Genomic DNA, 57,671 nt, shown 5'->3' with positions numbered 1-57,671 from the left:
CAAAAAATGTAAATAGAATTAATGTCACCTCAGCACAAGAAATGTGGCAAGCCTCTCTTGAAAGTGCGGTGAAAAATCAAATTTTTATTGGTTGTGCGGCCGTTGCTGATTACAGAGTAGCTGAAGTTGCTGACCAAAAAATCAAAAAATCAGGGGATGAAATATCAATCAAGTTAATTAAAAATCCCGATATTATCTCAGATGTAGGACATTTAAAAACACATCGTCCTTTTACTGTTGGATTTGCGGCCGAAACCCAAAATGTTGATGATTATGCAAAAGATAAACTTGAACGCAAAAATCTTGATATGATTTGTGCCAACGATGTATCTGGCGGACAAGTTTTTAACGCTGATGAAAATGCCTTGCAGCTTTTCTGGAAAAATGGTTATAAAAAATTATCGCTAAAATCGAAAGTGGAACTTGCAGCTGATTTAGTTAATGAAATCATAGAACGCTATCAAAAAACCTTATAATTCCAACCGCACTTTTACCTAAAAATGAATTTCAAACGGAGTATGACATGAAAAAAATTGATGTAAAAATTTTAGATTCCCGCATTGGAAATGAATTTCCTATGCCAACTTACGCAACTGAAGGTTCGGCAGGTCTTGATTTACGTGCTTTGATCGATGAAAGCTTTGAAATTCAACCCGGTGAAACCAAATTAATTCCGACGGGCCTTTCAATTTATATTGCAGATCCAAATTTAGCGGCAGTGATTTTGCCTCGCTCTGGTCTTGGTCATAAACACGGCATTGTGCTAGGAAACCTTGTAGGATTAATTGACTCCGATTATCAAGGGCCATTAATGGTATCAATGTGGAACCGTGGAAATGAGCCATTCAAAATTGAAGTCGGTGATCGCATTGCTCAACTTGTTTTCGTGCCAGTAGTACAAGCTGAATTTAATATTGTAGAAGATTTTCAACAAACCGAACGTGGTGAAGGCGGTTTCGGTCATTCAGGTAAACAATAATTTATGGTAGAAGAACAATTATCTTTATCAGGCGTGGAAGAGATTGCGCCTAAAATTGAAACACCAAAAATTGAAAAAAGAACGGTAAAAGAACGTCGTCAACAAGTGCTTACTGTGTTGATACATATGCTTCATTCCGAACGAGGCATGGAGCGTATGACAACGGCTCGTTTAGCAAAAGAAGTTGGGGTATCAGAAGCTGCGTTATATCGTTACTTTCCAAGCAAAACAAAAATGTTTGAAGCCTTAATCGAGCACATCGAAAATACCTTATTAAGCCGTATTACCGCTTCTATGCGTAACGAAACCCAAACAATGAATCGCATTCACGATATTTTACAAACGATCTTAGATTTTGCCCGTAAAAATCCTGGCTTAACTCGAATTCTAACAGGTCATGCATTAATGTTTGAAGATGCGCAATTGCAAGTTCGAGTCGCACAATTTTTTAATCGTCTTGAAATGCAGTTTGTCAATATTTTACAAATGCGAAAATTGCGTGAAGGACGCGGCTTTAATGTGGATGAACGCATAATTGCTTCGCATTTAGTAACACTATGTGAAGGACAATTTATGCGCTATGTTCGTACTAATTTCCGTCTGAATGCAAGCCAGTCTTTCGAACAACAATGGCGTTTTATCGAGCCACTTTTTGCCTAATTGACTTTACCGAGTAAATATATGATTATTCCTTGGCAAGAACTAGAAGCAGAAACATTAGATAATATCGTAGAAAGCGTAATTTTACGCGAAGGAACCGATTACGGTATAGAAGAACTTTCACTCAACCAAAAAAAACAACTTTTACTGACTCAAATTCGCAATGGAATTGCGGTGATTGTATGGTCTGAATTGCATGAATCCATTGACATCAAAAATAAAACGGAATTTTTGAAACAGGAATGTAAGGAGCACGAATGTCAAATGAATTAACCGAAATTGATGAAGTTGTAACCTCCTCTCAAGAAGAAGATACAACTCAACGAGATCCAGTTTTAGATTGGTTTCTTACTCACTGCCATTTACATAAATATCCCGCTAAATCAACTTTAATTCACGCAGGTGAAGATGCAACGACACTTTATTATGTCATTAAAGGCTCTGTAATGGTGTCAGCAAAAGATGACGAAGGTAAAGAGATGATTCTCACTTATTTGGGTGCAGGACAATTCTTTGGTGAGGCTGGATTATTTGATGAGGGTTCAAAAAGATCTGCTTGGGTAAAAACAAAAACAACATGTGAAATTGCTGAGATTTCTTATAAAAAATATCGTCAATTAATTCAAGCAAACCCAGAAATCTTAATGTTTTTAACCGCACAACTGGCTAGACGTTTACAAAATACTTCACGCCAAGTCAGTAATTTAGCATTCTTAGATGTGGCAGGCCGTATTGCTCAAACGCTAATGAACTTAGCTAAACAGCCTGACGCAATGACACATCCTGATGGGATGCAAATCAAAATTACACGTCAAGAAATTGGACAAATGGTCGGTTGTTCACGAGAAACTGTAGGACGTATTATTAAGATGTTAGAGGATCAGAATCTTATTCATGCCCATGGAAAAACCATCGTTGTATATGGCGCAAGATAATTTTTCATCATAAATTATTCAAAAATGAAACCATCCAAAATCAATTTGGATGGTTTTTGTTTAATTAGAAATAATATTCAAAACATTAATTGACAATTAATATAAAGGATTCTATCATTATCCAACTTCTTACAAATATAGTGGGAAGACAGGATTGGTCTCCTGATATAGTGGCTTTAAAGGTTTATAACCTTATTGCATAGTTTTATGCTGCAAAAGCTAGAACACCAAGATGCATTTTCTAATCTATGGTGGGCTGGGTAGAAATCCCGCAGGGATGCGCGCAGTAAGCCACTTGCTGTTAAGACCAATTCTGCTTAGTTCCACCACCCCTCTTTCAAATCCCCAAACTATTTATATTTTTTCAATTATTCTTTTTTCTTTGCAATAGAACTAATACTTCATAATGAGATGTTTGCGGAAACATATCAAAAAGTTGAATTTTCAATGGTTTATAAAAAGTGAGATACTGTAAATCTTTACCCATTGTTACAGAATTACAACTAGAATATAAAATAAAGTCCGATTGCATTTCATTAAGAAATTCACTTAATTCCTTTCCAATTCCACGACGTGGTGGATTTACAATCACAAGATCTGGCTTATTCTCATTCTGATTTTTCATCACACTTGCCGCGTCTAGTGATTGGAAATTTACATGTTCTAAACCCAATATTTTAGCGGAATGGCTCGCAGCAAAAATAGCTGATGAGGAAATTTCAATTCCAGTCAACTCAATACTTTTTTCCCATTTTTCCTGTAAAGCTTTAGCGCAATGTAAGCCAAATCCTCCCACGCCACAAAATAAATCCCAGACTTTATAAATTGATAATTCACTCACCCATTGCTGGGCTGTAACATATAATCCTGCCGCCACTTTAGGGTTAGTTTGAAAGAAACCTTGTGGGCGAATAAAGAGCGGAATACCATTGAAATTCTCAGGCAAAAATTGTTGTTCTGTCAGAAAAATTTCTTGTTCACCTTCTAAAATTGCCGCGTGCTGTGGTTGTAAATTAATGCTAACCACTTCTAAGTACGGTAATTTTTCCAATAATTTGGGTAATTCTCGACGAATTAATGGCAATTTATTTTCTGTGCGCAACACAAAGCGCAACATTAATTTTCCCGTCGCGATACTTTCTGTCAGCAAAATATATTTAAGCTCGCCTTTTTGTTTAGCAATGTTATAAGGTACTAAACCAGCACGGCCAATAAAATCCTTCAAAACTGGAAAAATCAATGAAAAATGAGTTGGATAAAGGGGACAATCACACAAATCAATCGCACTTTGTGGATCATTAGTTTTTTTTAAAATGCCAAGTATCGGGCGTTCAACACTACCACTCACAACCATCTTGGCTTTATTACGAAAGCCTTGTTCATCAGATTGAAAAGGAGCCAACCATTGAGCTCCATCGCAATTAATAGAAATCAGTTGCTGCTTTAAATGATGTTGTTTTTCAGTTAGCTGCTGACTATAAGGTATTTCAAGCCATTGACAAGAACGACATTCATTTTGTTGATAGTATCGACAATCAATCATTTTCTTGCAGCCTGAATATCTAACCAACGGCTTTGAATATCTGCGAGATTTCGGTAATTCAGTTTCCAACGTTGATCTAAAACCAAATCATTCCACTCGATCACTCTACGTTTAAATAAATTTTGTAAACGAGCTTGACGAGCCATAAAGTGCGGTTCATTTTCAGTAAGTTTTAGATTATCTAATACTTGAATGACACTTTCACGTTCATTGCACAGCAATAAAAGATCACAACCTGCATTGAGTGCTTTTTTGCTACGCTCTACAAAATCGCCCATTACACCAGCGCCTTTCATACCGAGATCATCGGAAAAAATTGCACCTTGGAAATTTAGTTGTTTTCGTAAGATTTCTTTTAACCAATATTCTGAACCACTTGCTGGTTGACTATCACATTGTCTATAAATGACATGCGCAGGCATAATGGCATCGAGTTTATTTTGTGAAATCAACTGTTGGAAAGGTTGGAGATCGCAACTAAAAATTTCGTCTTTTGCGCGATCATCATAAGGTGTTTCTAAATGAGAATCGGCTAATACATGGCCATGGCCGGGGAAATGTTTACCTGTAGATGCCATACCTGCTTGATGCATACCATCAATAAAAGCGGCTGCTAAATTTACCGCACTTTTTACATCAGATGAAAAACTGCGATCACCAATCGCTCGACATTCATGCCCCAAATCCAACACCGGCGCAAAACTCAAGTCAATATCCAAGGCAATCATTTCTGCTGCCATTTGCCAACCTGCTTCTTTAGCGAAGTTCACTTGTTCTGTTGTTGACAGTGTTTCTTGAAAAGCCTGCATTGAAGGTAATATTGTGAATCCATCGCGGAAACGTTGAACTCGTCCACCTTCTTGATCCACCGTAATCAATAAAGGCTTTTTCACTCGTTGACGAACAGAACGAATTAATTCTTGAATTTGTTCTCTATCTTCAAAATTTCGAGTAAATAAAATCAATCCCGCAACAAGAGGATGAGAAAGTAACTCAACTTCCTCTTGTTCCAACTCTTTTCCTTTTAAATCAATTAACAACGTGCTCATAAATTATTTTAAATAAAGGCGATAATTTTTACTTTCTACAGTAGGTTTAATTAAATCGATCAATTTCTCTTCTTGTGGTTTTAGCAAAAATTGAGCGGAATAGCTTTCTTGCTGATTTACCCAAGTTTGGGTTACCCCTAAATGATCGTACCAATACAAGTAGTAACTTATATTCAAAAGTTGCTGACTTTTATTTTTTATAAGCGCTGATTTTTGACTCGTTTCAACTTGAATTAAAGGTGAAAGATTAGATGTGATATTCAAAATCGGCTTGGTTGAATAAGTTAAGTTTTCTACTGAACTTGAACAAGCAGCGAGCACAAGGCTCGCCAAAATTAGAAAATATTTTTTCATTATTTCGCTAACATTCTACCTAAAGGTTCACCACCGACTAAATGCATATGTAAATGGAATACTTCTTGTCCACCATGTTTATTACAATTCACAATTAGGCGGTAACCGTCTTCCGCAATGCCTTCTTCTTTAGCGAGTTTCGCCGCTACGCTAAATAATCTACCTAGCGTTAGTTCATCTTGCTCCGTCACATCATTCACTGTTGGAATTACTTTATTTGGAATGATCAAAATATGTGTTTTAGCTTGTGGTGAAATATCACGAAACGCTGTGACTAATTCATCTTGATAGACGATATTTGCAGGAATTTCTTTACGGATGATTTTACTAAAAATTGTTTCTTCTGCCATTGTTTGCTCCCTATAAAAAAGTGCGGTGAATTTACCGCACTTTTTATCAAAATTTATCTGAGATTGCAATTTAATCAATTATTGCTGCGCTTCATCATCTTGATTGATGAAAGCATCATTTACTTCAATTTTAGCTCTCTCACGCAATCCTTGCATTAATTGCGCTTGAACTTCAGCCTGACTTGTACGTAATAATTGAGCACTAAATTGGCTTAATTCTTTATCGTTAAGCACGCCGTCTTCTACTTTATTTAGAGCAATAATAACTACATCGCCTTTCTCATTACGAGCAACTTGGTAAACCACTTTACCTGATTCTGGTTTAGCAATTGAGAATACGCCATTTGTTAAAATTGGATCTTTATTTTCACTTAAAGTAAAAGTTTGCTCACTTGAGAAATTAATTCCATCCACTTTCGATTCAGCATTTTCGCTTAATGCTTTCACCGCTTGTTGTGCTTTTTCATTTAAGACATTTTCAGCCTTCTGGCGTTTTAAGAACATTTCAATATCCTCTTTCGCATCTTCCAATGTTCTCACACCTTCAGGTTTGTGCTCTAACACACGAACTACAATAGCGTGATAATCGCCAACATTCAAAGGCTCTGAATTAGCACCACCATTGGCAATATCAGATTCAAAAACGGCAGAAACTACATTAGGGAAATTTAATTCTGCAGGTACATTTTGACGAGAAAAATAACCGCTCTCTTGAACTTTAACACCTGCGACTTGTGCCGCAGTATTCAAGGATTTGCTATCCTCAAAAGCCTTATCACGCACTTGCTTTTCAATTGCGTAATAACGATTTTCTAACAAGGATTTACGAACTAAATCTGCAACATGTGCTTTCACTTCATCTAAAGTTTGAGCTTTACGCTCTTGCACTAAAACAATATGGTAATTGCCATCCACATTGATTGGTTGGCTATATTGACCTACCTGCAATGCAGCTGCAGCATCTTCAAAAGCTTTTGGTAATTCATTCGCATTTACCCAACCTAAATCACCACCATTCTCACCAGAAACTTTATCTAAAGATTTAGCTTTAGCTACATCAGAGAAATTTGCGCCTTTTTGTAATTCATCATAAGCAGACTTAGCATCTTGCTCATTTGCAAATTGAATATGTGCTAAACGCTGAGTCATAAATTGAGCTTTATTATCTTGATAATATTGCGCAATTTCTACATCTTTAACTTCGATACCTTTTTCGATTTGGCTACCAGAGAGATCAATATATTGAACCTTCACTTGTTCTGGCTGAACAAAAGATTTTTGATTAGCTTCATAATAAGCTTTAATTTCATCATCAGATACTGCTTGCTTTGCCATTTCATCAGCAAGAGGTAATGTTGCTAAACGAGCTGAACGCTTTTGAAAGAAAACTTCTGCGGTATTTTTTGCTTGAGCTGGCACAATAAACTCACTGTTAGCAACACCACTTTGCATTTGTTCAAGGGTTAATGCGCCACGCAAAATAGCCGCATAACCATCTGAACTTAAACGATTTTGTTGTAATACTTGTTGATAAACACCGTTATCAAATTTGCCATTAACTTGAAAATTGGGATCAGTCACAATTGCTCGTTTAATCATTTCATCGCTCACGCCTAATTTTAATTCTTTCGCATATTGACGAAGTAATTCTTGATCAATCATTCGATTGATGGTGCTTTGACGAAGTGCGGTAACAAATTCTGGAGAATCTGACTGAGCCATAAATGCTTCGCCTTCGCGTTGTGCACGAGCCTCAAATTCTTGGTTGTAGCGATTTAAAAAATCTTGTTGCGAAATCACTTCACCATTAACTTTTGCAGCGTAAGTATCATTTGAACTAAAAAGATAGCCAGACATACCGCCGACTAAAAACGATAAAGTAATCAAACCCAAAATAAACTTAGAAACTTTTGAATTTGCTAAGTGATGCATTTTTTCAATTAACATTCAATAACCCTTGTTATAAATATAAAATTTTCCCCGATTATAATCTAAACGTAGAAAATTAGCATCTTAAAAAGTGAAAATACCGTGCTCATAAAGCAAGCTAATGCCAATTCCAATCAGCACTATGCCACCAAAAATCTCCGCTTTTGATCTAAATTTCTGCCCAAGAAAATGACCGCTCTTTACGCCGAATAATGAAACGATAAAAGTAGTCAGTGCAATAATTACCATAGCAGAAAAAATATCGACCGAAAGAAAAGCGAAAGATATGCCAATTGCTAAGGCATCTACACTCGTAGCTAAACCCAAAGTCAATAAACGTTTCAAATTTATAGATGGCTCTACACTTGCTTCGGAATCAGTATTTAATCCCTCACGCACCATATTAATGCCAATTAATGCAAGTAAAACAAAACCAATCCAATGATCCCAATCTTGAATCATTGAACTGAATTGCAAGCCTACAAAAAAACCTATTGCAAGCATGATACCTTGGAAAAATCCAAAACAGAGAGAAATATAAAGAGTGTGTTTCCAACGAAAAGATCTTAATGCAATACCTTTAGGAATGGATACAGCAAAGGAATCCATTGATAAGCCCAGCGCAATAATACAAAGTGTATAAAAGCTCATAATTTAGAAATTATTTTCCAATACAGAAAGAGCTAAAAATATTACCTAGCAAGTCATCTGATGTGAATTCACCTGTAATTTCACTCAAGTGAGCTTGTACTAAGCGTAATTCTTCCGCTAAAAGTTCTCCTGCATGAAATTCTGTAAGTTGAACTAAACCGATTTGTAAATGCTCTGCAGCTTTCTCAAGTGCATCTAAATGACGACGACGAGCTAAAAAGCCGCCTTCCATACCAGTTTGGAACCCCATTGTTTGTTTCAAATGTTCACGTAAAAGTTGTACACCATCATGCGTTTGAGCGGAAAGACTAATCATTTGGTACCCGTCTTCTTGGCTTTCACTTGCTTGTTCGCCATTTAAATCAATTTTATTTCGAACAATAGTGACAGGCAACGTTGTGGGTAATTTTGCTAAAAATTCTGACCGCACTTTACTTAAATCTGCACTTTCAGGATCGCTACTATCTAACATCAAAATAATACGATCGGCTTGTTCAATCTCCGTCCATGCGCGAGAAATGCCAATGCGCTCGACTTCATCAGTTGCATCTCGAAGACCCGCGGTATCAATAATATGCAATGGCATGCCATCAATATGAATATGCTCACGCAATACATCGCGCGTTGTCCCAGCAATATCTGTTACGATCGCCGCTTCGCGACCAGCAAGCGCATTAAGCAAGCTCGATTTGCCTGCATTCGGACGACCGGCAATCACCACTTTCATACCTTCACGTAAAATAGAACCTTGTTTGGCTTCTGAGCGAACATCTTCCAACTGATTAATAATTCCGCGTAAGTTTGCTTCAATTTTTCCATCCGCCAAGAAATCTATTTCTTCATCAGGAAAATCAATGCTCGCTTCCACATAGGTACGTAAGTAAATAACCGATTCAACTAATTCATTTACTTTCTTTGAAAATTCACCTTGCAAAGATTTTAATGCGGAACGTGCTGCCTGTTCTGATGTTGCATCAATTAAATCCGCAATCGCTTCCGCTTGAGCAAGATCCAATTTATCATTCAAAAAAGCTTGTTCAGAAAACTCACCTGGTCTCGCCAAACGGATTCCATCAATTTGCAAAATACGTTTGAGTAATAAATCTAATACAACCTGCCCACCGTGACCTTGCAATTCCAATACATCCTCACCAGTAAATGAATTTGGTGATTTGAAGTAAAGAGCAATCCCTTGATCTAAAACAGTGCCATCAGCATCTTTAAAAGGGAGATAATCAGCCATTCTTGGCTTAGGACATTTCCCCAACACCGCTTGTGCAACTTCTGTTGCTAAAGGCCCAGAGACTCTTAAAATCCCAATACCACCACGACCTGGCGCAGTAGCTTGAGCAACGATTGTTTCTTTCATAAAAAACCTATTATCACGTAGAGTAAGTATACTCTAGACTAATCGTAATATTACCCTATTGAGAAAATGCATATGTTGACCAACAGCGCTATTACTATCATTAACTGTGGACACAGTTACCACGACTGATAAAACAAAGAAAGGCACTTTTGGTGCCTTTCTTTCCATTCATTTAAGATTATTTCTTACGAGAATGTAATCCCTTTTTCTCTAATCCACGATAAATTAATTGCTGTTGTGCAATTGTAATTAAGTTAGAAACTAACCAGTACAATACTAAACCAGCAGGGAACCATAAGAAGAAGAACATAAAGACTAATGGCATAAAGTTCATCACTTTTTGCTGCATTGGATCAGCCACTGGTGTTGGCGACATTTTTTGCAACAAGAACATTGAGATACCCATTAAAATAGGGAAAATATAATAAGGATCTTGTGCTGATAAATCTTGAATCCAACCAAAGAACGGAGCGTGACGTAATTCAACTGCTTCCATAAATGTCCAATATAATGCGATGAAGATTGGCATTTGAAGAAGAATTGGCAAACAACCACCAAGTGGATTTACTTTTTCTTCTTTATAAAGTTTCATCATTTCTTGGCTCATACGTTGGCGATCATCACCAAAACGCTCACGCATTTCTTGCATTTTAGGTTGCAACATACGCATTTTAGCCATTGATGTATATTGTGCTTTCGTAAGTGGATACAAAATTGCTTTAACCACGATTGTTACACAGATAATCGCTAAGCCCCAGTTAGATACAATCCCTTGAATAAAGGTTAATAACCAGAATAACGGTTTAGCAATAAACCAAGCCCAACCGTAATCAACTGTTAAATCTAAATGGTTTGCTACGGTAGCCATTTGATTTTGAAGTTTAGGGCCAGTCCATAATGAACTTGTAATCGTCTCTTGACCACCAGCAGGAATAGTCACAACAGGGCCACGATAACCGATTGAAGCGACATTATTTTTAGTATCTGTAATTGTGTAAAGTTGATTATTTACATCTTGATTAGGGATCCAGGCAGATACGAAATAATGTTGTAATACTGCAACCCAACCAGCTTTAGTATCAATAGAAAGATTATTATCCTTCATATCGCCAAAACTATATTTTTTATAGTTAGTTTCCGAAGAAGAATATGCGCCACCAGTGTAAGTTGGCATTGCTACATTACCAGAGCTTTCAACAATAGAATGTTTTAATTGACCATAAGGCTCTACTTCAATAGCTTGAGCACTTTGGTTATCAATCTTGTAATCTACGCCTAAATCATAGCTACCACGTTTTAATACAAAGATTTTTTGATAAGTCACACCATCTTTTTCAAAAAGAAGAGGTACAGAAAGAGACGCTTGACCATCTGCTAATTTAAAATTATCACCTTCAATTTGATATTGCGCACGACCAGAACGAGTATCGATACCGTTTTTACCAATTAAACCACTTTGTGCAATATACACATGTTCTTTGGTATCTTTTAATAACTCAAACGGTGTTTTTGAATCCAATTCTGCATCATATTTTAATAATTCAGAACTAATTACATCACCGCCTAAAGTATCAACTTTCAAACGAAATACATCGTTTTCAAGGGTAATAATACGGCCATGAGTTTGAGAATCTGCTACGACTTGTGAATTAGAAGAAGGAGAACTTGCCGGAACATCAGAATTGGCAGTCATTGAAGTTGTTTGCTCAGTTGGCACTTGTGGATTTTTATCCAACTGCCATTGCTGATAAACAAGGAAAGAAATAAAAATTAGCGCTAACACTAATAGGCTACGTCTTGAGTCCATTATTTTTTCTCATCGTTATTATTGATTTTAGGTGGAACAGGATCGAATCCACCAGCGTTCAAGGGGTGACATTTTAATACACGTTTTAGAGTAAGCCAACTACCTTTTAACAATCCATGTGTTTTTAACGCTTCAATGCCATAGCAAGAACAAGTAGGCACAAACCGACAACGCGGTCCGATAAGAGGACTAATAACAACTTGATAGAAACGAATAAATCCAATTAAGATTTTTGCACCAAACGAATGTGTCGTTGCCATAATTTTTCTAAGATTTGCACAAAAGAGCTATTATCAAGCTTACCAATACCACCTTTTGCAACAAAAACAAAATCACATGCTGGTAAACGATGTTGCGATAAACGAAAACTTTCTCGCACTAAGCGTTTAATACGATTACGATCATGAGCTCGTTTTAAATGTTTTTTAGCGACTGTCAAACCTAAGCGAGGATGCTCAAGATTATTTTTTCTGGCAAGAATGGTTATTTCTGGAGTGCTAGCTCTGAACGGTTGTTCGAAGACATTTTTGAATTGAACGGGAGTTAACAAACGTAACTCCCTTGAAAAGTTCAGCTTAACCACTAAGAACGGTGATTATGCAGATAAACTTTTACGACCTTTAGCACGACGACGCGCTAAAACTTGACGGCCATTTTTAGTTGCCATACGAGCACGGAAACCGTGAGTACGACTACGTTTTAATACAGAAGGTTGAAATGTACGTTTCATTGTAATCTACCTAAATCCAGATTATGAGTTAATAAAAATAGAGCATAATTTTAATCATAAAATACGCGTTCGTCAAATAAGAAACGGAAATTTTTTAAAAAATATCAAATTAATATTTAAAATATAGTGTATGCACTTTGACAATGTTAGAGATAACTCAACAGTTAGTTTACAACTTTTCAACCTTAAAATGTTTTTCCAACTTCGAGATAAATTCTATTTTTATCATAACGATAAAAAGCATGATTACTGGTGGATTTTTGATAATCCCACGATAATTTGGGTGTTAGCCCCATAAAATGTATATTTCGATGCCATAAAGTAATTGTGGTTGTATATTCGCGATTTTTTTGCTGTATACCAATAAAATCTTTCTCTCTGTACACTCGATTAGCATAACTAAAAGTAAAACGTGATGAAATACCATGAGACCAATCCTGCCCCCAACCAAGTCTCAATGTCTTTTGTTGATAAGCATTATCTAATGCTTGTGTATTTTCTCGATGAAAATCCATGCCAACAAACCAAAATTGGGTGCTTTTAGGTAAATAAAATAATGTTGATGAAACGAAATAATAATTACCATCTAAATGTTTTCGGATTTTATAACGAGATTTTCCATACTCAAGTGCGGTAGAAATTTGCCAAGTTTTACTTAGCCAATCTACCATTTCTAAACGAATACCTAATTTATCCGCATATTGCTTCATTGTATTCGTTCCAGAGCTACCGCCTGCATACCAACGTTTTTCTTTAAAAGGAATCAACGAGACTTCAACTGAGGCAGTTTGATAGCCTAAACCACCACCTATACGCAAAGTAGCCTCATTGTATTTTTTATTATCCCAATAATATTTTCCATTCCCATTAAACATAGTTTTACTAAAAAAATGATGAGCCCATGGCCATTTTTTTTCTACTGATAAAGAATACCCTACCCCCTGCCCACTTTCTTTTTTCCAAGCGGTCCAATTACCAATTTTTGTGCCACTTTTTGGAGCATTATTCAAATTATCGTCATTTAAAAAATTTAATCCTACTTGCCATATCCATTGATTCCGCTGATTTAGTGTTAAAAGATACTGATCAATAACACCTAAAAATTTTTCATCATCTACCTCTGTACGTAATTTTTCAAATTGAATTTTGGCAGATTCATTTTCATAGTTAAAAAATAGGGCTTGAGCTAATTGATAGCGTAAAGGTAGTAAAGATGCGTCTCGAGCGAATAATTCACGATAATAAGCAATAGATTGAGTTAAATCACCTTGTTCACGAGTTTCAATAGCCTTTGCCCAAGTTAGTAAGAAATTATCTTGCTGAGGAAATTGTTTATATAGTGGTAATAACAGTTGAACTGCCTGAGTGTTATTTTGATATAAAGCAAGAATTAACCCACGCAAAACAAGTCTTGGATGGTTCGCTAATTGGCTTTTGGATAGAGAAATAATATGCCTATTTGAAATCTCTTGGGGCATAGAAGAAAAGGATGAAGTTTTTAATTCCGCACTTTGAATCGTATTTGTCAATGTATCATTTTTAGGACGTGCAACTTCTGCCCAAACTACATTCGTTAACGATAAGCCCATTAATGATAGGAAGGAAACCTGTTTTATACAATTTTTCATATTTTATCCATATTCTTAAGAAACTCTGAGTTGACATTATTACAGAAAAGGAACGATAATGCGAATAATTATTATTTGAATACAAGGGTATAATTCTATGAAATCTGTTTCTCTTATCACTGGTGGACTTTCCTTTTTATTAAGTGCCTGTAGCGCAGGGGGAGGTGGTTCTTTTGATGTAGATAACGTCTCTAATACCTCCTCTTCTAAACCGAATTATCAAGACGACACTTCAAATTCAAGAACAAAATCTAATTTAGATCAGTTGTTCATTCCTTCTTTAGGAGGAGGAATGAAGTTAGTTGCGCAAAATATGCATTTTAAAGCAAGCAAAGAACCAAGCTTATTGAATGATTATGTTGTTTTAACAGAGCTTTCCTCAATAGCAAAGGATATTGAAAATAACAATACAAACGGGGATGCCCCAATTGGCTCAATTGAGGAACCTTTGGCAACAAATACAACAGAAAATCATCATGGGCAGCGATATGTATATTCGGGTCTTTATTATATTCCATCGTGGAGTCTAAGAGATTTACCAAATAACAAGTTTTATTCAGGTTACTATGGATATGCGTATTACTTTGGCAATCAAGTTGCCTCTACGTTGCCTGTAAATGGCGTAGCTAAATATAAAGGGACTTGGGATTTTATTACTGCGACTCAAAAAGGCAAGAATTATGAATTGTTAAGAAATTCTGGCGGCGGTCAAGCTTATTCTAGACGTAGTGCAACGACTAGCGATATGGCTTTAGAAGTTGAAAATAATGAGGGGAGAGAAAAAGGGCTTGTGAGTGAATTTAATGCAGATTTTGGGACTAAAAAACTGACAGGTGAACTGTTTTATACCCAAAGCAAAAATAATATTCAAGAATATAAAAAGGAAAAGCTCTATGATATTAATGCCGATATTTATAGTAATAGATTCAGAGGTAAAGTAAATCCAACCCAAAAAGATTCTGAAAAACATCCCTTTACCCGTGAGGGAGTCTTAGAAGGTGGTTTTTATGGGCCTAACGGTGAAGAATTAGGGGGTAAATTCTTAGCTGATGATAAACGAGTTTTTGGGGTATTTAGTGCCAAAGAAACGCCAGAAAACCCAAAATTATCCAAAGAAACCTTAATTGATGGCAAACTAACTACTTTCTCTACTAAAACAACTGATGCCACCAACTTTATCACGAAAGATATACCAAGTTTTGGTGAAGCTGATTACCTTTTAATTGATAATTATCCTATTCCACTTTTACCTGAAAATACAGGTGACTTCGTAACGAGTAAACATCAGGATATTGGAAATAAAAGCTATAAAGTGGAAGCATGTTGTAATAATCTAAACTATGTAAAATTTGGTATGTATTATGAGGATAAACCTACCAAAGATAAGAACAACACAGATCAAACAAAACAATACCACCAATTTTTGTTAGGCCATCGTACTGCCAATGCCGAAATACCTAAACAAGGAAGTGCAAAATATCATGGTAGTTGGTTTGGTTATATTAGTGATGGTACGACATCTTACTCCACCACAGGGGATAAACAACGAGATAAAAGTGGTGTTTCTGATTTTGATGTTAATTTTGACAATAAAACATTAAAAGGTGAGTTAAAACGTGCAGACACGCAAAATACCGTTTTTAACATTGATGCTACCTTTAAAAATAGTGGTAATGCCTTCACTGGTACAGCAACTGCAAAAGATTTAGTAATAGATGGTAAAAACAGTCAAACTCAAAATGCCCCAATTAATATTACAACTGATGTTAATGGTGCATTTTATGGACCTCATGCTTCTGAATTAGGAGGATACTTCACCTATAACGGAAAAAATACTGCAACTACAAATTCTGAAAATTCCTCAATCGCAGCCCCATCATCCAATTCAGAAAATGCAAGAGCGGCAGTTGTCTTTGGTGCTAAACATCAAATCGAAAAAACAAAATAGAGAGGAACTGAAAATGACTAAAAAATCCTATTTTTGCTTAAGCATGCTCTCTTGCATTTTAATTTCACACTATGCAAAAGCAGAAACTAAAAGTACGAAAGACACTGAATTGGAAACTATATCAGTCACTGCAGAAAAAGTAAGAGATCGTAAAGATAATGAAGTAACAGGCCTCGGAAAAATTATCAAAACTAGCGAAAGTATTAGCCGAGAACAAGTATTAAACATTCGAGATCTAACTCGCTATGATCCAGGCATTTCAGTTGTCGAACAAGGCCGCGGTGCAAGCTCTGGGTATTCTATTCGTGGTATGGACAGAAATAGAGTTGCTTTATTAGTAGATGGTTTACCTCAAACGCAATCTTATGTAGTACAGAGCCCTTTAGTTGCTCGTTCAGGATATTCTGGCACTGGTGCAATTAATGAAATTGAATATGAAAATGTAAAAGCTGTCGAAATAAGCAAAGGGGGCAGTTCTTCTGAGTATGGTAATGGAGCACTAGCTGGTTCTGTAACATTTCAAAGCAAATCAGCAGCCGATATCTTAGAAGGAGACAAATCATGGGGAATTCAAACTAAAAATGCTTATTCAAGCAAAAATAAAGGCTTTACCCATTCTTTAGCTGTAGCTGGAAAACAAGGGGGATTTGAAGGGGTCGCTATTTACACTCAACGAAATTCAGTAGAAACACAAATCCATCCAGACGCATTAAAAGGCGTACAAAGTTATGATCGATTAATCGCTAAAACAGATACATCTTCGGGGTACTTTGTGATGGAAAATGAGTGTCCAAATGGTTATAACAATTGCAAAACCTCAGCCAAACCACCTGCGACTTTATCCTCCCAAAGAGAAACTGTAAGTGTTTCAGATTATACGGGGGCTAACCGTATCAAACCTAATCCAATGAAATATGAAAGCCAATCTTGGTTTTTAAGAGGCGGTTATCATTTTTCTGAACAACACTATATCGGTGGTATTTTTGAATTCACACAACAAAAATTTGATACCCGAGATATGACATTTCCAGCTTATTTAAGCCCAACAGAAGGAAGGGATTTAAGCAGTCGTTCTTTTTATCCAATGCAAGATTATGGTGCATATCAACATATTGATGATGGCCGAGGCGTTAAATATGCGAGTGGGCTTTATTTCGATGAACACCATAGAAAACAGCGTGTAGGTATTGAATATATTTACGAAAATAAGAACAAAGCTGGAATCATTGACAAAGCAGTGTTAAGTGCTAATCAACAAAACATCATACTTGACAGTTATATGCAACATACGCATTGCAGTCTTTATCCTAATCCAAGTAAGAATTGCCGCCCAACACTTGATAAACCTTATTCATACTATCATTCTGATAGAAATGTTTATAAAGAAAAACACAACATGTTGCAATTGGATTTAGAGAAAAAAATTCAACAAAATTGGCTTACTCACCAAATTGTCTTCAATCTTGGTTTTGATGACTTTACTTCAACGCTTCAGCACAAAGATTATTTAACTCGACGTGTTATCGCTACGGCAAATAGTATTTCAGAGCAAGCTGGTGAAACAAGAAGAAATGGTTTATCCTCACAACCTTACTTATATCCAAAACCAAATGCATATTTTGCAGGACAAGATTTTTGTGATTATCAAGGTAACTCCTCTAATTACAGAGACTGTAAAGCTCGATTAATTAAAGGGAAAAATTATTATTTTGCAGCACGCAATAATATGGCATTAGGGAAATACGTTGATTTAGGTTTAGGTATTCGGTATGACGTATCTCGTACAAAAGCTAATGAATCAACTATTAGTGTTGGTAAATTTAAAAATTTCTCTTGGAATACTGGTATTGTCATAAAACCAACCGAATGGCTTGATCTTTCTTATCGACTTTCTACTGGATTTAGAAATCCTAGTTTTGCTGAAATGTATGGATGGCGGTATGGTGGCAATAATACCGATGTTTATGTAGGTAAATTTAAGCCTGAAACATCTCGTAACCAAGAGTTTGGTATCGCTCTAAAAGGGGACTTTGGTAATATTGAGATCAGTCATTTTAGTAATGCTTATCGAAATCTTATCGCCTTTGCTGAAGAACTTAATAAAAATGGAGTTGGAAAGGGCAATTATGGATATCATAATGCACAAAATGCCAAATTAGTTGGCATAAATATAACTGCGCAATTAGATTTTAATGGTTTATGGAAACGTATTCCCTACGGTTGGTATGCAACATTTGCTTATAACCGAGTAAAAGTTAAAGATCAAAAAATCAATGCTGGTTTAGCCTCCGTAAGCAGTTATTTATTTGACGCTATTCAACCCAACCGTTATATCTTTGGTTTAGGCTATGATCATCCAAGTAATACTTGGGGAGTAAATGCTATCTTTACCCAATCAAAAGCAAAATCTCAAAGTGAATTGCTAGGACAACGTGCATTGGGTAGCAATTCAAGGGATGTAAAATCAACAAAAAAACTTACTCGGGCATGGCATACCTTAGATGTATCAGGTTATTACATGGTGAATAAAAATATTATGCTTCGATTAGGGATATATAATTTATTCAACTATCGTTATGTCACTTGGGAAGCTGTACGCCAAAGTGCACTAGGAGCGATCAATCAACATCAAAATGTTGGTAACTATACTCGCTACGCAGCACCAGGACGAAACTATACCTTAACATTAGAAATGAAATTCTAAATTAAAGTGCGCCAGATGGACTAGACATGCTATATCTATACCTTACTGGCGCATCTTTTTCTGTTCTATAATCTGGTTAAGTGAAAAACCAAACTTGGATTTTTTTAGAAGATCTTTCCACGCATTTATTGTAAAATCTCTACCAATTTTTACCGCACTTTTCTCTATTACAAAAACAACAAGGATCCTTTTGTGAATCTCTCAAATCTTTGGCAAAGTTGCCTGTTACAACTTCAAGATCAAGTTTCAGCCAGCGATCTTAGCACTTGGCTTCGTCCTTTACAGGCTGATGTGGTAGCGGATAACCACATTGTTTTATATGCTTCTAATATGTTTGTGAAAGGTTGGGTGGAAACTCATTATCTCGCACAAATCCAGCAAATTTGTCAAACACTTGCACAAAATCCTGAACTGCGTATTTCTTTAAAAGAAGGGGTCAAGCCTGCACCCAAAGTAGTGGACAGTGCACCAAGTGGCACGCCTAAAACAGAAAGTGCGGCAGATTTTCAAGCTGAATCTAGTGCTTCAGTAAAATTTGAATCGCATCTAAATACTAAACACTTATTTGATAACTTTGTTGAAGGTAAATCGAACCAACTCGCACGCGCAGTCGGTCAAAAACTTGCTCAAGCGCCAGGCGAACCTTCGGCCAATCCTTTCTTTTTATATGGTGGTACTGGCTTAGGTAAAACCCACTTGTTACACGCGATTGGCAACGGCATTTTAGCCAATAAACCGAATGCGCGTGTGCTTTATATTCACGCAAATAACTTTATGCAACATATGGTAAAAGCAGTGCGTGATAATAAAATGGATCAGTTCAAAAAATTCTATCGTTCTCTCGATGCGCTTTTAGTGGATGATATTCAATTTTTCGCTGAAAAAGAAAAAACTCAAGAAGAATTTTTCCATATATTCAATAACTTATTTGAAACGGGTCGCCAAATCATCTTAACATCAGATCGTTATCCTAAAGAAATTGAAAAAATTGAAGAACGTTTAAAATCACGTTTTGGCTGGGGCTTAACAACAGCCATTGAGCCGCCCGATCTTGAAACGCGTGTAGCGATTTTATTGAAAAAGGCGGAAGAACATAATATGAACTTGCCAGAAGAAGTCGCTTTCTTCATTGCTCAACGCTTGCGTACCAACGTGCGTGAACTCGAAGGGGCGTTAAATCGCGTGAAAGCAATGCAAGACTTCAAAGGCGGTGACATTGATATTGATTTCGTGCGTGACACCTTAAAAGATATTTTGGCTCTTCAAGAACGCTTGGTTACCATTGAAAACATTCAAAAGGTAGTGGCTGAATATTATCGAATTAAGGTTTCAGATTTAAAATCAAAAAGTCGTGCGCGTTCAGTGACTCGTCCTCGCCAAATTGCCATGGCATTAGCAAAAGAATTAACAAACCGCAGTTTGCCTGAAATTGGTCGCGCATTTGACCGTGATCATACGACCGTATTAAACGCTTGCCGCGAAGTACCAAAATTCCGCGAGCAAGACAATAGCATTCAAGAAGATTGGGCGAATTTAATCCGCACTTTGTCCGCATAAAAAGGAGAACGCAATGCAATTTAGTATTTCAAGAGAAAATTTATTAAAACCGTTGCAGCAAGTATGTGGCGTATTGAGTAATCGCCCAAATATTCCAGTATTAAACAACGTTCTGTTGCAAATTGAAGATAATCGATTGACTATCACGGGCACAGATTTGGAAGTCGAATTATCGAGTCAAACTCAGCTTTCATCGTCTTCTGAAAATGGCACTTTTACGATTCCAGCAAAAAAATTCTTAGATATTTGCCGCACTTTATCTGATGATTCAGAAATCACGGTTACTTTTGAAGAAGACCGTGCGTTAGTACAATCTGGGCGTAGCCGTTTTACACTTACAACTCAACCTGCAGAAGAATATCCAAACCTCACGGATTGGCAGTCTGAAGTAGATTTTGAACTACCGCAAAATACCTTGCGCCGTTTAATTGAAGCCACTCAATTTTCCATGGCAAACCAAGATGCCCGCTATTTCTTAAATGGTATGAAGTTTGAAACAGAAGGCAATTTATTGCGTACAGTGGCGACAGATGGCCATAGACTTGCAGTCTGCACCATCTCGCTTGAGCAAGAATTACAAAATCATTCTGTGATTTTACCGCGTAAAGGCGTGTTAGAACTGGTTCGTTTATTAGAAACAAGCGATGAACCTGCACGTTTACAAATCGGTACCAACAATTTACGTATTCATCTAAAAAACATTGTATTTACATCAAAATTAATTGATGGTCGTTTCCCTGACTATCGCCGAGTGCTGCCTCGTAATGCAACGAAAATTGTCGAAGGCAGCTGGGAAATTCTTAAACAAGCCTTTGTTCGCGCATCAATTTTATCGAATGAGCGTGTGCGTAGCGTGCGTTTAAATTTAAGCGAAAACCAACTAAAAATTACCGCCTCCAACACCGAACATGAAGAAGCGGAAGAAATCGTGGATGTCAATTACAATGGCGAAGAATTAGAAGTGGGATTTAATGTCACCTATATTCTTGATGTTTTAAATGCGCTTAAATGCAATCAAGTTCGCATGCGCTTAACTGATGCCTCTTCTAGTTGCTTAATTGAAAACTGCGAAGACAGCAGCAGCGAATATGTAATTATGCCAATGCGTTTATAATATGGCGATTTCGCGCTTACTGGTCGAAAAATTTCGTAACTTAACAGCCGTGGATCTTGATTTTGATCCCGGCTTTAACTTTTTGGTCGGCAACAATGGCAGCGGGAAAACAAGCTTATTAGAAGCCATTTTTTATCTTGGTCACGGACGCTCATTCAAAAGTGCGGTAACAAATCGCATCATTTCTTACGACGAACCTCACTTTACCTTATTTGGACAAATCCAAGAAAGCCAACATCAATGGTCTGTGGGATTACAAAAACTTCGTCAAGGCAACACGTTAGTAAAAATTAACGGAGAAGATGGCAATAAAATTTCCGATCTTGCTCATCTTTTGCCAATGCAATTAATCACCCCAGAAGGCTTAACCTTACTGAATGGGGGGCCAAGTTATCGCCGAGCATTTTTGGATTGGGGACTTTTTCACCATCAAACAAGTTTTTATGCGGCTTGGAGCAACCTTAATCGATTACTCAAACAAAGAAATGCAGCACTTGCACAAAATCAGCCCTACTCCGCTATTAAAGTTTGGGATGTCGAGCTTGCCAAACTCGCTCATCAAGTGAGTCAATGGCGTGCCGAATATGCAGAAGCACTACGCCCTGAAATCGAGCAAACTTGCCAACTTTTTCTCCCTGAATTAGAAATTAATGTCAGCTTTCATCAAGGCTGGGAAAAAAATACGGATTACGCTGAGGTTCTTGAGCAAAATTTTGAACGAGATCGTGTCTTAAATTACACATTTTCTGGACCTCAAAAAGCTGATTTTCGTTTCAAAGCACAGGGATTGCCAGTGGAAGATGTACTTTCTCGCGGACAGCTTAAACTTTTAATGTGTGCATTGAGACTGGCTCAAGGCGAGCATTTAATGAAAGAAAAACAACGCCATTGTATTTTTTTGATCGATGATTTTGCATCAGAATTAGATCAATATAAACGAGCACTGTTGGCAGAACGATTACAACAAAGCGGTTCACAAGTATTTGTTACAGCCATTACTCAAGAACAACTAAAAGAGATGCAAGTCGAAAACAGAAAAACGTTTTCAGTCGATAATGGAATCATTAAAACCTTAGATTAGCTCCCAAAGTGCGGTGAAAAATAATTGAATTTTTAAAAGTTAGACATAATTATCATTAGCCAGTAATTTATTAGTGAATATAATTCACTTTTTGAACAATTTATGGTAGAAAAACGCCCCTAAAATAAAACTGACAAATTAACACCGCAACACATCTTCAAGATTTGAATCACCTCATAGCCGTATATAAAACTGGTCCTATCAAATCTACTTTTTAAAATCAATTTATAAGGACAACCAATATGCTAAATAAAAAATTCAAACTTAACTTTATTGCCCTAACTGTCGCCTATGCGCTAACCCCTTATACAGAAGCCGCATTAGTTAGAGACGATGTGGATTATCAAATATTCCGTGATTTTGCAGAAAACAAAGGAATGTTCTCTGTGGGGGCAACAAATGTGCTGGTAAAGGATAAAAATAATAAAGATTTGGGCACGGCCTTACCTAACGGTATTCCGATGATTGATTTTAGTGTGGTAGATGTAGATAAACGAATTGCCACGTTGGTGAATCCGCAATACGTAGTAGGTGTAAAACACGTTGGTGATAATGTGAGCGAACTTCATTTTGGGAATTTGAATGGGCATAGGGAACGAGGTAATGCTAAGTCACACCGAGATGTATCGTCCGAAGAAAACCGATATTACACCGTTGAAAAAAATAGTTTTCCTTCTGAATTGACGAGAGATCCTATAACTAAAGAAGAACATTCTCAAAAACGCCGTGAAGACTACTATATGCCGCGCCTTGATAAATTTGTGACCGAAGTCGCTCCTATTGAGCCATCAACCGAAAGTAGCAATAAGGGCGAATATAACAACGCCGATAAATATCCTGCTTTTGTAAGACTTGGAAGTGGTAGTCAATTTATTTATAAAAAAGGAAATAATTACAGCTTAATTTTAGATAACCATGAGGTTGGAGGGGATAATCTAAAATTGGTTGGTGACGCCTATACTTATGGTATTGCTGGAACGCCTTATAAAGTGAATCATACAGACGATGGACTCATTGGGTTTGGTGACTCAACCGAAGATCACAACGATCCAAAAGAGATATTATCTCGTAAACCGCTTACTAATTACGCTGTTTTGGGAGATAGCGGCTCACCGTTATTTGTTTATGATAAATCTAAAGAGAAATGGCTTTTCCTTGGTGCTTATGATTTTTGGGGAGGGTATAAGAAAAAATCTTGGCAAGAGTGGAATATTTATAAGCCAGAATTTGCAGAAGAAATTTATAAGAAAAATAATGCGGGTTCATTAACAGGCTCTTCCGAATCCTATAATTGGAAAACTTCAAATGACTCAAGTGTTATTTATAATGATGCTATTTCTTTGAATAAGATAAATAACAAGAATGTTACCTTTAATGGAAATGGAACAATTACTTTAGAGAATAATATCAATCAAGGCGCAGGTGGATTGTTCTTTAAGGGTAATTATACAGTTGAAGGCACTTCCAACGATACTACTTGGCAAGGAGCGGGTGTATCTGTCGAAAAAGGAAATACCGTTGTATGGAAAGTGCATAATCCTCAATATGATCGATTAGCTAAAATTGGTGAAGGTACTTTAGTTGTACAAGGAAAAGGAGAAAACAAAGGGCAACTAAAAGTAGGAGATGGAAAAGTTATCCTAAAACAAGAGGCTGATTCTTCGGGAAAAGTTAAAGCTTTCTCTATGCTTGGAATTGTAAGCGGTCGCCCAACTGTTGTTCTCACAGATGAAAAACAAGTAGATCCTAGCTCTATTTACTTTGGATTTAGAGGGGGACGATTAGATTTAAACGGTAATTCACTTAAATTTGATCACATTAGAAATATTGATGAGGGAGCTAGATTAGTTAATCACAATACCAGTAAATCCTCTAATGTAACTATTACTGGGGATAATTTGATTACTGAACTAGGCAAGATAACTATATATCGCCCACAACCTGAAGAGGTAGAACGACCTTTTCTTAATCGAGCCGCGAAATATGGACAAAACCTTTATTACAGTAATTATTGCTATAAATATTACACATTAAAAAAATCAGGTAGCCTCCGCGCTGAAATGCCTTGCAATGGAAAAGAAAGTAATCAAGATTGGCTATATATGGGTGAAAATGAAACAGATGCCAAAATAAATGTAATGAATCATATCAACAATGAGCGTATGAATGGTTTTAATGGCTACTTTGGTGAAGATGATGGTAAAGGTACAAATGGTGAATTAAATATCACTTTTAGCGGTAAAACCGATCAAAATCGCTTTTTATTGACAGGCGGAACAAACCTTAACGGTGAATTAAAAGTTGAAAAAGGTACATTATTCCTTTCTGGCAGACCTACACCACACGCAAGAGATATTGCTAATATTTCTTCAACGGAAAAAGATCAACACTTTACTGAAAATAATGAAGTGGTGGTAGAAAATGACTGGATTGACCGCACTTTTAAAGCAACCTCAATGAAAGTGAGTGGCAATGCCTCACTTTATTCAGGTCGCAATGTTGAAAGCATTACTTCAAATATCACAGCTTCTGATAATGCAAAAGTGCATATTGGCTATAAAACAGGCGACACAGTTTGTGTGCGTTCAGACTATACGGGCTATGTAACTTGTACTAATAACCAATTATCTGATAAAGCATTAAAGAGTTTTTCACCTACCAATATGCACGGCGATGTAAATTTAACAGGTAATTCTGTGTTTACATTAGGTAAAGCTAATCTATTCGGTACAATTCACAGCACAGAACAAAGTGCGGTGCATTTTGAGTCAAATAGTCAATGGCATTTAACCGGGAATAGCCAAGTTAACCAATTAGTAATGAATGGGGGGGATATTCATCTCAATGCTAATAATGCCCTAGAAACCACAACGGCTTACAACCAATTAACCGTAAATAATCTTTCAGGACAAGGGAGATTTTATTATTTCACCGATTTAAGCCGCCAACAAGGCGATAAAGTCGTGGTAAATCAATCCGCAAGCGGTCAATTTACCCTTCACGTTCGCAATAAAACAGGTGAACCAAAATACGATGCGTTGGAATTATTTAATGCTTCCACAGCACAACACAATAATTTAACTTTAACGCTAGATGGAGGAAAAGTCGATTTAGGTGCCTACAGTTATACACTTCAAGAAAAAGATGGAGTATGGCGACTTTATAATCCAAAAATTGAGGAAGAAATTAAAGCAAAACAGTTGGCTAAACGAACGGATGAACCTCAAAATACGCCTGTGCCAGAGGCACCAAATGTGGCTAGTTCAAACCAAAACGATCCTAATTTTAGTCGTACAGAAATTGGCAACTCAACTAAAATTGAAGCACCTCAATTCGTGATGCTTACTTATAAAGATCCTAACGGAAATATTTTAGCTGAAACAGTCGTATTAAAAACTTCATTTGATGAAAATACTGCGAAGAACCAAAAATCTTTTACAGGCTTAATTGTAGATTCAATTAAACCAAATGGTACCAATGCTTATGTGATCACCTATAAAAAAGATGACACTCAAGCATTAGCCGAAGCCGCACGTCAAGCGGAAGAAGCTCGTAGAGCTGAAGAAGCTCGTAAAGCTGAAGAAGCTCGTAAAGCTGAAGAAGCTCGTAAAGCTGAAGAAGCTCGTAAAGCTGAAGAAGCTCGTAAAGCTGAAGAAGCTCGTAAAGCTGAAGAAGCTCGTAAAGCTGAAGAAGCTCGTAAAGCTGAAGAAGCTCGTAAAGCTGAAGAAGCTCGTAAAGCTGAAGAAGCTCGTAAAGCTGAAGAAGTTCGTAAAGCTGAAGAAGTTCGTAAAGCTGAAGAAGCTCGTAAAGCTGAAGAAGTTCGTAAAGCTGAAGAAGTTCGTAAAGCTGAAAAATTACCTCAGAATGAACAACGCGATCTCATTAGTAAAAATACCAATGCTGTACTTTCTGACTCAATGGCAAAAGCACAATTTGTTGCATTAAATGTTGGAAAAGCGATTTCTCAACATATTAATCAACTAGAAATGAATAATGAGGGGCAATATAGCATTTGGGTATCTAATTCTTCGATGAACGAAAATTATTCCTCAAGCCAATATCGTCGTTTTAGTTCTCAAAGTGTAAGAAACCAGTTAGGCTTAGATAAATCTGTTACAAAAAATATTCAACTAGGCGGTATATTGACTTACGTTCGGAATAGTAACAACCTTGATGAGGCAACAAGTAAAACTACTCTAGCACAAGTTAATTTCTATTCTAAATATTATGCGGATAATCATTGGTATTTTGGCATTGATTTAGGCTACGGCAAGTTCCAAAGCAACCTACGAACCAATAATAATGCTAAATTTGATCGTCATACAACACAAATAGGCTTAATAGCTGGTAAAGCATTTAACATAGGGAATTTTGGAGTTAAACCAAGTGTAGGCATTCGTTATAGCTACTTATCAAGCTCTAATTTTGCATTAGGTCAAGATCGCATTAAAGTAAACCCTATATCCGTCAAAACAACCTTTGCTCAACTTGATTTAAGTTATACCTATAACTTAGGCGAGTTTTCTATTACACCAATTTTATCTGCTCGATATGATGTAAATCAAGGAAACGGAAAAATTAATGTAAATGGATATGATTTTTCTTACAACGTTGAAAATCAACAACAATATAATGCTGGCCTTAAATTGAAATACCATAATGTAAAATTAAGTTTAATTGGCGGATTAACAAAAGCGAAACAAGCAGAGAAACAAAAAGCTGCTGAAGTAAAACTAAGTTTTAGTTTTTAATACGCCTATTTGAATTAGCGTTATAGATTGCAAAGCCCTATGTATGATTTGCACCCCAAAAGTTGAACGAAACAATCAACTGATTAAGGTGCAAATTTTTTATGGTTAAATCCCCCGTCATTTAAACAACAAGTGATCAATTTTTGATCTTTAACACAGTAAAAATTGCTTTCAGTGTAAAATAAAAGGACTAAGTCCTGTGAATTACAGAACTCAGTCCTTAATTTAACAATCTAACTTTTTGAGAGTTAATCAGTTATACACCTTTATTGTATCGAGTAAAACTTATCCTGTGAAATTGGCAAACCATCCTAAGTTTGCACCGACTTGTGCCACAATGTTTAACACACCGAATAAGATCACAAAGCCAATCATAAAATTGCCACCGTAAACTTTATAACTCGCTTGTGGGAACTTTTGACGGCTTGCTTTAGCAAGAAGTGCAGGTACAATTGCAGCCCAAATGGTTGCAGCTAACCCAGCATAACCAATGGCAATCACAAAACCATAAGGGAATTGTAGGCTTAGCAATAATGGCGGTAAAAAAGTAACGAGTGTTGTTTTTGTTCTACCAGATAAGCTGTCGTCAAATTTAAACAGATCAGCAATATAGTCAAATAAACCTAAAGTTACGCCTAAGAATGATGTGGCAATCGCCATATAAGCAAAGAAATTTAATGCGACGGCAAGGTATTCCACTTCAATATATTTATGTAATGCCTCTAGTAATGCGGAAACATCACCGCCTTTTTCAATTACTGGAGCAAATTCGTTGCGTGGCAAATTACCTTGCACAGCAAGTTGCCATAAAATATAAATTACGAGTGCTAACCCCGTACCAATAAAGATTGATTTCATGACTCGGCGACCATCACGATTGTAATATTTTACTAAGCTCGGTACATTTCCATGGAAACCAAAAGACACTAAGCACACTGGAAGTGCGGTGAATAAATAAGGTAAATATGTTTGTTCGCCTTCAGCAACGGTATTGAATAAAACTTCTGTTTTTACAGAGCTTAATAAACCGGTAGTAGAAAGGAAAAAAGCGACCACCATCCCGATAATTAACACGGTTGTGAAACGATCCACCGCTTTGGTTGAAAGCCACACGAAGGCGGCAAGGGTAAGGCAGAAAATTAAAGATCCTGAAGTTCTTCCAATATCCACCGCACTTTCAGCAGAACTGAATGCTTGGTTGAGTAGATTTTGTGTAATGCCTCCGCCAGAGGTGATGTAGGCATAAGTCAAAATATACAAGACGAAAGCAACGGAAAGACCATTGATAATATTCCAACTTTTTCCTAATAAATCTTTAACGATGGTGTCAAAACTTGAACCTGTTGGATAATGTAGATTAGCTTCTAGGATCATTAATCCTGATGTTGTCATACAAAACCAAGTATAAATTAAAGCGAGAATCGAACCAATAAACCATACACCAGCCGTTGAAGTTGGGTTAGCCAGCATGCCCGCACCAATAGCTGTACCCGCGATGATCATCGCACCGCCTAAGAGAGAAGGGGATTTTTGTTGTGTCATAAAATGCCTCTAAAATAAATTTGCACTATTATAGTAGTGCAAAAGGAAAGTGCAATATATTTATATCGACAAAAAATAATAAATTTATATAATCTGCTTCTGTTCAAAAAAGGATCACTTATGAAAAAACAACTTAAAAGTTTTGCTTTTGCGCTATTAGCTAGTTCACTTATCACAGCTTGTGCTGATTCGGCTTCTATAAATCGAGAGGCAGCGAGTAGTTATGCACAAGAAATGGGAAAAATTCGTACTCAGGGGGCAATTGATACTTCATCAAATACCGCAAAACGAATTCACCATGTGTTTCATAAAATGGTGAATTATGCAAACCAAGCTAATGAAACCGGACAGCAATTTAACTGGCAAATTAATGTTATTAAGTCAAAAGAATTGAATGCTTGGGCAATGCCGGGCGGTAAAATGGCATTCTATACTGGGTTGGTTGATACTTTACAACTTAATGATAATGAAATCGCAGTGGTAATGGGGCATGAAATGGCTCATGCATTAAAAGAGCATGGTAAAGCTAAAACTAACTTTGGAACCGTGAGTAATATTGTTGGTGCCATTGGAGGGACAGCATTATCTATTGCAGTTGGGACGGATGTAACTGATTTGGTTTCGCTTACTAAAGATTTTGCTTTAGACAAACCTTATTCTCGTAGTGCTGAAACTGAAGCAGATGAAGTGGGATTAATGTTAATGGCTCGTTCTGGATACAACCCACAAGTGGCGCCAGGATTGTGGCAAAAAATGGCAAAAGTGTCTGGTGGTTCTCGGGGGGTTCTTGATGTGTTAGCTTCTACTCATCCTAGTGATCAGTCTCGTCAAGAAAACTTACAACGTTTATTACCTAAAGCGATGGAGCTTTATAAAGCCGCTAAAGATAAAAATGGCTAAATAAATTTAGTCAAAAAATGATCTGCCCCTAAAAAAATCTGGACGATTAATTCAAGGACTGACAACGATATTGTATCGGACTCAGTCCTTTTAATTTCAGTTGGATTCGACGGTGGTTATAATAGTCAAAATAATCCCTTACCTATTCACCTATCTATTCTTTCGTTTTATTGAGTTATACCCTGCTCGGCAAGTATTCTACGATAAGCACTCATCTGATACTGCCAGCCTTGATCTGAATGTTAAATCAAGCCCTCAACCTTATTCCGGCGTTTGCCCGCCATGTTTAACATTGACTTGTACCCCATCTTTTGCTTTACCGTTACCCATTTTTGATTCGGGGCAGTTATCGTAAAATTACGCTCAAAACGATTCGGGGCAATATGGCCTATTGTGCCTCGATAGGTCATGAATTTCTTGCGTTTTCTTAACCGCACTTGGCGTCCGAGTACCGCATTAGAAGCTGGATTTTCTTGTGATTTAACGTTGGCAGACAGGCTGAACACTTCGGTAGCCATAATCAGGATGATTGGCTTTGATGCATTTAATGGCCTTTTTCAGCTGCTCATCCTTATCTAGTTTAATCTAAAGTTTAGCAAAAAACGTACTACGCGCTAATCGTGCAAAACTCAATAGCCATTTTAACGGATAGCGTGTTCTTAACCTTTGGATAATTTCTGTTGCTCGGCTTCGTCCTGAAGTCTGAGCCTTCTCAACTCCTTTAGGTAAGCTACCTTCGCTTCAAGCTGTAAAATTCTCAGGCGTAAACGCTCTTCTTCAGTTTTGGGTGGCGGTGGCATTTTTGCATATTTAGGTTTCATCGGCGGTCGTCCTGATGGTTTACGGGGAATCAGTCCTTTTATGCCACTTTTTTCAAACCGTTTCAACCACGTCCCGACTAAGGCGTTGGAAGGAATATTGTAAAAACACGCAGCTTCTCTGATACTCATTTTTCCATTCAAAATAGGTTGAAGAGCCTGTAATTTAAATTCGATTGTGTAGTGTTTACCGATAAAAAATCTGCACCTCAATTGTTGGTTTGGTTAGTCCAACTTTTGGGAGCAGATCAAAATGACCGCACTTTATATGACTATAATTTTAACATTAGCTCTGCTTCACGAGCACGAACAAGGAATTGTTTACGTTCGGCAGTTCCCATTCCACTACTTGTGCCAGGTAATTTAACCGTCAACGGATTGACTGCCCGTCCATTAATATGGAATTCATAGTGTAAATGTGGCCCTGTTGAAATTCCGGTATTACCAGAAAGCGCAATTCGCTCACCTTTTTTAATTGCTTGTCCTGCGCGTACAAGAGGTTTACTTAAATGCATATAAACAGTCTCGTACTCACGACCATGACGCATAACAATATAACGTCCAGCGCCACCAGCCTGATATGCGACTTTTTCAACTACGCCATCTGCTGGAGCGATAATCGGTGTACCTTGAGAAACAGAGAAATCCACACCTTTATGCGGTCGTACTCGCCCAGTTACTGGATGACGACGATTTGGATTAAATGGTGAAGAAACGCGTGCTTGTCGTTGCAATGGATAACGAGCAAAACCTTTACCTAAGGTTTCCCCTTGTTGACTGTAGTAACGACCATTAGCAGCCTGAACCGCATAATAACTTTTACCTTCAGATGAAATATGTAATGCTTCAACATTACCTTGACCAGTGAGTTTATCGCCTAAATATTCACGAGAAACTAAAATTGCAAATTTAGTCCCCTTTTTCAACTTCTGAATACTCACTTGCCATTGAAGTGCGCTGGTTAATTGGTTGATTTGACGATTATCCAATCCCTGAGCTTTTAAGCTAGCCGCAAACGTCCCGTTAATTTCACCTTTTAATACTTCTTTTCGCCAAACACTTGTTTTTTCAACAACTTGACGCTTAAATTTGCCACCTTCAACACGTTCATAAATACGTTCTTCTTTTTCAGATACAAGCCAATTTAAATATTCTAGCTCATCATTTTTATCTAAAATCCAATAGAACTGTTGACCCGCTTTCAAATTTGCCAACTCACCGTCCTCAGCAATTAAACGCTGTGCGGTATCATCTTCCAAACCAGAAAGTTCCAATACGTCTTTTAGGCTATCTCCACGCGTCACTGTATGGCTAAATTGATCGGTAATACGAATTGCTTGATCTGCCGCATCTAATAATCCACTTAATGCATCTTGTGCATTTTGCGGCAAATTATCCAGTTCATCTGTTGAAGGCTTCACTTCATCAACTTCATCATCTTTAGCCTGTAATTCATCATCATAAGATGTTGCATCTTCATCATTAAGATGCTCAGTTGCCTGATGCTCTACTGAAGTATGTGCTGTTTTTTCTTCTTGTTTATTTGAGGTATTTAATGATTGATATTTAACATTATCCACCACCGCTGGAATGACTTGTTCCGGTGAATCATGATGTTCTGAATTATCTTTTAGGGTAAGTAAAATCCCTGAGAAAATCAGTAAAATAGCAATAAAAAACACTCCCTCTTTAATACGAGAGCGTTTTTTTCTTCTATCTCTAGCTAATTTTACGTGTTGCACAAGGATTCCTAAAATAAAAAAGTTTTCAGCATTCAGACTACATATTATAAAGAAAATTCATTTCTACGGGAAAAGCATTATTCAAACGCTTAAATATTCGACATTAGGTAGAAAATCTTGAGAATTCTATAAAAATGCGCTATTTTCCCCAACCATTGTTAAAAACACGGCGATTTTATGAATATCACAGCCATTCGCAACGAGCAAAACCTACAACCGCTCATTCAATTAAAAAATATCAATGTGGTTTTCGCACAAAAAACTGCACTACAAAATATTAATTTAAATATTTATCCGAATTCTATTATCACTATTGTTGGGCCAAATGGTGGTGGTAAATCAACGTTATTAAAAACCTTATTAAAACTACAAACGCCTACTTCTGGAGAAGTCATTTACAGTAAAAATGTTCGCATTGGCTATGTTCCACAGAAAATCCATTTGGATCATAGTTTGCCTATTACGGTTGAGCGATTTCTTTCACTAAAAAAAGGTCTTAAAACACAAGAAATATCCACCGCACTTGAGCAACTTTCGATTTCACATTTACGCAAAAGCAATATGCAAAAACTTTCTGGTGGTGAAATGCAACGCGTATTATTGGCGCGTGCAATTTTAAATAAGCCAAATTTACTTGTGCTAGACGAACCCACCCAAGGCGTAGACATTACTGGTCAAGCAGAGCTTTATCAGCTCATTCATCAAACCCAACAAAAACTAAATTGTGCCGTATTGATGGTATCACACGATTTACACATTGTGATGGCGGACAGTAAAGAAGTATTGTGTATTAACCAACATATTTGCTGTGCTGGTACGCCCGATGTTCTGTCAAATGATCCAACATTTATGCGTTTATGGGGAAATCAGCTCGCACAAAATGTCGGCTTTTATACTCATCATCATAATCATCACCATACCTTACACGGTGATGTATGTGGTTGTAATTCATCAGCAGTGCATTGCCAAAATAAGGATAAATAATGTTTGAAATTTTATTTCCTGCCCTTTTAACAGGCATTTTGCTTTCACTTATTACCGCACCACTTGGCGTATTTGTGGTGTGGCGGAAAATGGCTTATTTTGGCGATACTCTTTCTCACTCTGCGTTGCTCGGCGTAGCGTTAGGCATTTTCTTACAAGTCAATCCTTACATTGCGATTGTCGTGCTTACCTTAATTCTTGCTATCGCAATGGTGTGGTTAGAAAGCAATACACAATTTTCGATCGATACCTTGCTCGGCATTATCGCCCATAGCTGTTTATCACTCGGGGTTGTAACCGTAGGATTACTACAGAATGTACGCGTAGATTTGATGAGTTACTTATTTGGGGATTTGCTCGCAATTAATTATACCGATTTAATTTATATTGGAATTGGCGTGATAATTGTGCTTTCAACATTAATTTACTTTTGGCAATCCTTACTTTCCACCACCGTATCGCCAGAACTCGCGCAAGTTGAAGGCATTAATATCAAAAAAATGCGTTTTATTTTAATGATATTAACCGCATTGACTATTGCCTTGAGCATGAAATTTGTCGGTGCATTAATAATCACATCGTTATTAATCATCCCTGCGGCAACCGCTCGTCGTTTTGCGAGAACGCCAGAATCTATGGTGGGCTGGGCGATTGTAGTCAGTATGTTATCAATTATAGCTGGGCTAATATTATCAGCCTTTTATGATACCGCTGCAGGGCCTTCCGTTGTCATTTGCTCAGCGTTTTTATTTGTCTTATCACTCTTCAAAAAAGAGCGATTATAAGCTTGCCCAACCAGTGAAAACCATTTGCGCCACAGTTTAATTCTTGATAAAGTGCGGTCGATTTTTACGGTCTTTTTAGGATAAGAAAATGAGCCAAGAATATTTAGATTTTGAATTGCCGATTGCAGAATTAGAAGCAAAAATTGAAGCATTACGTGCAGCATCGGATGATAAAGTTGATTTAACTGATGAAATCAAGCGCTTACAAAAGAAAAGTAACGAACTCACTAAAAAAACCTTTGCTAACCTTGATGCTTGGCAAGTTTCACGTATGGCGCGTCATCCAAACCGCCCTTATACATTAGATTATATCGAACATATTTTTACTGAATTTGAAGAACTTGCGGGCGATCGCGCATTTGCTAATGATAAAGCTATCGTTGGCGGTCTTGCACGTTTAGATGGTCGCCCAGTTATGGTGATTGGTCATCAAAAAGGTCGTTCCGTAAAAGAAAAAGTACAACGTAATTTTGGTATGCCAGCACCTGAAGGCTATCGTAAAGCTTTACGTTTAATGGAAATGGCCGAACGCTTTAAATTGCCAATTATCACATTTATTGATACTCCGGGAGCTTATCCGGGTATCGGCGCAGAAGAACGTGGTCAAGCGGAAGCTATCGCTCGTAACTTACGCGAAATGGCACAACTTACCGTTCCTGTTATTTGTACCGTTATCGGTGAAGGCGGTTCTGGTGGCGCATTAGCTATTGGCGTGGGCGATAAAGTTAATATGTTGCAGTATTCAACCTATTCTGTTATTTCTCCAGAAGGCTGTGCTTCTATTCTTTGGAAAAGTGCAGAAAAAGCATCAACAGCAGCTGAAGTAATGGGATTAACTGCAAGCCGTTTAAAAGAACTAAATCTTATCGACAGCATTGTGCAAGAACCTTTGGGTGGCGCACATCGCAATTATGCGAAAATGGCTGAAAACTTAAAACTTCGTTTAAAAGAAGATTTAGCAGAGCTCGATGGACTAAATAAAGAAGAATTATTAAATCGACGTTATGAACGTTTAATGTCTTACGGTTATTGCTAACTGACATTATAAAAGAGCGGTGATTTTTGCCGCTCTTTTTTGATCTAAATATAACAACAAAGGAGCAAACATAATGAAAAACGTACTTTCAATCCAATCCCACGTGGTCTATGGTTTTGCGGGTAACAAATCCGCGACTTTTCCAATGCAGTTGTTAGGCGTAGATGTATGGGCATTAAATACCGTTCAATTTTCTAATCACACCCAATATGGAAAATGGACAGGCATGGTCATCCCACAAGAACAAATCCGAGAAATTGTGACCGGACTAGATAACATTGAAAAACTACAAGAATGTGACGCCTTGTTATCTGGTTACTTAGGTTCTGCGGAACAAGTCGATCAAATTCTGTTTGCATTAGAACAAATCAAACTGCGTAATCCAAATGCGCTTTATTTATGTGACCCAGTGATGCCACATCCGAAAAAAATCTGCGTAGTTGCCAATGGTGTTCGCGAAGCACTCATTGAAAAAGCGATTCCAGTGGCAGACATTATGACGCCAAACTTGCATGAATTGCGTCAGCTCACCGAATTCCTAATTAATACCTTTGATGATGTGTTAAAAGCGGTGAATGCGTTAATTGCAAAAGGCGTGAAGAAAGTCCTCGTAAAACATTTGGGCAGTGCGGGTAAAATTAACGATCCTGATACATTTGAAATTATTATGGCAACCCCTGAAGGTGTTTGGCATTTAAGCCGTCCGCTTTATCAATTCAACTTTGAACCAGTGGGCGTGGGTGATTTAATCGCGGGTACATTCTTAGCAAATTTACTCAATGGCAAATCTGATGTTGAAGCCTTTGAAGCCATGAATAATGAAGTAGCGGGCGTAATGAAAACCACCTTTGAACTAGGTTCTTACGAATTACAAACCATTGCCGCACGTTTTGAAATCCTCAATCCAAACAGCAATTATAAAGCTGAAAAAGTTGCCTAATGGACTTACTTTCAGACATTGAAAAACAACTCAAACAAACCTCTGCTCAAGGGTTTCTTATCGCCTTGAGTGGGGGTTTGGATTCCACAGTACTTCTTTCTTTATTTGCAAAACTTCGTCAAAAACGACCGCACTTACAACCTTTATCTATACGAGCAATCCACATTCATCACGGATTAAGCCAAAACGCAGATAATTGGGCCAAACACTGCCAAAACTTATGTGATCAATTTCAAATTCCATTGGTTATCGAGCGAGTACAAGTAAATAAAACCAATGGCATAGAGGCTGGAGCTCGTGAAGCACGCTATCAAGCTATAAAAAAACTTCTTCAAACACAAGAAATGCTGGTCACAGCGCATCATCTAAACGATCAAACAGAAACATTTTTCTTAGCGTTAAAACGTGGCAGCGGACTACAAGGCTTAGGCGCCATGCAACAACAAAGTGTATTATTCGGCATGCCAATTTTACGTCCTTTGTTAGGCTTTACTCGCACACAGTTAGAAGATTATGCGCAAAAAGAAAAACTCAACTGGATTACAGATGAAAGTAATGAGGATAATCGATACGATCGCAATTTCTTGCGCAATGAAATTTTGCCAGAATTACGTGAACGCTGGGCTCATTTTGATTTAGCCGTGCAACGTTCAGCACAACATTGTTTTGAGCAGCAACAATTAATTAATGATTTATTGAGCGAATCCTTTGCAGAACATTGTCAAATTAAAAACCAATTTAAACTGCTCCAATTTCGCCAATATTCACCCGCAAAACAGACCGCACTTTTGCGTATGTGGCTTGCCAAAAACCAACTTGAAATGCCAAGTAAACGCCAGCTTACACAGCTTATTAATGATGTCGTTTTTGCAAAAGAAGAGGCAAATCCTCAATTTCAGCTTGTAAATAAAGCCATTCGACGTTATCAAGATAGTTTATATTTAACTAAGCCGTTTTCTGATCTAACCAAATACTGCCTGAAATTAGAACAAAACACGTTAAGTTTACCTGATGATTTAGGCAATCTCACTGTGCAAGAAAATGAACATAATCTGATTTTCTACTGGCAGGATTACTCTGTTACGCTGGAAAAAACGGACTTGCCTATTTCTATTCGTTTTGGCTATTCGGGAAAAATTAAACATCATCCGAAACGACCAAGAGAAGATATAAAAAAAATCTGGCAAGAATTAAGCGTACCAGTTTGGGAACGAAATCGAATCCCCTTAATTTTTTACGGCAATGAGCTAAAAAGTGCGGTCGGTTTTTTCCGTGTTTTTGACGAGCCTTAAAATCAAGTTAAAGCGACTTTGTTTCTAAAAATGCGTTTAGAATTTGAGCGGTGAATTCTTTTCTTAGATAAAAACCTAAAGGCAAGGTATCTATAATTTCGCCATTTTTTCCTATGCCTTTTGTCACAGAACGGCTATTTGCACCCTTAGGGCGAAGTTGCATAACCTCGCCAATTCGAGCGGTAATTTGATCCAATTTGCCAAGTACAATTAAATCCATCAATTCTTCCCAATCTTGTTTTAATTGACGTTCTTGCTCAGCGGTTGGCTTCCATAAAATTGGCGCGCCGATATGGCGTTCACATAATGGAATATGACGGCTGCCTTCAATCGGCATCCAAAGTACACAAGAAAGTTTATGGCGAACGTGGGAATTTTCCCATTTAACCCCTGAATTTTGTACCAACGGGGCAAGGCTCACAAAAGTGGTTTCAAGAGGATAACCCTCAGCATTAATCGGTAACGTTTTAAGCTCAACACCTAAATGAGAAAAATCCTGTTCAGCTTTACTCCCTGCCGTTGCGCCTAAAGCGCGCTCTAATAACATCCCCACCCAGCCTTTATCACGTTTTAAATCTGGAGGGATAGGAATATGCAGTTCATCAGCTAACTCCTCAAAAGTTAAGCCTGCAATTGATTGCGCTTGGGAAAGTAATTGTTCAAGAGTTTGTGGAATCATTCGTGATATTTCTTAAAAAAGCGAGGTTTAGTGTTTTCAGTGCCTTTATCAATATAGGGAATTTTCTCTAGCTGTAATAAAAAACGTTTTGCCTCTAAGCCACCACCAAAACCAGTTAAAGTACGATCTTTGCCTAAAATGCGGTGACAAGGAATAATAATACTAATCGGATTACTTCCTACCGCACCACCTACGGCACGAACAGCTTTAGGATTATTAATCCGTAACGCCAGCTCTCCATAACTTGAAAGCTCGCCATAATCAATTTCTCGCAAGGCTTGCCAAATGGCTTGTTGAAACGCTGTGCCTTCTGGTTTTAAGGGAATGTCTGTAAAGCGCTCAACTTCCCCATTAAAATATCGTTCAAAAGCCAACCGCACTTTTTGAAAAACAGGTAATTCATCTTGCTTGTGCCATTTTGGATTAGGTGCATATTGCTCTTTTTCAAAATCAATATGTGTAATACTTTCACCATCAGATAAAATCAAAAGCTTCCCGACGGGTGAAGGATAATAAGTGTAATAAAGTGCGGTCATTTTTAGCCTTGTTTTATAAAAGAAAAGCACACTTCGTGTAGAAGTGTGCTTTATTATCCTTGATTTTTTCTAAATTAGAAACGGTAGTTAATATTTAAACCGTAAAGATTAGCTTTAGAAGTCACTTTAAATTGAGCAGAGCCTTCTTTAAAGCTATTTTTCTTACCACGTAAATGTGAATATCCGAAATCAGCAGATAGATTTGGGGTAAAACGATAAGTTGCACCTAAGCTATACCACATACGATCTGTATCTGGAATTGAAATAGATGGATGATTTACGCTTGCACTCTTATCGTATGCAACGCCTGCTCTCAATGTCAATGCGTCATTTGCATTATAAGAAAAACCTAGAGCATAGCGTGATGCATTACTAAATTTCTCATCCTTATGGAATAAGGTATTACCACTATTACCATATGCAGTTAAGCTTTTTAAGCGTTTCCATTCAGTATATTTATAACTATATTGAACAGCTAATTTATCCGTGATTTTATGGAAACCAGAGAATTCCCAATAAGCTGGTAAATTTAACGTTAAACTTCCTGGCACATTTTTTCCACCAGTGGCTTGACTAATCGGTAAGGAAGTGCCAGAAGCTGCTAAGAGTGGGAGTAATGCATTATAATCAACAGGGAGCTGATTTGAATATTCACCTTTAAATTTAACATTTACAGCAGAGTGATATGCTAAGCCCCAGCGATGGTTTTCATTTAACTTATAAGTTATCCCAGCATTCCAACCTAAGCTCCATTTATCACCTTTAATTTTTGATACAGATGTATTCGCCGGCATATTTGCTAATTGTTCCGCAACAGCGTTTAACTTAACCGCATTAAGAACAGGCAGGGGATTATTTCCTTGAATAGCTTGAGCCTTAGCCTTTAACTTAGGTGCAATCGCTTTTCCACCAATACCTAGATGACGTTCAACTTCTGCATCTGAGTAAATTGCATTTAAACCAAACCCTGCACTAAATCCATAACCAAGATCATATGCCCCACTTAAATTAAAGTTTAATGCTGTCAATTCTGTTCTACCGCCATAAACACCAGCAGCATATTGATTGCCATACTCAGATTTCAAGCCATAATTTACGTTTAATCCGCCACCTAATACGAAACGCTCTGTGACAGGAACAACAGCATACATGTTTGGAACGATTGCATTTGGAATCACATTTTTATGATTAGCAGGTACGCCACCAATAGATCCAGCAACATCAACATCTGCATCAACTAAAATACCACCAACAGAAAACTCTGTTTTTTTAAACTCAGTCATTAACGCAGGGTTGGTAGCCACTACAGATGCATTATCTGCTACTGCTGCATTACCCGCATAAGCCATACCAAGACCTGAAGTCGATACTTCCGCCAATTGAAACGCTGCAGCATTTGCCCCACTAGCTGCTAATAACATCGCTGTTGCTAATACAGATTGATTAAATTTTTTCATTTGGAAACCTTTGTTATAAATAAAAATCTGGGCGATTCTAAAACCCGAATCTATTGAGTGCAAATTCATTTCCTTGTTTTTATTAGAGTTCCGACCAGTTAGCGGGAACTTTTTACATTTAATGGGCTATTTTGTTCAATTTTTGTCATTTATGGAGAAAAAGAAAAATGATAAAATGTGCAAAAATATTCATATAAGGAAAAGAAAATGACCGTAAAATGCAAAGCAGAAGAATCCTTAACTTGTAGCTGTGTTGATGTAGGCACGATTATTGATGGCTCTGACTGCACCGTAGAAGTACATCAAGTTTATAACACAGAAGCTGATGCCAATGCAGCGCTTGAACGATTAACGAAGAAAGCGCGCGATACAGAAAGCGATCCTTGCGAAATTAAAAGCGAAATCGTGGCGGTTGAAAACGGTGTTCAACTAAATGCCTCTTTCACTTTTAGTTGCCAAGCAGAAGCGATGATTTTTGAACTGGCGAATCGTTAAAAACAATGTCAAACTCGACCGCACTTTTTCTAAAGTGCGGTCTTTTTTATCTCAAAATTTAAATCGCAAACGTTTGCTTAAACTGTTAAAATAAATCGCAATTTATTTTTCAATACTTATCGATATAGGAAAACACTGTGAGCAAACAATCATTAAGCTATAAGGATGCCGGAGTTGACATTAATGCTGGCAATGCCTTGGTTGAACGAATTAAACCTGAAGTGAAACGTACCACTCGCGCGGAAGTTATCGGGGGATTAGGTGGATTTGGCGCCTTATGTGCGATACCAAGCAAATATAAAGAACCAATTTTAGTATCAGGTACCGATGGAGTTGGCACGAAGTTACGCTTAGCCATTGATTTAAAAAAACACGACACCATTGGCATTGATTTAGTCGCTATGTGTGTCAATGATTTAGTCGTTCAAGGTGCTGAACCACTGTTTTTCTTAGATTATTATGCAACAGGAAAACTAGATGTTGATGTAGCTGCTGACGTTGTAAAAGGAATTGCTGATGGTTGTGTGCAATCGGGTTGTGCATTAGTAGGTGGTGAAACAGCAGAAATGCCAGGCATGTATCATGCAGGCGATTATGATTTAGCTGGATTCTGTGTAGGCGTTGTAGAGAAATCTGAAATTATTGATGGTAGCCGTGTAAAAAATGGCGATGCATTAATTGCCTTAGGTTCCAGTGGCCCACATTCAAACGGTTATTCTTTAGTTCGTAAAGTGATTGATGTCGCGGGCGTTAATCCTGCAACAGAACTACTTGATAATAAACCATTAAGCGAACATGTACTTGCGCCAACAAAAATCTATGTCAAATCCGTGTTAGCACTTATTAAGCAAGCTGATGTGCATGCGATTGCGCATTTAACAGGCGGCGGTTTCTGGGAAAACATTCCGCGAGTATTACCTAAAAACACCAAAGCTGTAATTGATGAAAAAAGTTGGAAATGGCCTTCCGTGTTTAATTGGTTACAAGAAAAAGGTAATATCGACACATATGAAATGTACCGAACCTTCAATTGTGGTATCGGCATGGTAATTGCGCTTCCTCAGGAGCAAGTCGAGACCGCATTAGCGATCTTAAAACAAGCAGGTGAGAATGCATGGTTAATCGGGCATATTGAACATGCTGAAGATGATGCAGAACAAGTTGTGATTGCGTAATAAAATCATAAAAAATGGTACACATTTACTGATGCGTACCGTTTCTAACTGGAAAAAAGTGCGGTGAATGTTCACCGCACTTTAGTTTGATTAATACCCTTCTTCTTGCATATTCGGCAAAAATTCTGCTTGCTGAATTCGCTTTACTTCCGTACGAATTGAACCATCTGAATATAGCTCAATTTCACGCCAACCAGGCTGTAACGTATCAAGAGAAAAATATTGGCAATCAGGTTTAAATTGAATACAAGTCGCTGGCGTTGCCATCACTTGATAACCATTCCATTCACTATTTACTTCTTGATGAATATGCCCATATAAAATAGCTTTCACATTGGTGAAAGGCGCAAGCACTTCTGCCAACTCATGAGAATTACGAAGATTATGTTGATCAAGCCATGCGGAATTCGTTGGTAATAAATGATGGTGTAATACAACCAACGTATAGCGTTCAGGATTTTTTTCTAAGGTTTCTTTTAATAAATCGAGTTGATGCTGGCTTAGCTGTCCATGTGGCACACCATAAACTTGGCTATCCAACAATAAAGCTTGCCAATGTTCGCCTAGTAGAAGATGTTTTGCCCCATCCATTGGCGACTGATTTAAGAATTCCGCCATTTTAGGCTGAAAATCGTGATTTCCCGGAATCCAAAACACAGGTTTATTGAAAGGTTTCATCATTTCTACAAAACGAGTGTAACCTTCATCACTACTATCCTGAACAAGATCGCCTGTAGCAAGAATCACATCAAATTCGTTATTTTCTTGCTGAATTTCCTTTAATACTTGAGCAAAACTTGCTTGTGTATTTACCCCCAATAATTCCGCACTTTCATCTTTAAATAAATGGGGATCCGTAATTTGTAATAACTTAATAACAGGCTTTTCCGCCTGATAAACAAACGTATTTTTCATTAATGCCCCCTAACTACATTTCCAACTTTGTTGTAACTGAGCATAATTTAACTGAAGCCACTGCAATCCAATCACTGCAATTCCATTATCAATTTCCCCCTCGCACATCCATTGATACGCCTGTTCACGTTTTACTACGTGTACTCGAATGTCTTCATTTTCTTCAGCCAAACCGTGAATACCTTTTGCTTGTGAACTATCAACCTCACCGGCAAATAAATGAATTCTCTCTACAGTTCCACCTGGGCTATCCCACACACTTAAGCAATGCGTTAAATTTTTTACTTGAATCCCGGCTTCTTCTTCACTCTCACGCAAAGCAACCTCTTCTGGCTTTTCACCTTTTTCCACCATCCCCGCAATTAATTCGAGTAACCAAGGCGAACGATGAGATTCAGGATAATAAGCCGCGCCAATACGAACTTGTTCAACTAAAATCACCGAATCTTCTTTTGGATCATAAGCGATGACAGCAGAGGCCGCACCTTTAATAAGTAATTCACGCGTTACCACACCGCTTTCGCCACCAGCAAAAAGCTTATGTTTAAATTGAATTCGTTTGAGTGTGAAAAAACCTTCATACAAAGTTTGTTCACCCAATATTTCTATATCTTGTTGGCTAAAGTGTTGAATTTCTGACATCTTTTTCTCCAAAACTGCGCGCAAAATCATACGCTTAAAAGACTACAAAAAAAATAGAAGGTTTCCACTTTTTGTTGAAAGTTTGAAGTGAGTCACAAAAAAACAAAATGCCATGATTATTTATTCAACAATCACAGCATTCTTTTTTAGAAGTAAATGAAACAGTATTTCACTCCATTTTTACAAAATAGGCATCCTATAAAACTTTACTCATAATTTTTCCATCAGCCACTTGGGTTGTAATTAAGTCCCCTTGATTAACATCTTTCACGCTAACAATGGCTTTACCTTGCGGGTTCTCCGCAATGGAATAACCTCTTGCCAATACCTTCAACGGGCTTAAGCCATCCAGTTTTCCACATAACGTTGCCAGTTTATTTTGACGCTCCGTCACTTGGCGATTTACGCAAAAATTTAACCGCACTTGCAACTGCTCTAAGCGTTGTTGATGACGTTGTACTCGATATGGCAATGGATTTTGTTTCAAACGAGAAGAAAGTGCGGTCAATTTTTGTTGTGTATTTTCAAACTGACGCAACATAGCAAGTTGTAAGCGATACGTAAGCTGTTCATTTTTCTCTTGTTGAACGCGTAACTGATTCTGTGGATGTTGATTTTGCAATCGTAAAATTAGCTGTTTCAAACGCTGGCTTTTTCGCGTAAATAAACGATCAAATGCCATATCTAAACGTTGCTGTTGATGGCGAAGTTGTTGCAATAATTCATCTTGATTACGACTAACTAACTCAGCCGCAGCAGAAGGTGTCGGCGCACGAAGATCTGCAACAAAATCAGCAATCGTCACATCTGTTTCATGACCTACCGCACTGATAATGGGTAAGGTTGAACGAAAAATCGCTCGCGCCACTTCTTCTTCATTAAAACACCAAAGATCTTCTAATGAACCACCACCACGCCCCACAATTAATACATCCACTTCTTGTCGCGCATTAGCAAGTTCAATCATTTGCACAATTTCTGCGGTCGCCTCTTTGCCTTGAACCGCTGTGGGATAAATAACAACTTTTAAACTTGGATCACGACGAGCCAAAATATGCAAAATATCTTGTAAGGCCGCACCTGTAGAAGAAGTAATAATCCCAACTGCTTTACTAAAGTGCGGTAAATTTTTCTTAAGATTTTGAGCAAACAATCCCTCCGCAGCCAACTTCATTTTTAATGCTTCAAACTGCTGCTGCAACAGGCCTTCACCGGCTGGATGCATAGAATCAATAATAAGCTGATAATCACCACGAGGCTCATATAAACTCACATTGGCACGCACAAGCACTTGCATCCCATTTTGCGGACGAAAAGCAACACGCAAATTTTTCATACGAAACATCGCGCAACGCACCTGTGCATTTTCATCTTTCAGCGTTAAATACCAATGCCCAGACACGGGTTGCGTAAAATTGGAAATTTCACCCGTTAGCCAAATTTGGGAAAAATTCCCTTCTAGCATCTGGCGAGCAGCCGAATTTAGTTGAGAGACGGAATAAATATTGTCTGACATAGTTTGTTATAGCTTAAAAGTTAAAGGTAATCCCCCTCTTTAGCAAAGAGGGGGAAGGGGAGATTTGGCAGAAGTAAAATCAACCTCGTAAGTAATTAAACATCGTTATCAAACATCCCCCCATTCCCTCTTTTCTAAAGAGGGGAGCTTGATTATTCTATAATTACCCAACCATCATCAACCCAATTACAAATTGAATCCAACAGTAAATCCATTGAGGTTTCGGGATCTTCGGTTTCATTCACTAAATTAAATAGAAATGCCCAATCCAAACTTTCACCATCAGACAAGCGTTTCAACACTTCGGTCTCAATCACATTAAGCTCATCTAACCACTCGCCATTAGCATAAATTCGCAGCGGATTTTCGGTGTAAAGTAATTTACAATTGTTGTCTTGAGAAAGGAATGCCCCATCCTCTTCTAAAATTGACCGCACTTCATCAGGATCGCTCATTTCATCAGAGACTAATAACTCGTAACGGCGAGAACTCACTGCACTTGCTACGGCTTGCTTAAACAATGCATCAAAAGCTTCTGAATGAGCCAATTTATCCAATAAAAACTGTTTCATCGCTTGAATATTTTCATCCGCAAGTTTACCTGTACGTTGTTCAGACTGGCTTAAACGTATCGGCAAATCAAACTCGCTTAAATTCAAATCAGGATCTTGATGACAAAAACCTTCGCTTATCCCATCAATCAAATTGCTTAAATTTGGATAACGCAAGCCAAAAGAAAAGGTTAAACAATCATCTTCAGCCACACCATAATGTGCCATACGGGCTGGAATATAGAGAATATCGCCCGGATTCATCACTTCATCAATCACCAATTCGCCCATATCGTCAAAAATTCGGATTGGCTGATTTGGTTTAAATTCGGTACTTGGATCACACCATTTACCTAATTGCCAACGTCGATGGCCATATCCTTGCACCAAGAATACATCATACTCATCATAATGCTTACCAACAGAGCCTCCTTTCGGCGCGTAAGACACCATAATGTCGTCACGTTGCCATTGAGGAATAAAGCCAAATTTATTCCAAAGTTGTCCTAATTCAGGCGACCATTGCTCCAAATTTTGAACTAACACCGACCATTTTTCTGGTAATTTTTGAAAATCCTTCTCGCTTAAAGGGCTAAAAAAAACTTTCCAATCATCATCAGAAAATGTCTTCACTAAACGAGCAGTAACATCTTCATTTTGTGCAAGCTCAATAATATCTTGTGGCTCAAACTGCCCAACGATTTCGGGCAAACCGTTACGAATCACAAGTGGCTTTTTCTGCCAATAATCACGTAGAAAAATTTCTGGCGAGATATGTTCAGGTAAACAAAAATCAACAGATGAAAGTGCGGTCATTTGTAAGCTCCTTTTTCTTTGTCTTTGGCTGCAGCTTGCTCTGCTGCACGTTTACGGCGAATTTCTTTCGGATCAGCAAGTAATGGACGGTAAATTTCAATACGATCGCCCTCTTTTAATACATCAGTCAATTTTATTGGACGACTGAAAATCCCAATTTTATTTGTGCTCAAATCAATCTCTGGAAATTGGCTTAAAATCCCTGATTGCGTAATCGCAGTCTGCACGGTAATGCCTTCATCAACTTGAAAAGATTTCAAATAATAACGTTCGGGCAAAGCATAAGCGATTTCAATGTTAATCTGGCTCATCTTTATTTCTTCATCAAAAAATTTTGGGCTATTATAACGGATATAGTGAAAAAGTGCGGTCAGTTTTAACGATAAATAAGGAAACAAAATGAATTGGGTATTTTTTGCCGTTGGCTCGGCATTTTTTGCAGGCTTAACGGCGATTTTAGGCAAACTTGGTGTGGACGGGATGAATAGCAATCTCGCTACTTTTATTCGCACCATCGTGATTTTACTAATCACCGCTGGTATTATTTCCGCCCGCAACGAATGGCAACTACCACAACATATCGCCGCCAAACCTTTCACTTTTTTAGTTTTATCAGGCATCGCCACTGGGCTTTCTTGGCTTTGTTACTATCGAGCCCTTCAACTTGCCCCAGCATCTTGGGTCGCCCCAATTGATAAATTAAGCGTGGTCATCGCGATTATTTTAGGCGTGGTTATCTTAGGCGAGCCGTTGAGCTTGAAATTAGTCGCAGGCAGTATTTTGATTTTATCGGGTGTATTAGTTTTAGCGTTATAATACTTGTATTACATTAAGTACATTTTCAATATTTTAAGAATATATTATGACGCTTACAATAAGATAATCTAACGAACTTCATCATCGTCTTGATCATCTTCATTACAAATCGGCTGAGCAAAATCCTATTATGTAAAAGCAGCACTTGAAGCTTATATGGAGGATTTGGAAGATATGGCAAATGCGGTTATTGAACGTGTTCGAGCCAGAAAGGAAAAAGTGTATTCACTTGAAGATGTAGAACGTGAACTCGGTTTGGACAATTCTTTTCGGTGAAACAGCTAAAAAGCAATTAAGTGATGATTACTACAGAATTAGAGTTGGGATATTACTTAAAAATTTATTATTAGTAGATTAGTTTAAGTAGGCGTGTAAACATTATTCTTTACACACTAATGTATTAAAAGAAACCTATAGTATTCTTTATAGGTTTGTTCTTAGAATTTTTATTTCAAAACTTCTCTTTTACTTTCTCATATTCTTTTAGTTCATCTAAGGATAATGAAGGTGATGTATTAGAAGTTGTTTCAATTAAAATAGACTGAGATATTTTACTATTATTTTTTAGAGCCTTTCTTGAAGCTTCATCACAGAGAAATTTTATATCACCTGAAACAAAATTTTCCGTTAAATTAGCTAGTTCATTATAATTAATAGAGTCATCAATAGATCGTGATTTTAAATAATGCTCGAACTATTTTAGAGCCAAAAGAGAAAGAAATTACACTTCTAAGTGCTTTATTAGAAGCAGTGAAATCAAAATAAGTGATGTAGATTGAGACTTTAGGGCTTTTTCGCTACAATACGCCACTATTTTTTACATCATCAAATAAAAATGTCAGAAATAAAACTTATTGTTGGTTTAGGAAATCCTGGCGATAAATATACCGATACACGCCACAATGCGGGCGAATGGCTTATTGAACGCTTGGCACGTCGTTTTAACGTTTTGCTAAATCCAGAAAGTAAATTCTTCGGAAAAACTGCCCGCACTTTAGTGAATGGAAAAGAAGTGCGCCTTTTAGTACCGACAACTTTTATGAATTTAAGTGGTAAAGCGGTTGGGGCATTGGCAAGTTTTTACCGTATTAAACCTGAAGAAATTTTAGTGATTCATGATGAATTAGATTTACCGCCAGGCACAGCAAAACTCAAACAAGGTGGCGGGCACGGTGGACACAACGGCTTAAAAGATATTGTGGCTCAACTAGGCAATAACAATAATTTCTACCGTTTACGTATTGGCATTGGGCATCCTGGCCATCGTGATTTAGTGGCAGGTTACGTCTTAAATAAACCCTCACCGGCAGATCGCGATGCACTTGAAAAAGTGCTAGATGAAGCGACTGATTGTGTAGAAATGATTTTCAAAGATGGAATGGTCAAAGCGACCAACCGTTTAAACAGTTTTAAAATTTAAAAATGCGGTTAATTTTACAACCGTTTTACTCAAAATAAGGGAAAAATTATGGGATTCAAATGTGGTATTGTGGGATTGCCAAATGTGGGCAAATCTACTCTTTTTAACGCGCTCACTAAAGCTGGTATTGAAGCTGCAAACTATCCATTCTGCACTATCGAACCAAATACTGGTGTCGTGCCAATGCCAGATCCGCGTTTAGATGCATTAGCAGAAATCGTTAAACCTGAACGCGTATTACCTACCACAATGGAATTCGTGGACATCGCAGGCTTAGTTGCGGGAGCAAGTAAAGGTGAAGGCTTAGGTAACAAATTCCTCGCTAATATTCGTGAAACCGATGCGATCGGCCACGTCGTTCGTTGCTTTGAAAATGACGATATCGTGCACGTTGCGGGGAAAATTGACCCACAAGATGACATTGATACCATCAATACCGAATTAGCCTTAGCAGACTTAGACAGCTGTGAACGTGCGATCCAACGTTTACAAAAACGTGCCAAAGGTGGCGACAAAGAGGCTAAATTTGAACTTTCCGTTATGGAAAAAATTCTTCCTGTACTTGAAAATGCGGGAATGATTCGCTCTGTTGGGTTAGACAAAGAAGAATTACAAGCAATCAAGAGTTATAACTTCTTAACTTTAAAACCAACAATGTATATCGCAAATGTGAACGAAGATGGTTTTGAAAATAACCCATATTTAGATCGCGTTCGTGAAATTGCTGCAAAAGAAGGGGCTGTGGTTGTTCCAGTATGTGCGGCGATTGAATCTGAAATTGCGGAACTTGATGATGAAGAAAAAGTCGAATTTTTACAAGATTTAGGCATTGAAGAACCGGGATTGAACCGCGTCATTCGTGCAGGTTACGCACTTTTAAATCTTCAAACTTATTTCACTGCTGGCGTAAAAGAAGTACGAGCTTGGACAGTTTCAGTTGGCGCAACCGCACCAAAAGCAGCCGCAGTAATCCACACCGACTTTGAGAAAGGCTTTATCCGAGCAGAAGTTATAGCTTATGAAGACTTTATCCAATTCAACGGTGAAAATGGTGCAAAAGAAGCGGGTAAATGGCGTTTAGAAGGCAAAGATTACATTGTACAAGATGGCGATGTAATGCACTTCCGATTCAACGTGTAAAAACACATAAAAAAATAACCGCACTTTTGACGCATAAATCAAGGTGCAGTTTATATTTTATTATAAGGAATATTATGTCATCTATTAAATACCGCCCAGAAATTGATGGGTTACGAGCAATCGCGGTTATTTCTGTCATTATCTATCATCTTAATGAAAACTGGTTACCAGGCGGTTTTCTTGGGGTAGATATTTTCTTTGTTATTTCTGGGTTTCTGATTACAGGTATTATTATCACAGAAATTCAACAGAATTCTTTTTCGTTTAAGCAATTTTATACTCGACGAATTAAACGAATTTATCCTGCTTTTATTACAGTAATGGCATTAGTGTCTTTCATTGCGTCTGCTATTTTTATTTATAATGATTTCAATAAATTAAGAAAAACGATTGAATTAGCTATTGCATTCCTATCTAATTTCTATCTAGGATTAACACAAGGTTATTTTGATTTAAGCGCGAATGAAAATCCTGCATTGCACATTTGGTCATTAGCCGTAGAAGAACAATACTATCTTATTTTTCCACTTATCCTAACTTTAGCTTATAAAAAGTTTAGAGAAATTAAAGTATTGTTTATTATAACGCTAATTTTGTTTTTTATCTTACTTTCTACTTCTTTTATTCCAGCTTCTTTTTACAAAGAAGTATTGCATCAACCTAATATCTATTATTTATCTAACCTAAGATTCCCTGAATTACTTGTGGGATCGTTACTAGCAATTTATCATTGCTCAAACAAGATTCAATTAAGCACGCAAGTAAGTAATATTCTGGCTATCTTAAGTACATTATTATTATTTTCCTGCTTATTTTTAATGAATAATGATATTGCATTTATTCCGGGTGTAACTTTAATTCTCCCTTGTATTTTTACAGCATTAATTATTCATACCACATCTCAAAATAATATCATTAAATTATGTTTATCTAATAAAGCTATAGTGTTTATTGGAAAAATTTCTTATTCACTCTATTTATACCATTGGATTTTTATTGCACTAGCTTATTATATAACGGGTGAAAAACAAATTAATAATCAATCTATTGCTATAGTAACAGCATTAACAATAATATTTTCAGTTCTAAGTTATTATTTAATCGAACAGCCAATTAGAAAATTGAAACTAACCTTTAAACAAAGTTTTCTTTATATTTATTTTATTCCTTCTCTTTTACTATTAGGATTTAATCTTTATAAAAGACAAACAATACGAGCTGAAAAAGAATACATTGAACAAGCAATTCCTGTTTCTAATGAAAATCATTATCCTGCTAAGGTTATCATTCTAGGTGATTCTCATTCTGCACATTTAGAAGCTTTTCTAAATTATGTGGGGAATAAAGAAGGCTGGAAAGCAGATATTTTCAAAGATAAATTTGAATGTAGCTTTATTGTGAATGATAAATACCAATTAGATCCTAATTGTCAATCTGTGTGGCAGAAAGATTCTCAATATAAAGCGATATTTATTTCAGCATTTTATGACTTGAAAATGGGCGGACAACCAGTACCTCGCTTTAGACCCGAAACTTTCATTGAACCAGACTTTAAAGTGCGTTTTAAAAATACAGTGAAACAATTAGCTATGCAAAAACCAGTATATGTTTTTGCTAATAATAGTTCAGTAAGCCGTTCTCCACTGCGTGGATATTTATTAGAAAATTATGGACTTGAAAAATATTTGACTCCAATTCATCGTATGGGCGATATTGATGCTAGTAACAAAATCATTCACGATTTAGTCAAAGATATACCTAATGTTTATTGGGTAGATGCTCAACAGTATTTACCCAAAGATAGCGTTATGGCAGAAGGAAAATATTTGTATGCTGATCAAGATCACTTAACAAATTTTGGTGCTTACTATATGGCAAAAGAATTTAGTAAATACCAACGAGTGATGACACCTGAACAAGTGAAAAAACTCTACGAGTAAAAACTAAAAGCGTTGAGCTATTTGCTCAACGCTTTTTTATATTTACTTAAGTACATCAACTAACTTTTCACCAATAGGTTTTCGCCATCCAATCAGCAACTCTGGTCGTTTTTCTTGAGAACAATCATATTTCCACACCCATTTAATCAATTCTTCCAAAGTGCGTTTACTTGCAACGATTTCAGGGGTTAAACCTTCTGGTGTTAAGCTATTTACTTTTTCTTGCAACAATCGAATTGTTTTTTTATAACGAGGATCTTCAGAAATACGTTCAATAGGTTTTGGGTAATCATTAGGTGAAACGCGTCTTGCTTGAGCAAGCAATTGTAAAATCTTTTTACCACGTACACGTACTTCATTTTCAGTTAATCCCATTTCTAACATTTCAGATGTATTACGTGGATTATTCTTTGCCACTTTCCAAAGATTATCTGATTTCACAATATAAGAAAGTGCTAAATCACGTTCTATTCCGACGTTTTGTCGCCACTGCGCCAAAATTCTTAAACGAGACAATTCTAATGGATTTAATTTCCAAGCATTTGAAATATTTAAATACGCTTTTTCTGAATCTCTCTCTTGTAATTTATGCGTTTTAGCAAGAGCAAGTTCGCAATCATCAATTACGGCTTGTTCCCAAGGTGTTTTCGCTAACTCTTTTTCAAGAATATGATAAAGCGGCAACAAATACCAAACATCCCCTGCCGCATATTGAAGTTGAATATCAGAAAGTGGGCGTTTGATCCAATTCGTCCGTGTTGCGCCTTTATCGATTTCTACATTTAAGTATTGTTGTGCTAATTTTGCCAATCCTACTGACGTGCCAAGTCCAAGAAAGCGCGCCATAATTTGCGTATCAATCATTGGGCCTGGAAGCTGATCAAATTCTTGTAAGAAAACTAATAAATCTTCACTGCAAGAATGTAAGATTTTTAATACCTTAGGATTGGATAACAATGCAACAAAAGACGAAAAATCCGTAATCGCTAAAGGATCAATTAAAGAGACGCGCTCGCCATCATAAAGTTGGATTAATCCCAACTTAGGAAAATAAGTGGATACACGCATAAATTCTGTATCTAGGGCAACCGCACTTTGCTGCTGAGCCAAATTGCAAATTTCCAATAGCGAAGTATTATCCGTAATAACCGTAAAGTGCGGTGGATTTTGACATTCTTTTATCATAGTGATTTTTTATTTAAAAAGAACAAAAATGGGATATTGCTATCCCATTTTGACATTAATGTTTTGAACGTTTTGCGATCTCTTCATCGCGTAAAACCCGACGTAAAATCTTACCTACATTAGTTTTTGGCAGTTCGTCTCGAAACTCAATTTCTTTTGGTACTTTATAGCCTGTGAGATATTGGCGACAATGGTTTCGAAGTTCATCTCGGGTTAAACTATCATCCTTTTTCACCACAAATACTTTAATCGTTTCACCAGAAACTTCATGAGGAACGCCGATTGCCACAGCCTCAGCCACTTTGTAATTCAGCATAACGACATCCTCAATTTCATTTGGATAGACATTAAAGCCAGAAACCAAAATCATATCTTTTTTACGATCTACAATGCGTAAGCTATATGATTCATCCATAATGATAATATCACCAGTTGCCATCCAACCATCTTTTAAAACTTCGCTAGTTGCTTCTGGTCGTTGCCAATAACCTCGCATGACTTGTTCACCTTTCACCCATAATTCACCGGGTTCGCCAATTTTTGCTTCTGAACCATCATCTTTAATGATTTTTATATCAGTATTTGGCACTGGTACACCAATAGTGCCATTATGTTTCACAACATTAATCGGACAAGCGGCGATTAATGGTGAACATTCCGTCATTCCATAACCTTCAATGATGTTACAGCCCGTCAATTCATGCCAACGTGTTGCTACAGACTGTTGAATAGCCATCCCCCCACCAACAGAAAGTTTTAAAGCTGAAAAATCAACTTCTTTGAAATTTTCATTATTTAACAAGGCATTAAATAAAGTGTTTACACCAGTGATCGCCTCAAAACGATATTTTTTCAACTCTTTCACAAATCCCTCAATATCTCTCGGATTGGTGATTAAGATTGCCGTTACACCTAACTCTAAAAATAATAAGCAGTTCACCGTTAAAGCAAATACGTGATAAAGAGGCAAAGCTAAAATAGCTGAGCGAGTGCGAGAATGATCGCCGATAAATGGCTCTGCAATCCATTTTGCTTGGAATACATTGGTTATAATATTTCCGTGCGTCAGCATCGCGCCTTTCGCTACACCGGTTGTGCCGCCAGTATATTGTAAAAAGGCTAAATCTTCGCGTTCCATTTCAGGGCGAACATATTGGCGATATTTACCAATACTCAACACTTCGCGGAACGTCACTGCGTGCGGTAATTTATATTTCGGCACCAGTTTTTTCACATATTTCACAACAAAATTGACTAAAGTACGTTTACCAAATGAAAGTTGATCGCCCATTCGGGTAAGAATAACGTGTTTGACATTGGTATTGAAGACGACTTTTTCTAAGGTAGAAGCAAAATTTGATACCACGACAATCGCTACCGCACCACTATCTTGCAACTGGTGCTCTAATTCTCTGGGTGTATAAAGAGGATTCACATTTACTGCAATTAAGCCAGCCCGTAAAATACCAAAAAGTGCGATAGGATATTGCAATAAATTTGGCATCATTAATGCCACGCGATCTCCACGCTGAAGTTTAAATTCATTTTGCAAATACGCGGCAAATGCACGACTGCGCTCTTCTAATTTACGAAAAGTAAGTACTTGCCCCATATTAATATAAGCGGGGCGATCTGGATGTTCGCGCACAGCTTTGTCGAACATATCTAAAATAGATTCATATTTTGAGGTATCCAGAAATTTTTCAGAACCTTCTGGATAATTTTGAAACCAAATTTTTTCCATTTTTTATCCTAATTTGTTGGAAAATTTTTAAGATTTTATCATTTAATTCAAATAATAGCGAATTTCAGGCTGAACATACCAAGGGCGATGTCTCCATCTAAAAAATCCCCAATCATCATCTTCATCCCAATCATCTGTTGGATAATCATAAGTGGTACTAAGTGTCCAAATACGGTATTTATCAGGTTGAATAACAGGATAAGTATAATCAGCTTGTTCGATCTTGCCTTTCTCAGTTCCAGCTAATAGCCCGCCCACAGTAATATAACGTTCCTTTAAATTTTCAGGGTCCACAAAGCCGTTGAAATACACAATAAAACGGCCATCTGATTGAAATTCAACAAATGGTTTACCTGAAATTGATGATACCGGTAAACTTAACACTTCAATTTTTGTTCGATTTGGTAAAACAGTCGCCTGAACAATTTTCCCTCCAAGTCGAACAGTTTTACAATGACAAGTTAAATTCTGAGGGGAAATCTCGCGATAGGAATTAATAGAGAATCTCTCTTCTTCTAACCCTTTCGGCGGTGTCATACAGCCTGCCAATCCCAAGCAAAGTGCGGTAAAAAATAAGGTAATTTTTCCTTTCATTTTCTATCCTCCAGTTATTTAAACTTATTCACGCCCTGGTAATTTTTTCCAAGTAACTTCGTTCCGTAAATAAATCGGTTCAATCTCTAAAGCTGAAATTGTGCGTTTCTGCAAGTATTCTACTCGTGCTAGCTCCAGCATATATAAGGCATTAGGCAACGCTATATCTGAGCTTGTTAGATTTTTTTCAGTAAATTGAGAATACGCAGCCCAACCAGTCCCGACTCTAAATGCATTATCATCTCGAAGCTGTTTAATTGCTTGTTCTGGCGAACAAACTTGTTCAGTTATGATTTCTCGCCATTGAAAAAATTCCCCGATATCAGACCGCACTTTTTCTCTCATTAATTGAGAAAAATAAACTTCATTCATTCTGGCATCAATCGCTGCAACGACATTTTCTGCTTGATGTAATTCAAATGCAGCCTGTGCCATCGCGGTTAAATTTGAAATAGGAATGACGGGCAAATCAGCACCAAATGCTAAACCTTGTGCAATCCCAGCGCCAACACGAACTCCAGTAAAACTACCAGGCCCACGCCCAAAGGCGAGGGCATCAACTTGATTTAAACGTAAACCTGAATTTGCCAAAATTTCATCAATCATGGGTAAAATTCGTTTGGTATGAGTGCGTTGAGCAAGTTCATTAATATGTGTTTTCTCACCATGATGAAATAAAGCGACTGAACAGGCTTCAGTTGAAGTATCTAGCGCCAATAAAGTTAAATTTTGCATTATTATTCTCGTTTATTTATTTTGTAAGAATTGTATCACTTTGTTGAGATCACGGGTACGACTTGAGTTAGGTAAACTTTTCAAAAAAGTTTCGCCATAATTGCGCATCACCAATCGATTATCACAAATAATCACAACGCCACGATCGGTAACATCACGAATTAAACGCCCAACACCTTGTTTCAACGTAATCACCGCTTCAGGAATTTGAATGCCATTGAATGGTTCGCCACCTTGCAAACGACAATCCTCAATACGGGCTTTTAACAAAGGTTCATCTGGTGCAGTGAAGGGAAGCTTATCAATGATGACTAAAGAAAGTGCATCGCCTCGCACATCTACCCCCTCCCAAAAGCTAGAAGTTGCCACCAAAACGCTATGCGTTTCTTTTATAAATTGCTCGAGTAATTTGCCTTTTGAGGTCTCGCCTTGTAATAAAATTGAAAGATGACTTTTTTCACGAAAATACTCTGCTAAACCACGCATCATTGAATAAGAAGTGCAAAGAACAAAGCAACGCCCTTTGTTTTCTTCAATCACAGGTAATAACATTTCTCCTAGTGAGCTTAATGTATTAGCCTGATTCGTATTCGGCAAATATCGAGGCACACAAAGTAAAGACTGTTCAGAATAATTAAAGGGACTCGGTAAAATTTTTTGTGTAGCATCTTCAATGCCTAAACGTTGGCAGAAATGATTAAAGGTTCCACCTACTTCTAATGTCGCGGATGTGAATATCCAAGCAGCTTCTTTAGCTTCGAGCTGAGCACCAAATTTATCGGCCACCGTCAATGGCGTAATATGTAAACCAAACTGGCGACCATTTCCTTCATACCAATAACAATAACCCACAATATTTGTTTCAGATAAACGCTTGAGCTGAATTTTAATGGATTCAACACGCTCAAAAATACTGTCTAAAGTTTGGGAACGACCAAGTGCTAATTTTATTACTTCAGATAAAAAATCTATTTTCTCTTGTAATAATTCAAAGGCTTTTTTCACCGCACTTTGCGTGTAAAGTTCACGCCAATTTCCTCGAACATTACTCCCATTACCCAGTAATAAACGAAAATCTTGTACAATCTTCAGTAGGGTATCAGATGTTGTGCCAAGCTGCAGCATATCTTTAAGTTCTGTGCGATAGACAATATTAATATCCTTACTCAAATCAAAAAGCTGACGTGATGTCAAAGATTGACCAAAATATTGACTCGCAATATCTGGTAACTGATGAGCTTCGTCAAAAATAATCACTTCTGCATTCGGAATGAGTTCTCCAAAACCACTTTCTTTCACGGCCATATCTGCAAAAAATAAGTGATGATTAACTACAACCAAATCAGCATTTAATGCTTTTTTACGCGCACTTGCTACATAACATTCTGAATAATTAGGGCAATCTGTACCTAAACAGCTTTCCGCTGTACTCGTCAGTTGAGGAATAATAGGGCTATCTTCTGCAAGCTCAATACATTCTGTAAAATCACCTGTCTTAGTGCTGTTATTCCATTTACGTACTTTGCTTAATTCAGCTAAAACAGACTTATCTCCAAGCACACCTTGAGCAATAACTTGATCTAAACGCTCTAAACAAAGATAGTTTGCTCGACCTTTTAACAACGCTATTTTTCCCGTGAAATTAAGGGCGTTTTTAATAGCAGGAAGATCTCGATTAAAAAGCTGATCTTGAAGATTTTTAGACCCCGTTGAAATAATTGTTTTTTTACCAAACACTAGAGCAGGAGCCAGATATGCAAAGGTCTTTCCTGTACCCGTTCCTGCTTCAATAACAAGGGAAGATTTATTTTGAATTGACTCGCCAACAGCATGTGCCATTTCAATCTGCTCAGTTCGAGGTCTAAAACCTTTGATGCTTTGACTTAATTCGCCATCAACAGAGAAAATATTAGAAATGCGATCTTGATAATTCATTAAATTAGAAAAACATAAATTTTTATTAGTTTAACAAACTTATAAAAAATCGTATATGAAGATATCCGTTTTATTAAAACTAAAATTAGACTCTTATTTCTTTAAATAATAAGTAAATTCCCAAAAATAAAAACCCCAGCTTTTCAACTGGGGTTCTTATCTTTTATTCTACTCTGCTTTATTCTATTTATGTATTTGGTAA

General features: G+C 37.3%; 54 protein-coding genes and 1 pseudogene (1 of these 55 running past the window's edge). 24 read left to right on the top strand and 31 right to left on the bottom strand.

Going from position 1 to position 57,671, the window contains the following annotated elements; genetic code table 11:
* The 5 genes in view from coaBC to crp are tightly spaced (at most 47 nt apart) and all read left to right on the top strand, a layout consistent with a single transcriptional unit that may run on beyond the window.
* Positions 1–476, top strand: the 3' portion of a protein-coding gene (coaBC, locus tag DV417_RS07085) for a bifunctional phosphopantothenoylcysteine decarboxylase/phosphopantothenate--cysteine ligase CoaBC (protein WP_118789836.1). 727 nt of this gene lie to the left of the window's left edge; only the last 476 of its 1,203 coding nucleotides appear in the window; its start codon lies off the left edge, out of view; its stop codon occupies positions 474–476.
* A 47-nt stretch (positions 477–523) separates the two neighbouring features.
* Complete coding sequence (dut, locus tag DV417_RS07080) at positions 524–979, top strand: dUTP diphosphatase (protein WP_118781918.1); 456 nt, start codon at positions 524–526, stop codon at positions 977–979.
* Positions 980–982: 3 nt separating this feature from the next.
* Entirely contained in the window at positions 983–1,639 is a 657-nt protein-coding gene (gene slmA, locus DV417_RS07075) for a nucleoid occlusion factor SlmA (protein ID WP_005636931.1), read from the top strand.
* A gap of 21 nt (positions 1,640–1,660) precedes the next feature.
* A complete protein-coding gene (locus tag DV417_RS07070) occupies positions 1,661–1,912 on the top strand; it encodes a YheU family protein (protein WP_005631427.1) in 252 nt (83 codons plus the stop codon).
* On the top strand, positions 1,897–2,574 hold the full coding sequence (gene crp / locus DV417_RS07065) for a cAMP-activated global transcriptional regulator CRP (RefSeq protein ID WP_005645968.1): 678 nt from the start codon (positions 1,897–1,899) through the stop codon (positions 2,572–2,574). Before DV417_RS07070 ends, crp begins: the two co-directional genes overlap by 16 nt.
* Before the next feature lie 364 nt (positions 2,575–2,938).
* Here crp and rlmC read toward each other — a convergent pair whose 3' ends face one another.
* The 12 genes from rlmC to DV417_RS07005 all read right to left on the bottom strand — a co-directional run bounded on the left by rlmC (position 2,939) and on the right by DV417_RS07005 (position 13,984).
* Entirely contained in the window at positions 2,939–4,117 is a 1,179-nt protein-coding gene (gene rlmC, locus DV417_RS07060; protein ID WP_118879215.1) for a 23S rRNA (uracil(747)-C(5))-methyltransferase RlmC, read from the bottom strand.
* On the bottom strand, positions 4,114–5,166 hold the full coding sequence (gene nagZ, locus DV417_RS07055) for a beta-N-acetylhexosaminidase (RefSeq protein ID WP_065246128.1): 1,053 nt from the start codon (positions 5,164–5,166) through the stop codon (positions 4,114–4,116). Before nagZ ends, rlmC begins: the two co-directional genes overlap by 4 nt.
* Before the next feature lie 3 nt (positions 5,167–5,169).
* Entirely contained in the window at positions 5,170–5,520 is a 351-nt protein-coding gene (locus tag DV417_RS07050; RefSeq protein WP_065246129.1) for a YcfL family putative periplasmic lipoprotein, read from the bottom strand.
* A complete protein-coding gene (gene hinT / locus DV417_RS07045; protein WP_065246130.1) occupies positions 5,520–5,870 on the bottom strand; it encodes a purine nucleoside phosphoramidase in 351 nt (116 codons plus the stop codon). Before hinT ends, DV417_RS07050 begins: the two co-directional genes overlap by 1 nt.
* A gap of 78 nt (positions 5,871–5,948) precedes the next feature.
* Positions 5,949–7,817 carry a peptidylprolyl isomerase gene (gene ppiD, locus DV417_RS07040; protein WP_065246131.1) on the bottom strand — a complete coding sequence of 623 codons (1,869 nt, stop codon included), beginning with the start codon at positions 7,815–7,817 and terminating at the stop codon, positions 5,949–5,951.
* 66 nt (positions 7,818–7,883) lie between these two features.
* Positions 7,884–8,450, bottom strand: a complete 567-nt coding sequence (locus DV417_RS07035) for a manganese efflux pump MntP (RefSeq protein WP_118879214.1) — start codon at positions 8,448–8,450, stop codon at positions 7,884–7,886.
* 10 nt (positions 8,451–8,460) lie between these two features.
* Positions 8,461–9,819: a tRNA uridine-5-carboxymethylaminomethyl(34) synthesis GTPase MnmE gene (mnmE, locus tag DV417_RS07030; protein ID WP_065246133.1), complete on the bottom strand. Its 1,359-nt coding sequence runs from the start codon at positions 9,817–9,819 to the stop codon at positions 8,461–8,463.
* Between the two features lie 178 nt (positions 9,820–9,997).
* Positions 9,998–11,626, bottom strand: a complete 1,629-nt coding sequence (gene yidC / locus DV417_RS07025; protein WP_065246134.1) for a membrane protein insertase YidC — start codon at positions 11,624–11,626, stop codon at positions 9,998–10,000.
* Complete coding sequence (gene yidD / locus DV417_RS07020; protein WP_005627402.1) at positions 11,626–11,886, bottom strand: membrane protein insertion efficiency factor YidD; 261 nt, start codon at positions 11,884–11,886, stop codon at positions 11,626–11,628. The genes yidC and yidD overlap by 1 nt, the downstream gene beginning before the upstream one ends.
* Positions 11,850–12,209 (bottom strand): ribonuclease P protein component, encoded by a 360-nt coding sequence (gene rnpA / locus DV417_RS07015; RefSeq protein WP_032803246.1) that lies wholly within the window; start codon positions 12,207–12,209, stop codon positions 11,850–11,852. Before rnpA ends, yidD begins: the two co-directional genes overlap by 37 nt.
* A gap of 12 nt (positions 12,210–12,221) precedes the next feature.
* The gene (rpmH, locus tag DV417_RS07010) at positions 12,222–12,356 is read right to left on the bottom strand and encodes a 50S ribosomal protein L34 (protein ID WP_005539760.1); all 135 of its coding nucleotides are present in this window, start codon (positions 12,354–12,356) and stop codon (positions 12,222–12,224) included.
* Between the two features lie 185 nt (positions 12,357–12,541).
* Positions 12,542–13,984 (bottom strand): surface lipoprotein assembly modifier, encoded by a 1,443-nt coding sequence (locus DV417_RS07005; RefSeq protein ID WP_065246135.1) that lies wholly within the window; start codon positions 13,982–13,984, stop codon positions 12,542–12,544.
* A 97-nt stretch (positions 13,985–14,081) separates the two neighbouring features.
* Here DV417_RS07005 and DV417_RS07000 point away from each other — a divergent pair, with 97 nt between their 5' ends.
* From DV417_RS07000 to DV417_RS06975, 6 genes are all read left to right on the top strand, one after another.
* Complete coding sequence (locus DV417_RS07000; protein WP_065246136.1) at positions 14,082–15,932, top strand: transferrin-binding protein-like solute binding protein; 1,851 nt, start codon at positions 14,082–14,084, stop codon at positions 15,930–15,932.
* Positions 15,933–15,945: 13 nt separating this feature from the next.
* On the top strand, positions 15,946–18,636 hold the full coding sequence (locus DV417_RS06995; RefSeq protein WP_065246137.1) for a lactoferrin/transferrin family TonB-dependent receptor: 2,691 nt from the start codon (positions 15,946–15,948) through the stop codon (positions 18,634–18,636).
* 192 nt (positions 18,637–18,828) lie between these two features.
* Positions 18,829–20,193 (top strand): chromosomal replication initiator protein DnaA, encoded by a 1,365-nt coding sequence (dnaA, locus tag DV417_RS06990; RefSeq protein WP_118803187.1) that lies wholly within the window; start codon positions 18,829–18,831, stop codon positions 20,191–20,193.
* A gap of 13 nt (positions 20,194–20,206) precedes the next feature.
* A complete protein-coding gene (gene dnaN / locus DV417_RS06985) occupies positions 20,207–21,307 on the top strand; it encodes a DNA polymerase III subunit beta (RefSeq protein WP_009499821.1) in 1,101 nt (366 codons plus the stop codon).
* A 1-nt stretch (position 21,308) separates the two neighbouring features.
* On the top strand, positions 21,309–22,388 hold the full coding sequence (gene recF, locus DV417_RS06980) for a DNA replication/repair protein RecF (RefSeq protein WP_118788860.1): 1,080 nt from the start codon (positions 21,309–21,311) through the stop codon (positions 22,386–22,388).
* Between the two features lie 242 nt (positions 22,389–22,630).
* A complete protein-coding gene (locus tag DV417_RS06975; RefSeq protein ID WP_118879213.1) occupies positions 22,631–27,139 on the top strand; it encodes a S6 family peptidase in 4,509 nt (1,502 codons plus the stop codon).
* A gap of 285 nt (positions 27,140–27,424) precedes the next feature.
* On the opposite strand, the gene mtr is transcribed toward DV417_RS06975, so the two are convergent.
* Entirely contained in the window at positions 27,425–28,681 is a 1,257-nt protein-coding gene (gene mtr, locus DV417_RS06970; protein ID WP_118879212.1) for a tryptophan permease, read from the bottom strand.
* A gap of 120 nt (positions 28,682–28,801) precedes the next feature.
* On the opposite strand from mtr, the gene DV417_RS06965 reads away from it, so the two are divergent.
* Entirely contained in the window at positions 28,802–29,581 is a 780-nt protein-coding gene (locus tag DV417_RS06965) for a M48 family metallopeptidase (protein WP_118879211.1), read from the top strand.
* A gap of 46 nt (positions 29,582–29,627) precedes the next feature.
* Here the strand turns inward: DV417_RS06965 and DV417_RS06960 are convergent.
* From DV417_RS06960 to mepM, 4 genes and pseudogenes are all read right to left on the bottom strand, one after another.
* Positions 29,628–29,714: pseudogene (locus tag DV417_RS06960) on the bottom strand (IS3 family transposase); the annotation flags it as partial.
* Positions 29,715–29,823: 109 nt separating this feature from the next.
* On the bottom strand, positions 29,824–30,099 hold the full coding sequence (locus tag DV417_RS06955) for a hypothetical protein (protein ID WP_118879210.1): 276 nt from the start codon (positions 30,097–30,099) through the stop codon (positions 29,824–29,826).
* A 141-nt stretch (positions 30,100–30,240) separates the two neighbouring features.
* Positions 30,241–30,531: a helix-turn-helix domain-containing protein gene (locus DV417_RS06950; protein WP_118879209.1), complete on the bottom strand. Its 291-nt coding sequence runs from the start codon at positions 30,529–30,531 to the stop codon at positions 30,241–30,243.
* 140 nt (positions 30,532–30,671) lie between these two features.
* Positions 30,672–32,141: a murein DD-endopeptidase MepM gene (gene mepM / locus DV417_RS06945; protein WP_192878564.1), complete on the bottom strand. Its 1,470-nt coding sequence runs from the start codon at positions 32,139–32,141 to the stop codon at positions 30,672–30,674.
* A 177-nt stretch (positions 32,142–32,318) separates the two neighbouring features.
* On the opposite strand from mepM, the gene znuC reads away from it, so the two are divergent.
* The 5 genes from znuC to tilS all read left to right on the top strand — a co-directional run bounded on the left by znuC (position 32,319) and on the right by tilS (position 37,178).
* A complete protein-coding gene (znuC, locus tag DV417_RS06940) occupies positions 32,319–33,125 on the top strand; it encodes a zinc ABC transporter ATP-binding protein ZnuC (RefSeq protein WP_118859613.1) in 807 nt (268 codons plus the stop codon).
* Entirely contained in the window at positions 33,125–33,910 is a 786-nt protein-coding gene (gene znuB / locus DV417_RS06935; RefSeq protein ID WP_005633994.1) for a zinc ABC transporter permease subunit ZnuB, read from the top strand. The genes znuC and znuB overlap by 1 nt, the downstream gene beginning before the upstream one ends.
* Positions 33,911–33,998: 88 nt before the next feature.
* Entirely contained in the window at positions 33,999–34,946 is a 948-nt protein-coding gene (accA, locus tag DV417_RS06930; protein WP_005633993.1) for an acetyl-CoA carboxylase carboxyl transferase subunit alpha, read from the top strand.
* A 73-nt stretch (positions 34,947–35,019) separates the two neighbouring features.
* Positions 35,020–35,886, top strand: a complete 867-nt coding sequence (gene pdxY / locus DV417_RS06925; protein WP_118879207.1) for a pyridoxal kinase — start codon at positions 35,020–35,022, stop codon at positions 35,884–35,886.
* Positions 35,886–37,178, top strand: a complete 1,293-nt coding sequence (gene tilS / locus DV417_RS06920) for a tRNA lysidine(34) synthetase TilS (RefSeq protein ID WP_118879206.1) — start codon at positions 35,886–35,888, stop codon at positions 37,176–37,178. The genes pdxY and tilS overlap by 1 nt, the downstream gene beginning before the upstream one ends.
* Positions 37,179–37,185: 7 nt before the next feature.
* Here the strand turns inward: tilS and mutH are convergent, their stop codons facing one another.
* The 3 genes from mutH to DV417_RS06905 all read right to left on the bottom strand — a co-directional run bounded on the left by mutH (position 37,186) and on the right by DV417_RS06905 (position 39,850).
* Positions 37,186–37,857, bottom strand: coding sequence for a DNA mismatch repair endonuclease MutH (gene mutH / locus DV417_RS06915; RefSeq protein WP_118879205.1), 672 nt, complete (start codon positions 37,855–37,857; stop codon positions 37,186–37,188).
* Entirely contained in the window at positions 37,854–38,393 is a 540-nt protein-coding gene (locus tag DV417_RS06910) for a methylated-DNA--[protein]-cysteine S-methyltransferase (protein ID WP_118879204.1), read from the bottom strand. The genes mutH and DV417_RS06910 overlap by 4 nt, the downstream gene beginning before the upstream one ends.
* Positions 38,394–38,467: 74 nt before the next feature.
* Complete coding sequence (locus tag DV417_RS06905) at positions 38,468–39,850, bottom strand: outer membrane protein transport protein (RefSeq protein ID WP_118879203.1); 1,383 nt, start codon at positions 39,848–39,850, stop codon at positions 38,468–38,470.
* A gap of 207 nt (positions 39,851–40,057) precedes the next feature.
* On the opposite strand from DV417_RS06905, the gene DV417_RS06900 reads away from it, so the two are divergent.
* Both DV417_RS06900 and purM read left to right on the top strand, forming a co-directional pair.
* Complete coding sequence (locus DV417_RS06900) at positions 40,058–40,345, top strand: YfcZ/YiiS family protein (protein ID WP_005628579.1); 288 nt, start codon at positions 40,058–40,060, stop codon at positions 40,343–40,345.
* Between the two features lie 137 nt (positions 40,346–40,482).
* Positions 40,483–41,520: a phosphoribosylformylglycinamidine cyclo-ligase gene (gene purM / locus DV417_RS06895; protein ID WP_118879202.1), complete on the top strand. Its 1,038-nt coding sequence runs from the start codon at positions 40,483–40,485 to the stop codon at positions 41,518–41,520.
* Between the two features lie 90 nt (positions 41,521–41,610).
* On the opposite strand, the gene cpdA is transcribed toward purM, so the two are convergent.
* From cpdA to DV417_RS06870, 5 genes are all read right to left on the bottom strand, one after another.
* Positions 41,611–42,435 (bottom strand): 3',5'-cyclic-AMP phosphodiesterase, encoded by an 825-nt coding sequence (gene cpdA / locus DV417_RS06890; protein ID WP_118879201.1) that lies wholly within the window; start codon positions 42,433–42,435, stop codon positions 41,611–41,613.
* A 9-nt stretch (positions 42,436–42,444) separates the two neighbouring features.
* Positions 42,445–43,077 (bottom strand): ADP-ribose diphosphatase, encoded by a 633-nt coding sequence (nudF, locus tag DV417_RS06885; protein ID WP_118879200.1) that lies wholly within the window; start codon positions 43,075–43,077, stop codon positions 42,445–42,447.
* A 196-nt stretch (positions 43,078–43,273) separates the two neighbouring features.
* Positions 43,274–44,593: an exodeoxyribonuclease VII large subunit gene (gene xseA / locus DV417_RS06880; RefSeq protein WP_118879199.1), complete on the bottom strand. Its 1,320-nt coding sequence runs from the start codon at positions 44,591–44,593 to the stop codon at positions 43,274–43,276.
* Between the two features lie 152 nt (positions 44,594–44,745).
* Positions 44,746–45,960 (bottom strand): ribosomal protein uL16 3-hydroxylase, encoded by a 1,215-nt coding sequence (locus tag DV417_RS06875; RefSeq protein ID WP_118879198.1) that lies wholly within the window; start codon positions 45,958–45,960, stop codon positions 44,746–44,748.
* Positions 45,957–46,271, bottom strand: coding sequence for an RnfH family protein (locus tag DV417_RS06870; RefSeq protein ID WP_118879197.1), 315 nt, complete (start codon positions 46,269–46,271; stop codon positions 45,957–45,959). The genes DV417_RS06875 and DV417_RS06870 overlap by 4 nt, the downstream gene beginning before the upstream one ends.
* A gap of 88 nt (positions 46,272–46,359) precedes the next feature.
* Between DV417_RS06870 and DV417_RS06865 the strand changes: the two genes are divergently transcribed.
* Positions 46,360–46,776: an EamA family transporter gene (locus tag DV417_RS06865; protein ID WP_046942114.1), complete on the top strand. Its 417-nt coding sequence runs from the start codon at positions 46,360–46,362 to the stop codon at positions 46,774–46,776.
* Between the two features lie 156 nt (positions 46,777–46,932).
* Positions 46,933–47,052 (top strand): hypothetical protein, encoded by a 120-nt coding sequence (locus DV417_RS09690; protein ID WP_420897220.1) that lies wholly within the window; start codon positions 46,933–46,935, stop codon positions 47,050–47,052.
* Between the two features lie 175 nt (positions 47,053–47,227).
* On the opposite strand, the gene DV417_RS09685 is transcribed toward DV417_RS09690, so the two are convergent.
* Entirely contained in the window at positions 47,228–47,431 is a 204-nt protein-coding gene (locus tag DV417_RS09685; RefSeq protein WP_420897171.1) for a hypothetical protein, read from the bottom strand.
* A 180-nt stretch (positions 47,432–47,611) separates the two neighbouring features.
* Here DV417_RS09685 and pth point away from each other — a divergent pair, with 180 nt between their 5' ends.
* The 3 genes from pth to DV417_RS06845 all read left to right on the top strand — a co-directional run bounded on the left by pth (position 47,612) and on the right by DV417_RS06845 (position 51,276).
* Entirely contained in the window at positions 47,612–48,196 is a 585-nt protein-coding gene (pth, locus tag DV417_RS06855; RefSeq protein WP_118859730.1) for an aminoacyl-tRNA hydrolase, read from the top strand.
* A 48-nt stretch (positions 48,197–48,244) separates the two neighbouring features.
* Positions 48,245–49,336 (top strand): redox-regulated ATPase YchF, encoded by a 1,092-nt coding sequence (gene ychF / locus DV417_RS06850; protein WP_005627284.1) that lies wholly within the window; start codon positions 48,245–48,247, stop codon positions 49,334–49,336.
* Between the two features lie 74 nt (positions 49,337–49,410).
* Positions 49,411–51,276 carry an acyltransferase family protein gene (locus DV417_RS06845; protein WP_118879196.1) on the top strand — a complete coding sequence of 622 codons (1,866 nt, stop codon included), beginning with the start codon at positions 49,411–49,413 and terminating at the stop codon, positions 51,274–51,276.
* Positions 51,277–51,318: 42 nt separating this feature from the next.
* On the opposite strand, the gene rnd is transcribed toward DV417_RS06845, so the two are convergent.
* From rnd to DV417_RS06820, 5 genes are read right to left on the bottom strand one after another with little or no spacing between them, the layout of a single operon-like run.
* The gene (rnd, locus tag DV417_RS06840; RefSeq protein WP_118879195.1) at positions 51,319–52,461 is read right to left on the bottom strand and encodes a ribonuclease D; all 1,143 of its coding nucleotides are present in this window, start codon (positions 52,459–52,461) and stop codon (positions 51,319–51,321) included.
* A gap of 55 nt (positions 52,462–52,516) precedes the next feature.
* Positions 52,517–54,205, bottom strand: a complete 1,689-nt coding sequence (gene fadD / locus DV417_RS06835; protein WP_118879194.1) for a long-chain-fatty-acid--CoA ligase FadD — start codon at positions 54,203–54,205, stop codon at positions 52,517–52,519.
* 42 nt (positions 54,206–54,247) lie between these two features.
* A complete protein-coding gene (locus DV417_RS06830; protein WP_118776323.1) occupies positions 54,248–54,799 on the bottom strand; it encodes a Slp family lipoprotein in 552 nt (183 codons plus the stop codon).
* A gap of 24 nt (positions 54,800–54,823) precedes the next feature.
* Positions 54,824–55,534: a tRNA (adenosine(37)-N6)-threonylcarbamoyltransferase complex dimerization subunit type 1 TsaB gene (gene tsaB / locus DV417_RS06825; protein ID WP_046942119.1), complete on the bottom strand. Its 711-nt coding sequence runs from the start codon at positions 55,532–55,534 to the stop codon at positions 54,824–54,826.
* Between the two features lie 12 nt (positions 55,535–55,546).
* Positions 55,547–57,469: a DNA repair helicase YoaA gene (locus DV417_RS06820; RefSeq protein WP_118879193.1), complete on the bottom strand. Its 1,923-nt coding sequence runs from the start codon at positions 57,467–57,469 to the stop codon at positions 55,547–55,549.
* Positions 57,470–57,671 lie beyond the last annotated feature (202 nt).

Origin of the sequence: Haemophilus haemolyticus, from assembly GCF_003490935.1 — a bacterium.
In the GTDB taxonomy this organism is placed as follows: domain Bacteria; phylum Pseudomonadota; class Gammaproteobacteria; order Enterobacterales; family Pasteurellaceae; genus Haemophilus; species Haemophilus haemolyticus_M.
The sequence above is the reverse complement of the archived record's forward strand: the minus strand, read 5'-3'. Positions and strand labels throughout refer to the sequence as shown.

Coding starts and splice junctions, on each gene's coding strand:
- DV417_RS06995 (WP_065246137.1), top strand. CDS start 15,946: ATGACTAAAAAATCCTATTTTTGCTTAAGCATGCTCTCTTGCATTTTA.
- DV417_RS09690 (WP_420897220.1), top strand. CDS start 46,933: ATGGAGGATTTGGAAGATATGGCAAATGCGGTTATTGAACGTGTTCGA.
- DV417_RS06950 (WP_118879209.1), bottom strand. CDS start 30,531: ATGAGTATCAGAGAAGCTGCGTGTTTTTACAATATTCCTTCCAACGCC.
- DV417_RS06820 (WP_118879193.1), bottom strand. CDS start 57,469: ATGAATTATCAAGATCGCATTTCTAATATTTTCTCTGTTGATGGCGAA.
- ppiD (WP_065246131.1), bottom strand. CDS start 7,817: ATGTTAATTGAAAAAATGCATCACTTAGCAAATTCAAAAGTTTCTAAG.
- dnaN (WP_009499821.1), top strand. CDS start 20,207: ATGCAATTTAGTATTTCAAGAGAAAATTTATTAAAACCGTTGCAGCAA.
- accA (WP_005633993.1), top strand. CDS start 33,999: ATGAGCCAAGAATATTTAGATTTTGAATTGCCGATTGCAGAATTAGAA.
- rpmH (WP_005539760.1), bottom strand. CDS start 12,356: ATGAAACGTACATTTCAACCTTCTGTATTAAAACGTAGTCGTACTCAC.
- DV417_RS07050 (WP_065246129.1), bottom strand. CDS start 5,520: ATGAAAAAATATTTTCTAATTTTGGCGAGCCTTGTGCTCGCTGCTTGT.
- DV417_RS06865 (WP_046942114.1), top strand. CDS start 46,360: ATGAATTGGGTATTTTTTGCCGTTGGCTCGGCATTTTTTGCAGGCTTA.
- tsaB (WP_046942119.1), bottom strand. CDS start 55,534: ATGCAAAATTTAACTTTATTGGCGCTAGATACTTCAACTGAAGCCTGT.
- znuC (WP_118859613.1), top strand. CDS start 32,319: ATGAATATCACAGCCATTCGCAACGAGCAAAACCTACAACCGCTCATT.
- DV417_RS06955 (WP_118879210.1), bottom strand. CDS start 30,099: ATGGCTACCGAAGTGTTCAGCCTGTCTGCCAACGTTAAATCACAAGAA.
- yidD (WP_005627402.1), bottom strand. CDS start 11,886: ATGGCAACGACACATTCGTTTGGTGCAAAAATCTTAATTGGATTTATT.
- rnd (WP_118879195.1), bottom strand. CDS start 52,461: ATGATAAAAGAATGTCAAAATCCACCGCACTTTACGGTTATTACGGAT.
- DV417_RS07070 (WP_005631427.1), top strand. CDS start 1,661: ATGATTATTCCTTGGCAAGAACTAGAAGCAGAAACATTAGATAATATC.
- slmA (WP_005636931.1), top strand. CDS start 983: ATGGTAGAAGAACAATTATCTTTATCAGGCGTGGAAGAGATTGCGCCT.
- hinT (WP_065246130.1), bottom strand. CDS start 5,870: ATGGCAGAAGAAACAATTTTTAGTAAAATCATCCGTAAAGAAATTCCT.
- DV417_RS06830 (WP_118776323.1), bottom strand. CDS start 54,799: ATGAAAGGAAAAATTACCTTATTTTTTACCGCACTTTGCTTGGGATTG.
- DV417_RS07035 (WP_118879214.1), bottom strand. CDS start 8,450: ATGAGCTTTTATACACTTTGTATTATTGCGCTGGGCTTATCAATGGAT.
- rlmC (WP_118879215.1), bottom strand. CDS start 4,117: ATGATTGATTGTCGATACTATCAACAAAATGAATGTCGTTCTTGTCAA.
- DV417_RS06845 (WP_118879196.1), top strand. CDS start 49,411: ATGTCATCTATTAAATACCGCCCAGAAATTGATGGGTTACGAGCAATC.
- tilS (WP_118879206.1), top strand. CDS start 35,886: ATGGACTTACTTTCAGACATTGAAAAACAACTCAAACAAACCTCTGCT.
- cpdA (WP_118879201.1), bottom strand. CDS start 42,435: ATGAAAAATACGTTTGTTTATCAGGCGGAAAAGCCTGTTATTAAGTTA.
- recF (WP_118788860.1), top strand. CDS start 21,309: ATGGCGATTTCGCGCTTACTGGTCGAAAAATTTCGTAACTTAACAGCC.
- dut (WP_118781918.1), top strand. CDS start 524: ATGAAAAAAATTGATGTAAAAATTTTAGATTCCCGCATTGGAAATGAA.
- mutH (WP_118879205.1), bottom strand. CDS start 37,857: ATGATTCCACAAACTCTTGAACAATTACTTTCCCAAGCGCAATCAATT.
- DV417_RS07000 (WP_065246136.1), top strand. CDS start 14,082: ATGAAATCTGTTTCTCTTATCACTGGTGGACTTTCCTTTTTATTAAGT.
- pth (WP_118859730.1), top strand. CDS start 47,612: ATGTCAGAAATAAAACTTATTGTTGGTTTAGGAAATCCTGGCGATAAA.
- fadD (WP_118879194.1), bottom strand. CDS start 54,205: ATGGAAAAAATTTGGTTTCAAAATTATCCAGAAGGTTCTGAAAAATTT.
- znuB (WP_005633994.1), top strand. CDS start 33,125: ATGTTTGAAATTTTATTTCCTGCCCTTTTAACAGGCATTTTGCTTTCA.
- mtr (WP_118879212.1), bottom strand. CDS start 28,681: ATGACACAACAAAAATCCCCTTCTCTCTTAGGCGGTGCGATGATCATC.
- nudF (WP_118879200.1), bottom strand. CDS start 43,077: ATGTCAGAAATTCAACACTTTAGCCAACAAGATATAGAAATATTGGGT.
- DV417_RS06905 (WP_118879203.1), bottom strand. CDS start 39,850: ATGAAAAAATTTAATCAATCTGTATTAGCAACAGCGATGTTATTAGCA.
- crp (WP_005645968.1), top strand. CDS start 1,897: ATGTCAAATGAATTAACCGAAATTGATGAAGTTGTAACCTCCTCTCAA.
- DV417_RS06875 (WP_118879198.1), bottom strand. CDS start 45,960: ATGACCGCACTTTCATCTGTTGATTTTTGTTTACCTGAACATATCTCG.
- DV417_RS06965 (WP_118879211.1), top strand. CDS start 28,802: ATGAAAAAACAACTTAAAAGTTTTGCTTTTGCGCTATTAGCTAGTTCA.
- DV417_RS06900 (WP_005628579.1), top strand. CDS start 40,058: ATGACCGTAAAATGCAAAGCAGAAGAATCCTTAACTTGTAGCTGTGTT.
- DV417_RS06910 (WP_118879204.1), bottom strand. CDS start 38,393: ATGACCGCACTTTATTACACTTATTATCCTTCACCCGTCGGGAAGCTT.
- mnmE (WP_065246133.1), bottom strand. CDS start 9,819: ATGAAAGAAACAATCGTTGCTCAAGCTACTGCGCCAGGTCGTGGTGGT.
- DV417_RS06870 (WP_118879197.1), bottom strand. CDS start 46,271: ATGAGCCAGATTAACATTGAAATCGCTTATGCTTTGCCCGAACGTTAT.
- xseA (WP_118879199.1), bottom strand. CDS start 44,593: ATGTCAGACAATATTTATTCCGTCTCTCAACTAAATTCGGCTGCTCGC.
- nagZ (WP_065246128.1), bottom strand. CDS start 5,166: ATGAGCACGTTGTTAATTGATTTAAAAGGAAAAGAGTTGGAACAAGAG.
- pdxY (WP_118879207.1), top strand. CDS start 35,020: ATGAAAAACGTACTTTCAATCCAATCCCACGTGGTCTATGGTTTTGCG.
- DV417_RS07005 (WP_065246135.1), bottom strand. CDS start 13,984: ATGAAAAATTGTATAAAACAGGTTTCCTTCCTATCATTAATGGGCTTA.
- yidC (WP_065246134.1), bottom strand. CDS start 11,626: ATGGACTCAAGACGTAGCCTATTAGTGTTAGCGCTAATTTTTATTTCT.
- ychF (WP_005627284.1), top strand. CDS start 48,245: ATGGGATTCAAATGTGGTATTGTGGGATTGCCAAATGTGGGCAAATCT.
- DV417_RS06975 (WP_118879213.1), top strand. CDS start 22,631: ATGCTAAATAAAAAATTCAAACTTAACTTTATTGCCCTAACTGTCGCC.